Annotated in this window: 49 protein-coding genes and 1 pseudogene (2 of these 50 cut by a window edge); 21 read left to right on the top strand and 29 right to left on the bottom strand. The window is 57.5% G+C overall.

Annotation, left to right across the window (positions count from 1 at the left end; translation table 11 throughout):
- From guaD to ACYVB2_RS12030, 4 genes are all read right to left on the bottom strand, one after another.
- Positions 1-466 carry the start of a guanine deaminase gene (guaD, locus tag ACYVB2_RS12045; RefSeq protein WP_382433263.1) on the bottom strand. 845 nt of this gene lie to the left of the window's left edge, so only the first 466 of its 1,311 coding nucleotides appear in the window; its start codon is at positions 464-466; the stop codon falls past the left edge of the window.
- Between the two features lie 60 nt (positions 467-526).
- On the bottom strand, positions 527-1,240 hold the full coding sequence (locus ACYVB2_RS12040) for a substrate-binding periplasmic protein (protein ID WP_382433261.1): 714 nt from the start codon (positions 1,238-1,240) through the stop codon (positions 527-529).
- A 30-nt stretch (positions 1,241-1,270) separates the two neighbouring features.
- On the bottom strand, positions 1,271-2,743 hold the full coding sequence (locus ACYVB2_RS12035; protein WP_382433259.1) for a methyl-accepting chemotaxis protein: 1,473 nt from the start codon (positions 2,741-2,743) through the stop codon (positions 1,271-1,273).
- Between the two features lie 498 nt (positions 2,744-3,241).
- Entirely contained in the window at positions 3,242-3,496 is a 255-nt protein-coding gene (locus tag ACYVB2_RS12030; RefSeq protein ID WP_382433258.1) for a hypothetical protein, read from the bottom strand.
- A 162-nt stretch (positions 3,497-3,658) separates the two neighbouring features.
- Here ACYVB2_RS12030 and ACYVB2_RS12025 point away from each other — a divergent pair, with 162 nt between their 5' ends.
- Positions 3,659-4,192 (top strand): phasin family protein, encoded by a 534-nt coding sequence (locus ACYVB2_RS12025; RefSeq protein ID WP_382433256.1) that lies wholly within the window; start codon positions 3,659-3,661, stop codon positions 4,190-4,192.
- Between the two features lie 18 nt (positions 4,193-4,210).
- Here the strand turns inward: ACYVB2_RS12025 and ACYVB2_RS12020 are convergent, their stop codons facing one another.
- The 7 genes from ACYVB2_RS12020 to panC all read right to left on the bottom strand — a co-directional run bounded on the left by ACYVB2_RS12020 (position 4,211) and on the right by panC (position 12,217).
- Positions 4,211-5,080, bottom strand: a complete 870-nt coding sequence (locus tag ACYVB2_RS12020) for a CheR family methyltransferase (RefSeq protein ID WP_382433254.1) — start codon at positions 5,078-5,080, stop codon at positions 4,211-4,213.
- A 7-nt stretch (positions 5,081-5,087) separates the two neighbouring features.
- On the bottom strand, positions 5,088-5,600 hold the full coding sequence (locus ACYVB2_RS12015) for a chemotaxis protein CheW (protein WP_382433252.1): 513 nt from the start codon (positions 5,598-5,600) through the stop codon (positions 5,088-5,090).
- An 11-nt stretch (positions 5,601-5,611) separates the two neighbouring features.
- Complete coding sequence (locus tag ACYVB2_RS12010; RefSeq protein ID WP_382433250.1) at positions 5,612-7,801, bottom strand: methyl-accepting chemotaxis protein; 2,190 nt, start codon at positions 7,799-7,801, stop codon at positions 5,612-5,614.
- A 28-nt stretch (positions 7,802-7,829) separates the two neighbouring features.
- Entirely contained in the window at positions 7,830-10,073 is a 2,244-nt protein-coding gene (locus ACYVB2_RS12005) for a chemotaxis protein CheA (RefSeq protein ID WP_382433248.1), read from the bottom strand.
- A 22-nt stretch (positions 10,074-10,095) separates the two neighbouring features.
- Positions 10,096-10,464, bottom strand: a complete 369-nt coding sequence (locus tag ACYVB2_RS12000) for a response regulator (protein WP_382433246.1) — start codon at positions 10,462-10,464, stop codon at positions 10,096-10,098.
- A gap of 219 nt (positions 10,465-10,683) precedes the next feature.
- Positions 10,684-11,325, bottom strand: coding sequence for a pseudouridine synthase (locus ACYVB2_RS11995; protein WP_382433244.1), 642 nt, complete (start codon positions 11,323-11,325; stop codon positions 10,684-10,686).
- 34 nt (positions 11,326-11,359) lie between these two features.
- Complete coding sequence (gene panC, locus ACYVB2_RS11990) at positions 11,360-12,217, bottom strand: pantoate--beta-alanine ligase (protein ID WP_382433242.1); 858 nt, start codon at positions 12,215-12,217, stop codon at positions 11,360-11,362.
- A gap of 167 nt (positions 12,218-12,384) precedes the next feature.
- Here panC and ACYVB2_RS11985 point away from each other — a divergent pair, with 167 nt between their 5' ends.
- Complete coding sequence (locus tag ACYVB2_RS11985; RefSeq protein WP_382433240.1) at positions 12,385-13,929, top strand: methyl-accepting chemotaxis protein; 1,545 nt, start codon at positions 12,385-12,387, stop codon at positions 13,927-13,929.
- Positions 13,930-13,956: 27 nt separating this feature from the next.
- Here the strand turns inward: ACYVB2_RS11985 and panB are convergent, their stop codons facing one another.
- Positions 13,957-14,832, bottom strand: a complete 876-nt coding sequence (gene panB, locus ACYVB2_RS11980) for a 3-methyl-2-oxobutanoate hydroxymethyltransferase (protein WP_382433238.1) — start codon at positions 14,830-14,832, stop codon at positions 13,957-13,959.
- Between the two features lie 113 nt (positions 14,833-14,945).
- Between panB and nadC the strand changes: the two genes are divergently transcribed.
- Together nadC and nadA are read left to right on the top strand one after the other, a co-directional pair.
- The gene (gene nadC / locus ACYVB2_RS11975) at positions 14,946-15,812 is read left to right on the top strand and encodes a carboxylating nicotinate-nucleotide diphosphorylase (RefSeq protein ID WP_382433235.1); all 867 of its coding nucleotides are present in this window, start codon (positions 14,946-14,948) and stop codon (positions 15,810-15,812) included.
- Positions 15,809-16,927 carry a quinolinate synthase NadA gene (nadA, locus tag ACYVB2_RS11970; RefSeq protein WP_382433233.1) on the top strand — a complete coding sequence of 373 codons (1,119 nt, stop codon included), beginning with the start codon at positions 15,809-15,811 and terminating at the stop codon, positions 16,925-16,927. Before nadC ends, nadA begins: the two co-directional genes overlap by 4 nt.
- Positions 16,928-17,054: 127 nt before the next feature.
- Here the strand turns inward: nadA and ACYVB2_RS11965 are convergent, their stop codons facing one another.
- The 7 genes from ACYVB2_RS11965 to ACYVB2_RS11935 all read right to left on the bottom strand — a co-directional run bounded on the left by ACYVB2_RS11965 (position 17,055) and on the right by ACYVB2_RS11935 (position 24,794).
- Positions 17,055-18,254, bottom strand: a complete 1,200-nt coding sequence (locus ACYVB2_RS11965) for a porin (RefSeq protein ID WP_382433231.1) — start codon at positions 18,252-18,254, stop codon at positions 17,055-17,057.
- A gap of 178 nt (positions 18,255-18,432) precedes the next feature.
- Positions 18,433-19,617 (bottom strand): beta-ketothiolase BktB, encoded by a 1,185-nt coding sequence (bktB, locus tag ACYVB2_RS11960; protein WP_382433229.1) that lies wholly within the window; start codon positions 19,615-19,617, stop codon positions 18,433-18,435.
- Positions 19,618-19,656: 39 nt separating this feature from the next.
- On the bottom strand, positions 19,657-20,217 hold the full coding sequence (locus ACYVB2_RS11955; protein WP_382433227.1) for an RBBP9/YdeN family alpha/beta hydrolase: 561 nt from the start codon (positions 20,215-20,217) through the stop codon (positions 19,657-19,659).
- 32 nt (positions 20,218-20,249) lie between these two features.
- Positions 20,250-21,557: an MFS transporter gene (locus ACYVB2_RS11950; protein WP_382433225.1), complete on the bottom strand. Its 1,308-nt coding sequence runs from the start codon at positions 21,555-21,557 to the stop codon at positions 20,250-20,252.
- A gap of 274 nt (positions 21,558-21,831) precedes the next feature.
- On the bottom strand, positions 21,832-22,890 hold the full coding sequence (locus tag ACYVB2_RS11945; protein ID WP_382433223.1) for a beta-keto acid cleavage family enzyme: 1,059 nt from the start codon (positions 22,888-22,890) through the stop codon (positions 21,832-21,834).
- Between the two features lie 42 nt (positions 22,891-22,932).
- On the bottom strand, positions 22,933-23,790 hold the full coding sequence (locus ACYVB2_RS11940; protein ID WP_382433221.1) for a TauD/TfdA dioxygenase family protein: 858 nt from the start codon (positions 23,788-23,790) through the stop codon (positions 22,933-22,935).
- 23 nt (positions 23,791-23,813) lie between these two features.
- Entirely contained in the window at positions 23,814-24,794 is a 981-nt protein-coding gene (locus ACYVB2_RS11935; RefSeq protein WP_382433219.1) for a quinone oxidoreductase family protein, read from the bottom strand.
- Between the two features lie 129 nt (positions 24,795-24,923).
- Between ACYVB2_RS11935 and ACYVB2_RS11930 the strand changes: the two are divergent.
- Positions 24,924-25,841: pseudogene (locus ACYVB2_RS11930) on the top strand (AraC family transcriptional regulator); the annotation flags it as partial.
- Positions 25,842-25,880: 39 nt separating this feature from the next.
- Here ACYVB2_RS11930 and ACYVB2_RS11925 read toward each other — a convergent pair.
- On the bottom strand, positions 25,881-26,930 hold the full coding sequence (locus ACYVB2_RS11925) for an AraC family transcriptional regulator (protein WP_382433217.1): 1,050 nt from the start codon (positions 26,928-26,930) through the stop codon (positions 25,881-25,883).
- 139 nt (positions 26,931-27,069) lie between these two features.
- Between ACYVB2_RS11925 and ACYVB2_RS11920 the strand changes: the two genes are divergently transcribed.
- The 7 genes from ACYVB2_RS11920 (at position 27,070) to ACYVB2_RS11890 (ending at position 39,312) form a co-directional block, all read left to right on the top strand.
- Entirely contained in the window at positions 27,070-28,047 is a 978-nt protein-coding gene (locus tag ACYVB2_RS11920) for a Bug family tripartite tricarboxylate transporter substrate binding protein (protein WP_382433215.1), read from the top strand.
- Between the two features lie 137 nt (positions 28,048-28,184).
- On the top strand, positions 28,185-29,831 hold the full coding sequence (locus ACYVB2_RS11915; protein WP_382433301.1) for a 3-(methylthio)propionyl-CoA ligase: 1,647 nt from the start codon (positions 28,185-28,187) through the stop codon (positions 29,829-29,831).
- Positions 29,828-30,883 (top strand): YeiH family protein, encoded by a 1,056-nt coding sequence (locus tag ACYVB2_RS11910; RefSeq protein ID WP_382433213.1) that lies wholly within the window; start codon positions 29,828-29,830, stop codon positions 30,881-30,883. Before ACYVB2_RS11915 ends, ACYVB2_RS11910 begins: the two co-directional genes overlap by 4 nt.
- Before the next feature lie 35 nt (positions 30,884-30,918).
- Positions 30,919-32,529, top strand: coding sequence for a methyl-accepting chemotaxis protein (locus ACYVB2_RS11905; protein ID WP_417398468.1), 1,611 nt, complete (start codon positions 30,919-30,921; stop codon positions 32,527-32,529).
- Positions 32,530-32,826: 297 nt separating this feature from the next.
- On the top strand, positions 32,827-34,371 hold the full coding sequence (locus ACYVB2_RS11900) for a methyl-accepting chemotaxis protein (RefSeq protein ID WP_382433211.1): 1,545 nt from the start codon (positions 32,827-32,829) through the stop codon (positions 34,369-34,371).
- Between the two features lie 51 nt (positions 34,372-34,422).
- Positions 34,423-36,306: a sensor domain-containing diguanylate cyclase gene (locus ACYVB2_RS11895; protein ID WP_382433209.1), complete on the top strand. Its 1,884-nt coding sequence runs from the start codon at positions 34,423-34,425 to the stop codon at positions 36,304-36,306.
- 81 nt (positions 36,307-36,387) lie between these two features.
- Positions 36,388-39,312 carry a bifunctional diguanylate cyclase/phosphodiesterase gene (locus ACYVB2_RS11890; RefSeq protein ID WP_382433207.1) on the top strand — a complete coding sequence of 975 codons (2,925 nt, stop codon included), beginning with the start codon at positions 36,388-36,390 and terminating at the stop codon, positions 39,310-39,312.
- On the opposite strand, the gene ACYVB2_RS11885 is transcribed toward ACYVB2_RS11890, so the two are convergent.
- From ACYVB2_RS11885 to queE, 3 genes are all read right to left on the bottom strand, one after another.
- Complete coding sequence (locus ACYVB2_RS11885; RefSeq protein ID WP_382433205.1) at positions 39,291-40,556, bottom strand: PAS domain S-box protein; 1,266 nt, start codon at positions 40,554-40,556, stop codon at positions 39,291-39,293. The two genes, ACYVB2_RS11890 and ACYVB2_RS11885, sit on opposite strands and share 22 nt — an antisense overlap.
- A gap of 64 nt (positions 40,557-40,620) precedes the next feature.
- Positions 40,621-40,986 (bottom strand): 6-pyruvoyl trahydropterin synthase family protein, encoded by a 366-nt coding sequence (locus tag ACYVB2_RS11880; RefSeq protein WP_382433203.1) that lies wholly within the window; start codon positions 40,984-40,986, stop codon positions 40,621-40,623.
- Positions 40,987-40,996: 10 nt separating this feature from the next.
- Entirely contained in the window at positions 40,997-41,635 is a 639-nt protein-coding gene (queE, locus tag ACYVB2_RS11875; RefSeq protein WP_382433201.1) for a 7-carboxy-7-deazaguanine synthase, read from the bottom strand.
- Between the two features lie 239 nt (positions 41,636-41,874).
- Here queE and ACYVB2_RS11870 point away from each other — a divergent pair, with 239 nt between their 5' ends.
- Together ACYVB2_RS11870 and ACYVB2_RS11865 are read left to right on the top strand one after the other, a co-directional pair.
- A complete protein-coding gene (locus ACYVB2_RS11870) occupies positions 41,875-43,653 on the top strand; it encodes a chorismate-binding protein (protein WP_382433199.1) in 1,779 nt (592 codons plus the stop codon).
- Positions 43,654-43,695: 42 nt separating this feature from the next.
- The gene (locus ACYVB2_RS11865) at positions 43,696-44,106 is read left to right on the top strand and encodes a hypothetical protein (RefSeq protein WP_382433197.1); all 411 of its coding nucleotides are present in this window, start codon (positions 43,696-43,698) and stop codon (positions 44,104-44,106) included.
- 15 nt (positions 44,107-44,121) lie between these two features.
- Here ACYVB2_RS11865 and ACYVB2_RS11860 read toward each other — a convergent pair whose 3' ends face one another.
- The 5 genes from ACYVB2_RS11860 to ACYVB2_RS11840 all read right to left on the bottom strand — a co-directional run bounded on the left by ACYVB2_RS11860 (position 44,122) and on the right by ACYVB2_RS11840 (position 47,688).
- Complete coding sequence (locus tag ACYVB2_RS11860) at positions 44,122-44,481, bottom strand: 5-carboxymethyl-2-hydroxymuconate Delta-isomerase (RefSeq protein WP_382433195.1); 360 nt, start codon at positions 44,479-44,481, stop codon at positions 44,122-44,124.
- A 19-nt stretch (positions 44,482-44,500) separates the two neighbouring features.
- Complete coding sequence (gene panD, locus ACYVB2_RS11855) at positions 44,501-44,881, bottom strand: aspartate 1-decarboxylase (protein WP_382433193.1); 381 nt, start codon at positions 44,879-44,881, stop codon at positions 44,501-44,503.
- 17 nt (positions 44,882-44,898) lie between these two features.
- Positions 44,899-46,479: an L-aspartate oxidase gene (gene nadB / locus ACYVB2_RS11850; RefSeq protein ID WP_382433191.1), complete on the bottom strand. Its 1,581-nt coding sequence runs from the start codon at positions 46,477-46,479 to the stop codon at positions 44,899-44,901.
- A gap of 51 nt (positions 46,480-46,530) precedes the next feature.
- Positions 46,531-47,379 (bottom strand): segregation and condensation protein A, encoded by an 849-nt coding sequence (locus ACYVB2_RS11845; RefSeq protein WP_460536680.1) that lies wholly within the window; start codon positions 47,377-47,379, stop codon positions 46,531-46,533.
- A 93-nt stretch (positions 47,380-47,472) separates the two neighbouring features.
- Positions 47,473-47,688 (bottom strand): DUF3460 family protein, encoded by a 216-nt coding sequence (locus ACYVB2_RS11840; RefSeq protein ID WP_382433187.1) that lies wholly within the window; start codon positions 47,686-47,688, stop codon positions 47,473-47,475.
- A 45-nt stretch (positions 47,689-47,733) separates the two neighbouring features.
- On the opposite strand from ACYVB2_RS11840, the gene ACYVB2_RS11835 reads away from it, so the two are divergent.
- The 7 genes from ACYVB2_RS11835 to ACYVB2_RS11805 all read left to right on the top strand — a co-directional run bounded on the left by ACYVB2_RS11835 (position 47,734) and on the right by ACYVB2_RS11805 (position 56,516).
- A complete protein-coding gene (locus tag ACYVB2_RS11835) occupies positions 47,734-48,243 on the top strand; it encodes an outer membrane protein assembly factor BamE (protein ID WP_382433185.1) in 510 nt (169 codons plus the stop codon).
- A 12-nt stretch (positions 48,244-48,255) separates the two neighbouring features.
- Positions 48,256-48,654 (top strand): alternative ribosome rescue aminoacyl-tRNA hydrolase ArfB, encoded by a 399-nt coding sequence (gene arfB / locus ACYVB2_RS11830; RefSeq protein ID WP_382433183.1) that lies wholly within the window; start codon positions 48,256-48,258, stop codon positions 48,652-48,654.
- Positions 48,655-48,871: 217 nt separating this feature from the next.
- The gene (locus ACYVB2_RS11825) at positions 48,872-50,212 is read left to right on the top strand and encodes an SWIM zinc finger family protein (protein WP_382433181.1); all 1,341 of its coding nucleotides are present in this window, start codon (positions 48,872-48,874) and stop codon (positions 50,210-50,212) included.
- Between the two features lies 1 nt (position 50,213).
- A complete protein-coding gene (locus tag ACYVB2_RS11820) occupies positions 50,214-51,779 on the top strand; it encodes a DUF5691 domain-containing protein (protein WP_382433179.1) in 1,566 nt (521 codons plus the stop codon).
- 55 nt (positions 51,780-51,834) lie between these two features.
- On the top strand, positions 51,835-52,920 hold the full coding sequence (locus ACYVB2_RS11815) for an ATP-binding protein (protein ID WP_382433177.1): 1,086 nt from the start codon (positions 51,835-51,837) through the stop codon (positions 52,918-52,920).
- 15 nt (positions 52,921-52,935) lie between these two features.
- Entirely contained in the window at positions 52,936-55,296 is a 2,361-nt protein-coding gene (locus ACYVB2_RS11810) for a DUF5682 family protein (RefSeq protein ID WP_382433175.1), read from the top strand.
- A complete protein-coding gene (locus ACYVB2_RS11805; RefSeq protein ID WP_382433173.1) occupies positions 55,293-56,516 on the top strand; it encodes a VWA domain-containing protein in 1,224 nt (407 codons plus the stop codon). Before ACYVB2_RS11810 ends, ACYVB2_RS11805 begins: the two co-directional genes overlap by 4 nt.
- 32 nt (positions 56,517-56,548) lie before the next feature.
- Here the strand turns inward: ACYVB2_RS11805 and ACYVB2_RS11800 are convergent, their stop codons facing one another.
- Positions 56,549-57,671: the 3' portion of a SulP family inorganic anion transporter gene (locus ACYVB2_RS11800; RefSeq protein ID WP_382433171.1), read on the bottom strand. The gene runs 560 nt beyond the window's last position; the window shows 1,123 of its 1,683 coding nt (coding positions 561-1,683); its start codon lies off the right edge, out of view — the gene reads right to left on this strand; its stop codon occupies positions 56,549-56,551.

The following is a 57,671-nucleotide window of genomic DNA, read 5'->3' as shown; positions in this document are numbered from 1 at the left end:
TCAGGCGCAGCTGCAAACGCTGTGCCTGATCAAACAAAGCCTGTACCGAGGCCGGATGTGAGGTGGCAAACACCAGCGCCGTAGTCACACCATGGCGCAGCAACTCTTGCAAAAAAAACGCCGCCACCTCGGCACTGTGCTGTGGCTCGGCAAAGCGGGATTCTTGGGGAAAGACATACCGCTCCAGCCAAGGCAACAAGCTCGCAGCAGGCGAGCCGATCACATCGGTCTGCGGATAATGCACATGCACATCCACAAACCCCGGCGCCATGATCCGGCCAGGCCAATGCGTTACGGGCTGGTCGGCATACTGTGCAGCCAGCGCCTGCCAGCTACCCGCCGCTTGTACCCGCTGGCGCCCGGTGGCATCTGGGCCAATGGCTAACAAGCCGTCCTCGTCATAGAGCGCCCTGCCATCCGCCGCAAAACGGAGCAAGGCGGCACGAAACACCGACACAGGCGGCATATCAACAACCTCCCACCTCAGCCGCAGCAAACCCCCCGTCTTATGCCAACGGGGAACACCTCACTTCGTGGCTTCTTCTTCGTAACGTTTGACCAGCTTATCGAGCTCACCAGACTCCTTCATGGCCTTGATGGCCGCAGAAATCTTGGGCGCCCAATCCTTCTTGGCCGGATTGAGAGAGTGGTAAAGATCCAAACGCGCAATCTCGGCCACTTGCCCAATATCGGTCAGACCCATCTTTTTCAACACAATCGGGCCGCTGATGCCTTCATCGATCACCACGTCAATACGGTCACCATCGAGCATCTTGTAAAGCTGCTCATACGAAGCCGCCAACTGCACCCCCGGCACGCCCTCGGTGGCTGCCTCACCGTGGGCAATACCCCGCACAATGCCCACCTTGTATTTTTTCAGGTCTTCCTTCGACTTGATCACCACATTTTTGCTTTTCTTGGCAAAAGCTGCCGAAGACAGGTAGTAATGCGAAGGCTCCACCTTGATCAACGTTGGGTTCTTGACAAAATAAGCGCCAATACGCCCGGCCTCGCCATCCTTCTCCCCCGACAAAGCCATCGCATTGGCCCGCACACCCGGCACAGGCACCGCATTGGCCGTCATCCCTGCCTTTTTATAAATGTCGGCAATCAGCTTGCCTGCCACCGTCTGCCCCACCGCATTTTCGTTGTAGACCAATTGGGCGGTTTGTGCCCAAACCGACGAGCCAACAGTCAGGGCAGCCGCCGCAGCCAAAGTAGAAACCAAACGCTTCATCATGGGTAAACTCCTTTATCAGGGTGGGAAAAACTAGCGCAACGCCAGCAAACGGGAAGAGGAGGCCGACTCCGACAACCTGAACACACTCACCGCCTGCGCCAAATGAGACGCTTGGGTCTGCATAGAGCCAGCTGCTGCCGCAGCCTCCTCCACCAATGCGGCATTTTGTTGGGTGTTGTTGTCAATCTGGCGGATAGCCTCATTGATCTGGCTAATGCCCAAGGTTTGGGCATCGGTGGCGGCATGAATCTCAGCCATGATGCCCGTGACTTTGCTCACACTGTCCTCAATGTCGGTCATGGTAGAGCCTGCTTGGTCTACCAACCTAGAGCCAATGCCCACATTGGCTACCGACTCATCAATCAAGCCCTTGATTTCTTTGGCCGCCGCCGCAGAGCGCCCGGCCAAGCTGCGCACTTCAGAGGCCACCACGGCAAAACCACGCCCCTGCTCACCTGCGCGTGCGGCCTCCACCGCTGCATTGAGCGCCAAAATATTGGTTTGAAAGGCGATGCCATCGATCACGCTGATGATGTCCACAATTTTGCGCGACGACGCATTGATGGCCCCCATCGTCTGCACCACCTCTTTCACCACGGCACCACCACGCGCGGCCACTTCGGCAGCAGCCCCCACCATCTGGTTGGCCTGCTGGGCGCTGTCGGCATTTTGTCGCACCGTGTTGGTAATCTCATCCATAGAGGCCGCCGTCTGCTCCAACGAGCTGGCCTGAGACTCGGTGCGGGCCGACAAATCCATATTGCCCCGCGCAATCTCTTCAGAAGCATGCGAGATCGTGCCCACGCTTTGGGTAATCTGCACCATGATCTTTTGCAAGCGTTCAACAAAGGTATTAAAGCCCTCCGCCACATCATTGAACTCATCGGTATTGGCACGGGGCAGGCGGCGGGTCAAATCGGCATCGCCTTGCCCAATCTCGCGCAGAGCATGGCCCACATGGGCCAGTGGGTTGAGCACCATCGAATTGAGGATGGAAGACAGCGCAATCACAATCACCACATCCAAAATCAACACCTGCAACAGTGCGCGCAACAGCTCTTGCCCCAAGGCTTCGCGGATTTCTTCGGTAGACACATAAATGACGGCTTTACCTACCGGGTTGGCCTTGCCACCATCGTGGAAGAACAGCTCCACCTCCTTAGAAAAATCTGCGGCTGGAGGCTGGGTGGCCGCAACAGTCTTGCCATCGCCCCCACGCGAGACCCCCCCAAGCACCTTTTGACCACTGGTGATGATGATGCCGTTGAGGAAGCTGGCCGACATTTCAGAATCCAGATTCTTGCTCAACTGCTCGCTGTCAAAACTCCACAACAAGCTAGGAAGATTGGTAGACAGCCGTTTGAGCGCCATTTCTACCTGATGGGCATTATTACGCTCTAGAGTAGATTTAGTTCTGAAGTAACTGACCGCACTGAACGCCAACAACAGCACGGAAATAATGACAACGAACAAAACATTCAGCCGCAGTTTAATGCTGGTCATCTTCATCTTAAAAATCTCATTCTGAAATTGCAGCCGTTTGCCACGGGTGCCAAGCCCATTAAGCAACACCCATGATACACAAAGAGAGATGGCTTTTTTGCACCAGCAGCGGCACCACCAATACGGGCAATCCCCACCCCACCACAGCAGGACACCCGCACCGCACCACCACTGGGCACCTTGGGTCATTGTCATATAGGCACTGCAAATGCCCCATGAACCTCTGGTGCCAAGACAGCTTATACCATGCGCTACAGCCAGCGCCTAGAAGAGGGTGCCCAATGTGCAAGTTTGGGGCCAAGCATAGAGCACGCCCATAAGCACAGCGCAGGCCGTGGCGCACTTCAGAAAATGAGCCAATGAGAGAAAACCAATCGGCATCGCCATCCAGATGCCACAAAACAAAAAAACGCAACAATAAACCAATTCAGCTAAAAATGCATTCATCACTATCCAGATGGCACGGATAGGCCGTTGAATGCACCGACTCGGCAACGCTCATTGGTTATGTATTTCCTCAATATACAAGGCACTGGCTAATATTTTAACTTTGCTGGCATAGTATCGATCCAGACGCCATTCTTTGATGATTTCAACCGCAGTTTCAAAGTTTTTGTAATCCAGCTCATAGAGTCTATGCATATTGAAGCTGGTATTTTTTTCCAACGACAACACCAGTTCAGAAAAAATAGTAGCAGCAACAGAATCCATTTCTCTTTGAATGATCTTTTGTGCTTTCTTTATGGCAATCATTGTGAATCCTTACAAATTGTCATACTCATGAACAACGGGGTGACTCAACAATTCTAGCAGCATTTTTACCTTATGTTGCAGCGCAACATTAATGCTCTGCTATTCACATAAATGTCATATTTGACTTCTACATTGATAGCTTCCATTTCACCCCAGATCACCATGCCCAACACCGTCCGCTCGCTCTTTACCCCCGCCGAACCCTTTGCATTTGTTCAGCACATTACACGCAAGGCCTGTGAAAGCCTGGTGCAAATTGCCACACTGAATGTCCAAACCGCACAAAGTGCCTTGAGCGAACAAACCCAGCACTGGAACAAACTGCTCCAAGTGCAACGCCTAGAAGAATTCACCGCCTTACAAGCAAGTGCGGTGCAACCCCTGACCCAGCAAGCCAGCCACTACGGTCAAGAGCTGTACCAAATTGCCAACCACCTCGGGCAAGAATGGCATCAGCACTCCAACAACCGGCTTGGTGATGTGCAAAACCATTGGGCACAGGCACAAAACCAGATCAGCACCGTACTCAAAAACATGCCTGTAACGGCGCAGGTGTTCAGTGCCAGCATGAAAAACCGTTTGGCATCGGCCAACGAAGCCGTCAGCGCCCTGCAACAGGTGGTGACACAGGCAGGTGATGCCGCCCAAGCCAATTTCTTGGCGGCGGCCCAAAGCAGCCTGCCTGCAACCGCCTGAGCGCGCGCGCTGCGCTGGTCAGACTTTGGGTCTGACCAGTGGCAAGGACGAGGCGCGGCGGTAAATACTGGGCAAATGTTGCACCAATGCCTGAGTCACGCCCTTCAAAGACTCGGAATGCCCTACGATCAAATAACCGTCCTCGCGCAAAAATGGCAGCAAGTTGGCAATCACTTTCTTCTTGGTTTCCAAATTGAAATAAATCAGCAAATTTCTGATCAATATCACATCAAATTGGCCCGTCACCGATGCAGGGGCCAATAAATTGCAGTGTAAAAACTGCACCCGCTGGCGCAATTCTTTAGTTACCAACAAAGTACCATCTTGCTCCCGTATCCCTTTGCGGCAGTATTTTCGCAATAACGACAACGGAATCCCTTCTGTCCGGGTCAGTGGGTAATGCCCCCCTTGGGCAGTAGCCAACACCTTGGTACTGATGTCTGTGCCCACCACCTCCCAAGGGCGCTGCCCCAGCGTCTCGGCCAAAACCATCGCCGCAGTGTAGGCCTCTTCACCACTGGAGGCCGCCGCACTCCACACCCGAAACCCATCACGGTTTTGACGCGGGCGTTGCGCAGCACACTGTTGCAAAAAATCAAAATGCCGAGGCTCACGAAAAAAATAGGTCTCGTTGGTGGTGACCAAATTGATCATAGCCTGCAACTCACCCGCATTTTTGCGCTTCATCAGGTAGTCAAAATACTCTGTAAAGCTCTTGCACCCCAAGGCCTGCACCCGCCGGGCCAAACGCCCCACCAGCAAATCCTTTTTGGCCTGAGACAGGCTGATACCCGTCATCTGAAAAATCAGCGTCTGAAAAGCCGCGAACTCCTTACCCGAGAGCTTGGTCAACAGCGGCGGCAAAGGCATACACAAGGGATGGGCCATAGCAAACTCAGCGCATCTGCCCCATGACCGCCACTTCGGGCAGCCACAGCAAGCGCGCCAGTTGCAGCAAGACAATGAACTGCCCCGCCATTTTGCCCATCGCCTGCACAAAATCCCGGCGCAAAGGAGTGCCAAACTCTGGTGGTGGCTGCCTGTCGGCTTCTGCCAACTCCAGCACCTGCGAGACCGCATCAACCACCAGCCCCATCTTGTAGCCCGGCGGTGCCTGCTCACTGTCGGGCAACTCCACAATCACGATGCAGGTGCGCTCGGTCACTGGGCTGACCGGGCGGCCCAAACGCACTGCCAAATCAATCACTGGCACCACGGCACCACGCAGGTTAATCACCCCGCGAATCAGCGGGGGCACCAAGGGCACTGCGGTCAAATCGCGGTACTGGAGGATCTCGCGGATGGCCTCAATCCCCAGCCCGAATATTTCCTGCCCCACCTGCACCGTCAAATACTGCTGTGGCCGTACGGCCCCCCCCGATGCCACAGAGACTGTCTCCATCAACATGACCATCCGCCTCAAAACGACACAAAATCGGCTTCATCGGCACTGCTCATCAGCGCCGGTGCTGGCGCCAAGGCAGGAATACCGCCAGACACCCGAGGCACCCTGTTGGGTGCTGCGCTGGCCCAACGGCTGATGTGGGCCTCGTTACCAGCCACCACAAAAAAAGCCATGACCTCTTGCAAATTGGCAGCCTGTGAAGACATCTCCTCCGCCGTAGCGGCCAACTCCTCTGAGGCGCTGGCGTTTTGCTGGGTGATCTGGTTGAGCTGGCCCATCGCCACATTGATCTGACCAGCACTCACGCTCTGCTCTTGCGAGGCCGCAGCAATCTCTTGCACCAAATCAGCCGTCTTTTGGGTAGCGGGCACAATTTCGTCCAACAAAGTGCCCGCCCGTTCGGCCATGCCCACGCTGTTCACCGCCAATTGGCTGATTTCTTGCGCCGCCACTTGAGAGCGCTCGGCCAACTTGCGCACCTCTGCCGCCACCACCGCAAAGCCCCGGCCATGCTCGCCCGCTCTGGCCGCCTCAATAGCGGCATTGAGCGCCAGCAAATTGGTTTGGTAGGCAATGTCATTGATGATGCTGATCTTGCGGGCAATCTGTTGCATGGCCCCCACCGTCTCTGTGACGGCCTGCCCCCCTTCTGTAGCCCGCTGGCTGCCTTGGGCCGACATGCCATCGGCCACCTTGGCGTTGTCGGTGTTTTGCTGGATCGATACCGCCATCTGGTTCATGGCCGCCGAGGTCTGCTCCACCGATGCCGCCTGCTCGCTCGATGCCTGGGCCAGTGCCTGCGAGGTGGCCGACACCTGGGCCGTGGCCGACACCAAATTGGCAGCCGTGGTGCTCACCTCCACCATCGCCTGCGAGAGCTTCTCGACCGTGTTGTTCACCACACCTTTGAAATCCTGCAAATCGCCCCGGTAGTCGCCCTTGACCTTGCGCGTCAGGTTGCCACGCTCCATCTCTTTGAGCACCGCGACCGCCTCATTGACCGGCAGCACGATGCCATCGAGTGTCTGGTTAATCCCCTGCACAATCTTGCGAAAGTCCCCTTGGTGCCGCCCTGCATCGGCACGGGTAGATAGCTGCCCCTGTGCAGCCGCGTGGGCCAACATGGTGGCATCGGCCACCAAGGCCTGCACAGCATCCATACAGGTGTTGAGGTTGTTCTTGAGCGTATTGAAATCGCCCTGGTAGGTATCGGTAATGCGTGCAGGCACATCCCCCTGTGCAATGCGCTCAACATACCCCGCCGCCACATGCAACGGGCCAATCACTGCGTCCAAAGTCTGGTTGACACCTTGCACAATTTTGCGAAAGTCTCCCTGATGGCGGGACTCATCGGCCCGGGTCGATAGCTTGCCCTCTACCGCCGCCTTGATCAGCAACTGTGCATCGGCAGCCATGCCATGCACTGCCGCGTGCAAACTGCGCATGGCCTGCGCCAACTGCCCTATTTCATCCTGGCGTTGCAAGGTCACAGGACGGCTGAAATCCCCTTGGGCCATCTGTTCCACACTGTGCAGCAATTGGTGTGTTGGCCCGGTAATGCTGCGGGTAATCCAAGCTCCCGACAACACACTGAGCACCACCGCCGCCGCGCCCAGCCCCACGATGAGCCAGTGGGTTTCATTGGCTTCACCCATGGCATGCACGCCCATTTGTCGTGCCATCTGCGTTAGCAAGGTCAGCAAACTGTCCACACTCTGCACATAGGCATTTTGGGCCTCTAGGGCTGGCCCCAACAGCTCCACGGCAGCCTCTTCGGGCTTGTTGGCGCGCAACAGCGTTACCACCTTTTTTTGAGCTTCGCGGTAGAGCTTGCGCACCTCGGCCACTTTAGCCAATTGCTGTGCCTCCTTGGGCTCGGTGAGCACCGCTTCCAGTTGCCGGTAGCGGTCGGCAATTTGGTCGCCGGTGGTAGCCAGCTTATCAAGCTGGGTCTGCATATCGGCATCAGCGTGCAACAGAGCGTAGACCATTGCACCATTGAGCGTGCGGGCCTGCAAATTGATCAAATCGATCATCTCATTGGCCAGCACCACCTCATTGAGCTGCTGATTAGACAAAGACTCCACATCTTTGCTGATGGCCCCGATGCGGCCCACCCCCACAGCAGCAATTGCCAACAAAAAGGCCAACGCCAGCGCAAAGCCCAGCCCCAGCCGCGTCCCGATCTTGAGGTTTCCGAACATATTCTTGGAACTTCCTTGGTTGAACTTCTTATGCCATGCTCACTTCGTGGCTGCCCAGACCGATGCTGTCGTCATGGCGCCCTGCCGCCGTGGCCAACAACTGCGGCACATCCACAATCAATGCGACCTGACCGGTGCCCAGAATGGTGAAACCACTCATACCCGGCAAACCGTGAAACACCGGCCCCAACGGGCGGATCACTGTTTGGTATTCACCGTGCAAGGCATCGACCATCAAGCCTGCACGGTGCCCACCGCAACGCACCACCACCACGTTGTGGCGGGCTTGCGTCTCTTGTGGCGCCACCGTGGCAAAACCCGCAGGCAACGCTGGGGCTTCTGACAGGCCAAACAACGACCGCAAACGAATCACGGGCAACCATTGATCACGCAAGTGCAATACGTCGTGACCGGGAGCCGCTTGCATAGCCTGCGGCGTCAACTCGATGCACTCCTCCACCATCTCCAGCGGAATGACCAAAGCCGCATCCCCCACGGTGACCAAAAACCCGTCGATGATGGCCAGCGTCAATGGCAAGCGAATGCGGATAGTGGTGCCAGCTCCCTCCACACTCTGAATGTCGATGCTGCCGCGCAGGGCAGTGATGTTGCGGCGCACCACATCCATCCCCACGCCCCGCCCCGACAGGTTGTTGACCTGCTCGGCAGTAGAAAAACCGGGCTCAAAAATAAGCTGCTGTATTTCTTGCTCGGTCAATGCTTGGTCGGGGCGCACCAACCCGCGCTCCACAGCCTTGGTCAAAATACGCTGCTGCGACAGCCCGCCACCATCATCCGACACCTCAATCAAGATGCTGCCCGAGTCATGGCAGGCATGTAAGCGCACCCGGCCCTGAGCCGGTTTGCCACGGGCCACCCGCACCGCCACCGGCTCAATGCCGTGGTCAATGGCGTTGCGCACCAGATGGGTGAGCGGATCACCAATCTTCTCGATCACCGTCTTGTCCAACTCGGTCTCAGCGCCGCTGATTTCCAAGGCAATGTCTTTACCTATCTCCTGCGACACTTCGCGCACCACACGCTGAAACTTATTGAATGTGGCCCCAATTTGCACCATGCGCAACTGCAAAGCCGAGCCACGCACCGACTCCACCAACCGCGCCAGCACCGAAGCCGACTCCTGCAACGCGGGCAAGCCGCTGTGTGCCACTGCCAGATGCAGGCCTGCGCTGGCAATAATGAGTTCACCAATCAAGTTGATATGTGCATCCAACGTGTCTGCGTGGACACGAATCAACGCCACCTCTGCCGATTTGGCCGCCTGTGGCAGCACACCAGCAACCACCGATTGCGATGCCTTAGAAGCCCCAGCCTCCACAGAAGGCAGCACAGCGGCAGATGCAGAGGGCAATGGTGGACACCACAGCGCCAGCTCCTCTGGGCTCAGGGTGCCACACCCTTGCAGTGCCTGCCTCCAAACAGCCACATCCGGGGCGTCAGGCAGGGCGTGGTGGTAATCTTGGAGCGGGCTGTGCGGCGGCACGATGCCCACCTGCGCCCCCTCGCGCACAAACTCAAACATGCTGTCAATGGCCTGTGCAGCCAGAGCACTCTGGTAGCGAATGGCAAACCCAAGGTAGCAAGCCTCCGGGTCCATCTGCGTCATGTCTGGCAATTCGTCACTCAGCGTGACCATGCCCACTATGCGCCCTTGACTGTTCAGACAGTGCAGCAATGCCAGCGGGTCTATGCCATCGCGCAGCATGTCCGGGCCACAGCGCAAAAAAATATGCCAGTCGCTGCTGGCCGCCCGTGGCGTGGCTGTGCCATCTTGGCTGGCCGTGGCCTTGGGGCCGGTGGCTCGCCGGGCCAACGCCGACACAATGGCCGCATCATCCAAGGGATGTGGGTGGGTGGGCGCAGGCACACTGCAAGTTTGCAATGCCTGCATCAGCTCCACGCTGCGGGCATGTACGGCGGCACTGGGTGCCGTACCCCCGGCCACATGGTCAATCAATGCGCCCACATGGTCACGCACCTGCAACAACAGCGCCACCAACCCGCTAGAAAATGGCAACTGACCGGCACGCACTTGGTCGAGCACATTTTCGGCATGGTGGGTAAACGTCACCAGATGATCTAAGCCAAACAAGCCGGCCGACCCCTTGATAGTGTGGGCCGCACGAAAAACGGCATGTACCAGCTCGGCATCTGCCGGAGACTGCTCCAGTTGCAGCAACGCCTGCTCCATGCCTTCGAGTAGCTCACGGCTCTCGATGATGAAAGTCTGGAGAATTTCATCAAGGTTCATACTGGGTTGGCTCCGCAATCGGTCAGGGTGCAATCAGCCTAGACACCACCGACACAATTTGCGCGGGCTGAAAAGGCTTGTTCATCCAGGCCTTGGCACCCGCCGCCCGGCCTCTTTCTTTAGAGGCTTCGCCCGATTCTGTGGTCAGCATCACCACCGGCGTAAAACGATAGGCCGGAATCTGCTTGGCTGCCTTGACAAACGAGATGCCATCCATGCGCGGCATATTCACATCACTGATCACCAAATGGATCTTTTTGCCATCCAGCTGCTCCAGCGCCTCCTGCCCATCGCTGGCCTCAATCACCTCAAAGCCCACACCCCGCAAGGCAATGCGCACCACTTGCCGCAGAGAGGCCGAATCGTCAACGATCATGATGGTCTTGGACATGGATAACTCCAATCAAAGCTGCTGTAGCACCTGAAGTTAGCGGCCGTTTGTGACACTGGTATGCACAGACAGCCAGCGTAGAAAACAACGCCCCCCAACCATGACGTCTTGGCGCACCACTAACCGGCAGGTACAGCATATTAAATGAGAATCATTTACATTTTTAGCGGCACTCCAATACCCATACCCCGTCTCGGGCCACCCAGCTCCAAACGGTGCTTACTCTGGGGCAGGTGCCAACACAGCGGGCACTTCACGCCACTGGCCCGGCTCTAGCCCATCCAATGCCCACGGGCCAATGCGCACACGCACCAAGCGCAATGTAGGCAAACCCACCGCTGCCGTCATGCGGCGCACCTGCCGATTACGACCCTCGCGAATCACCAACTCCAACCAAGCCGTAGGAATATGCTGGCGAAACCGCACCGGGGGGTTACGCTCCCACAATGTAGGAGGCTCTAGGCTGCGCACTTGGGCAGGCAATGTGAGGCCATCGTTCAACAACACTCCGCTGCACAGTTGTTGCAATTGCGCCTCGGTAGGGATGCCTTCTACCTGCACCCAATAGGTTTTTGCCAATTTGTGCCGAGGGTCGGCAATGCGGGCCTGTAAGGCACCATCATTGGTCAGCAAAAGCAAGCCCTCGCTGTCTCGATCCAAACGGCCTGCCGGATAAACACCAGGCACATCCACCCAATCTTTCAGGGTAGCGCGGCCCTCGCCACCACTGAACTGGGTTAACACATCAAAGGGTTTGTTGAGCAACAGCAGGCGGGGCTGAACAGGTGCAGACCGGGGCAACCGCCGTGGTGGCGGCCCGCCACGGCGCCGAGCAAACGGGCGTGGGGCAGAGGTCACCATGCACCCACTGGCACAGCCATCATCCTGGGCACGCTCAGATCTCGAAATTGTCAATCAGGCGGGTGCTGCCCAAACGGGCGGCCCCCAACACCACCAGCGCACCACTGCCATCCCCAGTCTGGGGCGGGAGCAAATCGCTGCGGCGGCGCACCGTGAGGTAGTCGGGCTGCCAGCCTCGCGCCTGCAAGGCTTGCATGGCCTGCGCCTCCAATGCTTGCCATTGCTGGGGCAAGGTGTCGGCGGCGGCCAAGGCAGCGTGTGCCAAAGCCCGCAGGGCCAACGAAAGCTGCACGGCCTCGGCCCGTTCAGCCTCGCTCAGGTAGCCATTGCGTGAACTCAGAGCCAAAGCATCGGCAGCGCGCTGGGTTTGGCCGGGCACGATCTCGATGGGCAGCGCAAACTGCTGCACCATGCGCCGCAGCACCAGCCACTGCTGGTAGTCTTTCTGACCAAACACCGCCACGCCCTGGGGCTTGCCCGCAAACACCGCACTAAAGAGCTTCATCACCACCGTGCAAACGCCAGTGAAAAAGCCGGGACGGAACTGCCCCTCCAGAATGTCGGCCAGCTGTGGGTCGGGTTGTACCTTGAAAGTTTGCGGCTCGGGATACAAATCCGCCTCGCGCGGTGCAAACAGCACATCACAGCCAGCCGCTTGCAGCTTGGCACAATCGGCCTCCCAGGTGCGCGGGTAGCTGTCAAAGTCCTCATGTGGCAAAAATTGCAGCCGATTGACAAAAATACTGACCACCATGGCATCGCCCAATGGCTTGGCCTGGCGTACCAGAGAGATATGGCCCTCGTGCAAATTGCCCATGGTGGGAACAAAAGCGGGTTGGCGGCTGGATGCCAAAGCGGCACGCAACTCGGGAATGGTGTGGACGATGTGCATAAAACAAGGGCTGAAAATCGGGCTGTGTCCAACCTACGTGTTGGCTTCTAGCCTTCCATACAGCATGGTACGCTTGCCGCACCGGCAGGGTGCGGTTGTATTGCAAGGGCAGACGCGTTGCCACGCCTAGGAAAAGAATTTTACGTGTTAAGGGGGGACAACACATCATGGGTGCATTTCAACTCACCTCTATCAAAGCCAAGCTCATCGGTTTGATCATTGCCATATTGCTGTCCCTGTCGGTGGCAGTAGGGCTGATGGAAGCATCGGTAGGACGGGCACTGCACCACACCATGAGCAGCGTGGCCCAATACGAGTCTGGCATTAAGCTGGCCTTGGAGTGGAAAGGGCTGATCGGCAACAACCTGCAACGTGTGGTTGCCATTGCGGTCAGCTCAGACGAAAACGTAGGCCAGACTTTCGGCAGCCTGATCAAGGCCACCATCGCCGACATTGGGCAGGTACACAAGCGCATTGAAGCAGAAACCGAAAATGCACAGGCCAAGCAGGCGCTGGCCGATGTCAATGCCTTTCGCCAACCCATCTTGGCCATGGTGGCCCAAATCAACACCCTGAAAAAAGAACAAAAGTTTGATGAAGCACGCACGCTGGCCACGAGCCGCCTGATGCCCATCAGCAACGACTATTTGGAATCGTTAAAGAAATTTATCACCATCCAAGAAGCCCTGCGCGATCAAGCCCGCACCGAGGGCTTGCAGGCCGTGCAAACCGCTCGGCTGCTAGGCACCTCGGCCATTGCCATCGTGCTGTGCCTGAGTCTGCTGGCAGCGTGGTGGATTGTGCGCGGCATTACCACGCCACTGGCGCGCACCGTAGAAGTGGCACAAACCATTGCCCAAGGCGATTTGAGCGCCCACCTAGAATCCAATCGGTCGGATGAAATCGGCCAATTGATGAATGCCGTTGGCACCATGAATGGCCGACTGCGGGAGCTGGTAGCCCAAGTGCGTGCCGGTACGCAATCTGTCACAGGGGCCTCCACCGAAATTGCCCAAGGCAACCTTGACCTGAGCCACCGCACCGAACAAACGGCCACCAACCTGCAAGAGATGGCCACGGCCATTGATGAGCTAACCCGCACTGTCATCCAGTCCACAGATTCGGCCCAACAAGCGGCGCGGCTGGCGCAAACCGTGTCCAGCTCGGCCAATCTGGGTGGCGATGTGGTCGCCAAGGTGGCAGCGAATATGTCGCAAATCACCGACCACTCCAAACACATCGGGGACATTGTGGGCATCATCGATGGGATTGCCTTCCAGACCAACATTCTGGCCTTGAATGCAGCCGTGGAAGCGGCCCGCGCCGGTGAACAAGGCCGAGGCTTTGCCGTGGTGGCCTCAGAAGTGCGCACCCTGGCACAGCGCAGCGCCCAATCGGCCAAGGAAATCAAAGAATTGATTCAGGCATCCGAAAGCACTGTGGCCGCCGGTGCCTCACTGGTGGCGCAATCGGGCGACGTGATGCGCGAAATGGTGCAAGGGGTGCAACAAGTCAGCCAGTTGATTGCCGAAATTGCAGCCATGGCGCAATCGCAGCGTGACGGCATCGGGCAGGTACAGACCGCCGTGAACGAACTCGACCAAATGACGCAACAAAATGCGGCGCTGGTGGATGAGTCGGCGGCCGCGGCCCATTCTATGAACGAGCAAGCGCAAAAGCTCTCCAGCATGGTGGGGCAGTTCCGCCTGTAACCGCCCTGCGCTGGCGCGCGCCCAGCACTACCAGGCGTGCAGCGCGTTATCTGGAAAAGCGCCTGCCTTCACGGCGCGCACATAGGCCTCCATCGCGCCACGCACGCTGCCCGCGTCTTGCATAAAGTTGTGTACAAACTTAGCCATCTTGCCCAAGTTCATGCCCAACATGTCGTGCAACACCAGCACCTGCCCGGCTGTGCCATTGCCAGCACCAATGCCAATGGTGTGGCAATGCGTGAGTTCTTGCGTCAGTTCGGTCGCCAACTCGGCAGGCACCATCTCCAGCACCACCATGGTGGCACCTGCATCCTGCAATTCGTGGGCATGGCGACGCAAGGTTTGGGCAGCTTGCTCGCTTTTGCCCTGCACCCGGTAGCCACCCAGCGCATGCACCGTCTGGGGTGTCAAACCCAGATGGGCACAAACCGGAATGCCACGCTCTACCAAAAAGCGTACGGTTTCGGTCGTCCAGCCACCGCCTTCGAGTTTGACCATGTGGGCACCCGCATGCATCAGCGCCGAGGCGCTGCGCATGGCCTGCTCTTTGGATTCGTGGTAGCTGCCAAAGGGCAAATCGCTCACCACCCAGGCCGTGCCTTGTACGCGGCGCAAACCACGGGCCACGCTGTCGGTGTGGTAGATCATGGTCTCTAGCGTCACGCCCACGGTGCTGGCCAGCCCCTGGCACACCATGCCAAGCGAATCACCCACCAGCAGGCACTCCACGCCTGCTGCGTCAGCCACGGCGGCAAAGGTGGCATCGTAGGCAGTCAGCATGGTGATTTTGTCACCAGCCTCGCGCATCTGTTGCAGGCGTGGCAAGCTCACCGGGCGGCGCTGGGGCAGCGGCGAGGCGGGAGGTAAGGTGCCATAAGGTGTGGCAGTGGTAGAAGCAGGCATGGCGGTGTGTGTCATCAGGGGCCAACTCGCAAAGTCCATGAAAGGCGCGCAGTGTAGCCCCCTGCGGTGTCATAGGCACAGCATAGGCGACAAAGCCGCTATGCTTGGCGGCCATGACATACCTCAACGATGAAACCCGCCAAGTGCTGCACAGCCAAGTTTTGCTGGATGTAGCCCGGGCCTTGCAGGAAGATGTAGGCACCGGAGACCTGACCGCCGCCTTGGTGCCTGCCGAGCGCCGCAGCCGTGGCCGTATTCTGGCCCGTGAAGCCGCCGTGATTTGTGGCGCCCCGTGGGCCGAGGCCGCTTTTCGTGCGCTCGACCCTACCGTACAACTGCACTGGTGCGTGGCTGAAGGCCAACGTTGCGCCCCCGATACTGTGGTGCTGGAATTCGAGGGCTACGCCCGCGCTCTGCTCAGCGCCGAGCGTACCGCCCTCAACTTTCTGCAACTGCTGTCGGCTGTAGCCACCAAGACGGCCACCTATGTAGAGGCCGTGCAGGGCACCCGCGCACACATTGTGGATACGCGCAAAACCATTCCGGGCCTACGGCTGGCACAAAAATATGCGGTGCGGGTGGGGGGTGGCACCAACCACCGCATTGGCCTGCATGATGCCGTGCTGATCAAGGAAAACCACATTGCGGCCGCCGGTGGCGTCACTGCTGTGTTGCGCGCTACACAGCAGGTGGCGGCACGGGCTCAATTTATCGAGATCGAAGTAGAAACCTTGGCGCAACTCGAAGAAGCCTTGGCGGCAGGGGCGCAAATGGTACTGCTGGACAATATGCCCCCCACCCAATTGCACGAGGCGGTGCGCCTCAATGCTGGCCGGGCCATCTTAGAAATCTCTGGCGGCGTTACCCTAGAGAGCCTGCGCGCACTGGCCGAGACTGGCGTTGACCGCATCTCCATTGGCGGCCTGACCAAAGATGTCAAGGCTATTGATTTTTCTATGCGTTTGCAGGAGCTTGCATGACCACCGCCCAAGCCCTTAAAGACGTTGAATACGAGCAACCCACCGAAGGTGCTGTCTGTGCCACCAAACATGCTTGGGCGCGGGTGCCCGCCGAGCCAGCAGCAGCAGAGCGCGCTGCACTGAAAGACAAAATCCGCCGCCTGCTTAAAGAAAAGAATGCGGTGATGGTGTCGCACTACTATGTACACCCCGATCTGCAAGACTTGGCCGAAGAGACCGGCGGCATCGTCAGCGACTCGCTGGAAATGGCCCGCTTTGGCCGCGACCATGCCGCGCAAACGCTGGTGGTATCGGGCGTACGCTTCATGGGCGAGACCGCCAAGATCTTGTCGCCCGAAAAAACCATCCTGATGCCCGATCTGGATGCCACCTGCTCACTCGATTTGGGCTGCCCGGTAGACGAGTTCAGCGCCTTTTGTGATGCCCACCCCGACCGCACCGTGGTGGTCTACGCCAACACCAGCGCCGCCGTCAAAGCCCGCTCCGACTGGCTAGTCACCTCAAGCTGTGCGCTCGACATCGTGCGCGAACTCAAGGCACAGGGCCACAAGATTCTGTGGGCCCCTGATCGCCATCTGGGCGACTACATCCGCCGAGAAACCGGTGCCGACATGGTGTTCTGGAATGGCGCCTGCATCGTCCACGACGAGTTCAAGGCATTTGAACTGCAAGACCTGAAACAACAACACCCCCAAGCCAAAATACTGGTGCATCCCGAGTCACCCGCCGAAGTGGTGGCCCTGGCCGATGCCGTAGGCTCGACTTCGGCGATCTTGCACGCGGCCAAAACGATGGACGCCCAAGAGTTCATCGTAGCCACCGACAACGGCATGATGCACAAGCTGCGCACACTCAACCCCGGCAAGGTCTTCTACGAAGCGCCCACGGCAGGCAACAGTGCCACCTGCAAAAGCTGCGCCCATTGCCCTTGGATGGCCATGAACAGTTTGGCAGGGGTGGTGCAGGTGCTAGAGAACAGCAGCAATGCCATTGAGGTAGACCCCGCCTTGATCCCACGCGCGCGCCTGCCCATTGACCGGATGCTGGCCTTTACGGCGGCACTCAAGAGCGGCCAGCCCACGGCAGGGCTGGTGCCAAACATTGGCGCGGCCTGATACCGCCCACGCAAAAAAACAGGCAAACCGGCCACAGCGCCCACCTCGCTGCAGGGTTTGCCTGTCATCCTCCACCATCACCGTCTCGCCTACGGTGATAGTGGACGGCCATCACACCACAGTGCTCTTAAAAAGAGTGGCGCAAACCCAGCATGTAGCCTGTGGTGGTTACGCCAGCGGCCACAGGGGTGCCATACACCAACGCTTGGTTCATCGTCCCTTTGTTCTTGACATGGCCTGCTTGGAGATAAGCCGTTGTTCGCTTGCTCAAGCTGTAATCCATACCAACGGCCAACAGATCAGACTGGTTGGCACTATTGTTCTTGTCTTTGATATGGTAGTAACCAGTGAGCAAACGCAGGGCCGGCGAAAAGGTATAGCCCACACCCACACTCCAGGTGTCGTAATTGCTGTTGCCTGCCGTACTGCCCAAGGCAGGACTGGCCGCATTGACCACGCCCATCCCTGCGGGAACGCCTGAGGGATTCTTGGCATTCATAAAACCAGCCCCCACGCTGAACTGGCCCCATGCATATTTGGCCCCCAGATGGGTCACACGGTTATTGACCTTGCCCGTGGCATTGGTGGGCAAGGTGTAGCTATCGGCTGCGTTGTAATACACCGCCGACAGACGCAGGCCCGCACCGTTGTTGTAAAGCATCGTGATGGCATCACGGGCGCCTGCACGGGCGCTGCCGTCGATATTGCCAAAGGTATGCTGATAATTGACGGTGACGCCGCCCATGTTGGGCAAGGTATAAACCACGGAGCTGTCGTCATACACCGTGGACAACGGCACATTGGTGGTGGTGCCTGCCCAGCCCGCCGAGCTGTTCATGCCCACCATAGCACCCAAAATACTGCCGAAATACCGCCCCTCGCGCGGGTCCGTAAAGGCCACTGCATAGTACAGAGGGCTGATTTGACGCCCCATCTTCACTTCACCCCAGCCACCGGACATGCCCAACATGGCAACTTGGTTGAATGCCGCCGAGGTACGGGGAGCCACTGCACCACTGATGGGGTTGGATGCCCCCGTGGCCAGACTGATATTGCCCTGCAACTGGAAATTCGCCTTCAAGCCCCCACCAAGGTCTTCACTGCCCCGAATGCCCCAGTTGCTTGCGCCAATGCCACCGTCCTGAAACTTGGTCAGATGGCCCTTATCTGCCGTTGCGCCTGGGATAGTGGTGGAATAACCCTGTGCCGAACTGTTCTGGCTCAAAATACCACCATCCAAAGTGCCATAGAGCGTCACGGAAGACTGTGCCAAAGCACTGCCCGCCAGCAACCCCAGCACAGCGGCGGGAATCAGTTTGTATTTCATCGTGTCTCCTCGTAATGTCTGGCATCGGGGCACTGCCGATGCCGGTGCTCGCCAACCGTGGGTCAGCATTCTTATGGGCACCATGCGTACACGCTGGGCGTTGCCACCGTGCCCATGCCCCCAGTGCCGGGGCGGCGTCACGAGCAGCCCTGCACAAAAGCAGCAGGCCTGCTCGGTATCAAACCCGTTCAAAGATGGCAGCAATGCCCTGCCCACCACCAATGCACATCGTCACCAGCGCATAACGGCCTTGGATACGTTGCAACTCATGCACTGCCTTGACTGTGATCAGCGCACCCGTGGCCCCAATCGGGTGCCCCAACGAGATGCCAGAACCATTGGGGTTCACCTTGGCAGGGTCTAGCCCCAAATCCCGGCTGACGGCACAAGCCTGTGCCGCAAACGCCTCATTGGCCTCGATGATGTCCAGATCGTTGACGGTCAGCCCCGCCTTGTTCAAAGCCAATTGCGTAGCAGGCACTGGGCCAATACCCATGTATTTCGGGTCGACACCGGCATGTGCGTAAGCCACCAGCCGCGCCAAAGGCTTGAGACCGCGTGCCTGTGCTGTTTTGGCCTCCATCAGCACCACGGCCGCCGCCGCATCATTGATACCCGAGGCATTGCCCGCTGTGACCGTGCCGTTTTCCTTGAGAAACACCGGCTTGAGCTTGGCTAAATCATCCATCGTGGCCTGGGGACGAAAATGCTCGTCGACGGCAAAGGCCACCTCGCCCTTTTTGCTCTTGAGCATCACCGGAACAATCTGGTCTTTGAAATAACCCGCCTCGATGGCCCGTTGCGCCCGATTGTGGCTCTGCACGGCCAAACGATCTTGCTCTTCGCGCGAGATGCCCCATCGGGCAGCAATGTTCTCAGCCGTTACGCCCATGTGGATTTTGTGGAACGGATCGTGCAGTGCATTGATCATCATGTCCACCATCTGGGTGTCGCCCATGCGCGCACCCCAGCGGGCATTCAGGCTGGCATAGGGAGCACGGCTCATGTTTTCTGCACCCGCACCAATGGCAATGTCTGCATCCCCCAACAAAATGCTCTGACTGGCAGAAATGATGGCTTGCAAACCAGAGCCACACAGGCGGTTGACGTTAAAAGCAGGCGTGCCTTCGGCACAACCGCCCTCGATGGCCGCCACGCGCGAGAGGTACATATCGCGTGGCTCGGTGTTGACCACATGACCAAACACCACATGGCCTACATCCTTGCCTTCGGTGTGGGCACGGGCCAAGGACTCTTTGACCACCAATGCCCCCAGCTGGGTGGTGGGGATATCTTTGAGGCTGCCACCAAACGTACCAATGGCGGTACGGACGGCGCTCACAACAACAACGTCACGAGACATGGGAAAACTCCAGAACAAAGGAAAAAAGAGCCAACAACATCAGGCGGCAACCAAAGCATCCAGCAAAGTGAGCGCCTGCGGCCAAGGGCCAAACCCAGACGCTGGGTTGATATGCCCCAGTGCCCCTACTTCCACAAAACGGCTACCCCAGTCCTTCGCAAACCCTTGGGCGCGCTCCAACGCACACAAGGGATCGTTGCTACTGGCAGCCAGCACGCTGCGAAAAGGCAAGGGATTACGGGGAATCGGCGTCCAACCACTGGCCGCCAGTTGTGCCACGGTGGGGTAGCCTGCGGGCATGGGAGACTCAACATCGGCAGGCGCCACCAACAAAGCGCCCAAAATGGAACGGTGGTACTTCTGTGCCCACTGAACAGTAATCATCACGCCGGCACTGTGGGCCACCAAGACCACCGGCCCCTCAATGGCGGCCAACGCCTTTTGCAAGGTATCTACACGGGCATCACGGCTGAGTTTGTCGTGCTCCAACGGTGGCACACAGCGGGCGCCAGGAATCTCTTTTTGCAACAGGGTCTGCCAATGTTCCTCCACATGGTCGCGCAGACCGGGAACGAATAAAACGGTGGTAGCAATACTCATGGGTTTTCTCAGTGTCTGTAAGAGGTAAAGGCTTACTTCTGCATGGCCTGAATGCGCTGTAGATCGTTGGTGTAGTGGCGCTTGCCATAGGCAAAAACAAACACGGCAGCAATCGATATCAGGGGGACGTAAGAGAGGGCGACCTGCAAACTACCCATGTGGTCAGACAACATGCCCGTGACAAACGCGCCCGGTGCAAAACCCACCAAGTTGTTGACCAACGTCATGGTGGCAAAGGCTGTGGCATGAATCGACGGATGTGTCAGATTGGCGACCATTGCACCCACTGGGCCTGTCACGGAGGCCACCGTCAACATGCCCAATGCCATCAGCAGCATTTGCTGTGGGCCCACGGGCTGTTGGAAAGCCAACAACAAGAACATGGCCGACAGTGCCGAGTAAATGATGGCCATCGTCCATTTGCGCTCGGGATGGTTACGACACAGCCGATCCGTAATGGCACCACAAACAGACATCCCCACCGACAACACCAGCAACAAACCCGCAGCCGTGACACCGGCCTTCTGGGCGTCGTAGTGGTAGAAACGATTGAAGTAACTCGGCAGCCAGGCCAGAATTGCACCAAAAATGAAAAGTTGCAGGCCACTGCCAAAGTAGGCGGCCAACACCGACCGGCTCGAGACCAAAGCCATGAAAGTCGCTTTGACACCCAGACGCGATGGGGTTGGGCCCTGGCGCTCAGTGCCTTGCACCGCCGACGCAGGCCGCAGCTTTTTCTCACGCACGATGAGCATATAAAGAACAACCAGCACCAAGCCAAAGCCAGCCATGGCCGCAAAGGCCGGACGCCAACCCAATTGCTTGGCAATGGCACCGCCAAGGGCCATCCCAAGTACCGACCCCACGGGGCCACCGGCCATGAACGAGGCCGTGAGGGAAGAGCGCATCCGGGCCGGAAAGGCGGCCAAAATCACCGCCAGCCCCACCGATCCATAAGCGGCCTCACCCACCCCAATACAGAAACGGGCGATAAACATCTGCTCATAATTGGCCGCCAACGCACACCCGGCCGTAGCCACACTCCAGAGCAAGGCCATGAGCGTGATGCTATTGACCCGCCCCCAACGATCGGCAATCAGTGACAGGGGGAACGTCAGCGTGCCCACCAGCAGGGCCACAATGCTGTTGAGCGATGCCAACTGCGTATCGCTCAATGCCCACTCGGCCTTCAGCAGCGGAAAGACGGCATTGAGCACCTGCCGCGACATGTAATCTGACAGCATTAACCCAAAGGTCAAGGCAAAAATGATCCAAGCATAGCCCCGTGAAACGGCTGGCTCCTGAATCTCAGTCTCCGTAGTTATAGTATATGCAGCCATGTTCTGTCTTATTGCAATGTTGCCGCTTTGAATGAACAGAGAATGATTAGAGCATGCCAAAATAACTCTAAAAACACCCCTGAGATGAACAGACGACCCCAAATAGAAAACAAAAGCCTTGAACTATCAATCCATCAGTGGCTTCTAAACTATTCGTCGCCTTCTCGGCCTGATCATTTATTTCCGTCTCAAAAATAAATGATCAGGTCACTTTCATCAATTTTTATCTTCGATCTAACAATGCGGGAGGCCATCACCTCCCGCAAATGCCTCTTTAGGCTACATAACCAGTAAAGCCCTTTTGGCCTGGCTGGCGATTGGGGGCAAAACCGTTTTTCGCCAAGGTCTCGTCAGCGTTCTTGTAGAAGGTGCCAATCTTGTAGATCTCGCGGGCCTCTTTGGCTGTAGCCACTGGACGACCACACTCCTTCGCCATACGCACCAATTGCTCAATTTGCTCCACCGAAGTCATCTTGCGTGAACGGTCTTGCGTCCAGATGTTGTCTTCAATGCCACAACGCACATGCAGACCCATCGCCATTGCCATCATGTTCAGCGGCAGCACATTGAGCATGGAGGTCTCCAGCGTCAAAACGGCACCATCGGGCACGGCACGGACAAAATTAGCCAGGTTGTAGAGGTTGGGGGCATCAAAGCCACCACCAATCGCCACCCAAGTCAAGATCAGAGGCACATTGCACACGCCCCGGCGCATCATGCGCTCCACGGTTTCCAGTTGGGTGATGTTGGCCAATTGGAAATGGGTCTGGATGCCCTTGTCCGACAGGCGGCGGATATGCTCCTCCACCCAGGCTGGGCCTGCCGGAATGGTCATCTCGCTGTAAGCACGGTAGCCTTCTGGCGTGCCCAAGCTGGTGCCTGCCACATCGGCGGGGCACATTTGCTCGACCACATTCATCTGGTTGGTGTTGATTGCAATGGTCACTTGGTCGGGCGCAGGGTCTAACTCTGCCAGCATGTGACGGGTGTCGTCTGACAACCATTTAGCCACAGCACCATCGCCTTCTGGCGCAAACGAGATGGAGCCGCCCACCTGCAAAATCATGTCAGGCACACGGGCACGAATGCCCGCCAGCAGTTCATTGAACTTGGACAGACGTTTGGAGCCTTTGCCGTCGAGTTCACGCACATGCACATGCAATACGGTGGCACCAGCGTTGTAGCAATCCACTGCCTTCTGAATCTGATCTTCCATGCTCACAGGAATATCTTCCGGGAAGTCAGCGGGCATCCACTCAGGGCCATAGGGGGCTGCGGTAATCACCAATTTTTGCTGATTTTCTGGGAACAGCGATCCGTCGAGAAAGTTCATAAATGTCTCCTGAATAAAATAGGGATAACGAAAGGAAGAAAATTAAAAAGGCTTATCACCAATGATGGCTGCACGCTCCATCTTGCGATGGCAAGGGGAGTAATCCATCACCGCATAATGCTGGGTGCTACGGTTATCCCAAATTGCCATACTGAAAGGCTTCCAGCGCCAACGCACTTGATACTCTGGATTAAAGGCTTGGTTAATAAGGTATTGCAACAAATCGCCACCGGCCATGTTGTAGTCCTGTCCATAACGCACCCGTTTGGCCGTGTGGTAATTGACAAAATGGGTCGTAAAGGCATTCACAAAGAGCACCTTTTCCCGCGTTTCGGGATGGGTACGCACCACGGGATGCTCGGCATCGGGGTACTGTGCCTTCATCGCCAGTCGCTTTTCCTGTGGCATGGCAGCGGCAAACGAGGCATTGAAGCTGTGGCTGGCCCACAGGTCGGCAATGTCGTCCTTGATGGCTTGGGGCAACTTGTCATAGGCCAATGCCATGTTGGCCCACATGGTGTCCCCCCCTACGGGCGGGCATTCAATGCAGCGCAGCACGCAGCCCAAGGCCGGTGTTTCGCGCCAGGTGCCATCGGTATGCCAGGCGTTCTCGTAGCGATCCATCGGGCTGTCTGGGCTCTTGTAGATCTGAACCAAACCGGGGGCTTCTGGGTGGCTAGGGGCCATCGGATGGTCTTCCAACTGGCCCAGGCGCCGCGCAAAGGCCATGTGGTCTTGGCGCGAGAGCCTGTCGAGCGTTTGGTCTCGCAAGAACAAGACCTTATGCTGCAACAAGGCTGCGTAGATCTCTTTGAACAGCCCATCATCGCGCACGGCATCGCCGAGGTTGACGTCTACCAACTCTGCGCCAATGGCGCAGGTCATCGGTTCGATACGCATAGGAATGTCTCCTGGTAAAAGACTCAGATCACAAAAATGGAAGATCCGGTGGTTTTGCGCGCTTCCAGATCTCGGTGGGCCTGCACGGCGTCTTGCAAGGCATAACGTTGGTTGATTTCGATCTGGATGCGTCCGGCAGCCACATGCCCAAAAATCTCGTTGGCGAGTTCGGCCTTTTCGGCAGGATCGGCGATGTAGTCGGCCAAGGCTGGACGGGTGATGTACAGCGAGCCTTTCATTGCCAGAATCTGCGGATCAAACGGTGGAATGGTGCCCGAGGCTGTGCCCACACACACCATTAGCCCCCGGCGCTTGAGCGAGTCCAACGAGGCCATAAAAGTGTTTTTGCCCACGCTGTCAAACACCACATTCACGCCCACGCCATTGGTCAGTTCGCGCACGCGCTGGGCCACATCTTCATGGCTGTAGTTGATGGTGTGGTCGCAGCCGTGGGCCTTGGCTACGGCGGCCTTTTCTTCACTGGAGACGGTGCCAATCACCGTCAGGCCCAGCAATTTGGCCCATTGCGACACAATCAGCCCCACGCCACCGGCTGCCGCGTGCAACAGCACCGTATCGCCAGACTGGAACGGATAGATGCGGCGCATCAAATAGGCGGCGGTGAGGCCACGCATCGTCATGGCGGCAGCGGTCTCGCTGCTGATGCCCGCAGGAATGTGGATCAGGGGTGCGGCAGGCACCAAACGCTCGGTGCTGTAAGCACCCAACGTATTCAGAAAGCCGGTGTAGGTCACGCGGTCGCCCACGGCTACGTGGCTAACGTCTGGCCCTACGGCCTCCACCACCCCAGCAGCTTCCACACCAATGCCATTGGGCATAGGAATGGGGTAGGTGCCGTTGCGGAAATAGGTATCGGCATAGTTCAGACCCACGGCTTCGTGGCGCAAACGCACCTGACCCGGCCTCGGATCACCCACTTGCACCGCTTCATACTGCATTACTTCCGGGCCACCGGCCTGGTACATCCGCACTGCATACGCCATTTCTTTGTCTCCATATATCAAGGACAGTGGAGTCAGACTGTAGGGATGGGCTGCCCGCGGCGCTTTGCATCCAATGCCCAAGATTTAGCATTTCGTGCCAGAATCGGGTAAACACCAAGAGTTCATGCCATGGCCACACTGATCCGCTCAGCGGCACTGACCAAGTTCTTCGATATCGCCCGCGAAGTGGGCCTGCCACCGCAGGCTGCCTTGCAAAAAGCAGGGTTGACCAAAGCCCTGCTGGACAACCCAGACCAACGCATCCCCTCACGCTCGGCTTTGGTGCTACTGGAAGCAGCCGCGGCTCTGTCGGGTTGTCAATCTTTTGGCTTGCGCATGGCCCAAGCACGGCAACTGGCCGACTTTGGTGTGGTTAGCCTGCTCATCAGCCACCAGCCCACCTTGCGGGCCGCACTGGCCACCACCGTGCAATACCGCCATTTGCTCAATGAGTCACTGGCCATGCAAATTGAGGAGGTAGGACAAACCGCCATCGTGCGCCAAGAAATCGTGGCGGGCATCCATTCACGCCAGGCCACCGAGTTAGCCATTGGCGTACTGTTTCGGCTGTGCAGCAATTTACTGACCGACGGCTGGCGACCCAACAGCGTCAATTTCACCCATTCCCCGCCCAACGATCTGACACTGCACCGGCGCTTTTTTGATTGCCGTCTTGAATTTGGCAGTGAATTCAATGGCTTTGTGTTCAATGCCCGCGATCTGGATGCACCGCGTGCCTCCGCCGTGCCTGCCATGGCTGAATATGCCCGCCGGTTTTTGGAGTTTCTGCCACGCATCGAAACCAACACGCTGGTGGACGAGGTGCGCAAAGCTATTTATTTGTTGGTGCCCATGGGCCGGGCCAATATCCAACATGTTGCGCAAAGTCTGGGCCTGAGTGTGCGCAGCTTGCAGCGCCAACTTGATGCCGAACACACCAGTTTCAGCACATTGCTACACGAAGCGCGTAGCGAGTTGGCACAACGCTACCTGCGCAACCCACACTACAGCCTAACCCGCATCTCTGAGCTGCTGGGGTACAGCACTCCCAGCGCCTTCACCCGTTGGTTTCATACCAGTTTTGGCTTAGCCCCTATCCTCTGGCGGAGCCATCCCCCCAGCACCAACGGCCTCTTGTCTGCTGCGCCAGACGGTGACGCTGCAACCGAACTGGGTGCGAAACCAGTGCGCAAAGGCACTCGGACTGGAAAAGCCTAACAGGCCCGAAATTTCAGTCAATGGCAAGCCATTTTCTCGAATCTGGCGCAGCGCCAGCTCGGCCCGCACTTCATTGAGCAATTCAGAAAAGCAAACCCCTTCCTTAGCCAGATGGCGGTGGATGGTGCGCCTGTCCACATGCAAGTGGGCGGCTACTTGCTGGGCCGTACAGCGCCCGCCTGGCAACAAAGCGGCAATCAAATGGCACACCGTCTCGCGGGCGCTGTGCCCCCGGTCGTGCAATGCCCGCTCTAAATAGTCGCGTGCAAACCGGGCAATGCCCGGATCACTGCGGTGCAGCGGAAGCAGCAAATCTTGGGCACGGCACACAATACCGTTGTAATCTTGGTTAAACGCCACCACCGGGCCAAAGAAGGCCGAATGTCCACTGGGGTCGCGTGGGGGCCGGTGGGCAAAACACACTTGTAGCGGCTTCCAATGGTCGCCCAGCAGTTCTTGCAAAATGCGGAACATCACCCCCACGGCCAACTCCATGACCTGCCGCGCCAAAAACGTGGGCTGCACCAGCATCTCTTCACGGATAGTGACGGTGTCCTCCGTCTCGTCAATATGGGTGATCAGCAACGCATTGAGCAAGCGCAGATAACGGCACAAGGTGTTGAGTGCTTGGCGCGGCGTAGGCTCATCTTTCAGAATCAAGCTGATGGGCCCCAAGCTGGCAAAACTGCGCTGCACCACCATGCGCAGTGCAAAATCTTCCCGGCCACAAGCTTGGGCACTGCGCTCCAACAATTCACGCACCGCCTCGGCAGCCACCAGCGTTTCTGGGTTTTCTAGGCAACGGGTGGGCAAGCCGACCTGGCGCATCATTGCAGCGGCATCCAGCCCGCAGGACTGGGCCACCTCCAGATAACCATTGAGACTGGCACTGCGCACCACACGCATCGTGGAGATCATGGTTCATGTCCCAATTTCAACAAAGAATGTCCCAGATTATCAAACAAGCAGGGGCCGGTCTTTTTTACCATGTGCTACCGACAAGCAGTCAGCACAGAACTGCCGTCTGGAACCTATAAACATACATCAGGAGACACACATGCCCACTCGCCGCCGTTTCTGGTGCGCCACCCTTGGCACCCCCTTGCTGGCCTTGAGTTGCAGCTTGGCCCATGCTTGGACTGACAAACCCGTGACCATGCTGGTTCCAGCCCCCGCAGGCGGCAGCATGGATGTGATGGCCCGAATTCTGGCCGACCAGCTCAGCCAAGAACTGGGCAAAGCGGTGGTGGTGGACAACAAACCCGGTGCCGGCGGTGCCATTGCTGCCAACGCGCTCAAGAGTGCCGCCGCCGATGGTCAGACCGTGATGTTTACTGCCAACAACATCCTGACCGAAATCCCCCATGTGATGCGCACCAGCTTCAAGCCACTGAGCGATGTAAAGCCAGTGGCCGCAGTGGCCAAAACAGGCATGGTGATGGTGGCCGCCCCCACGCTGGAACCCAAAACTCTCAAGGGATTCATCAGCTACGCCAAGACCCATGCAGGCCAACTCAGTTTTGCCTCCTACAGCTCTGGTACCAGCTCGCACTATGCAGGCATGATCTTCAACCAGAAAGCTGGGTTGGATTTGCAACATATTCCATTTGCAGGCTCCCCTCCAGCCCTGAGTCAGGTGATGGGCGGCCAGATCGCCATCATGTTCGATGGCATCGTCACCTCGCGCGCCATGATCACTGCGGGCAAGCTGCAAGCCTACGGCGTGGCCAGCAAAACGCGTTCGCCGTTGCTGCCCGATGTACCTACCCTGTCAGAACAAGGCTTTGCCGACCTCAACTTTTCTAACTGGCTGGGTGTGGTAGTAGCCAGCAGTGTGCCCGCAGACACCGTAGAGCGGATGCACGCCACCCTCACCAAGGCAGCTACCGCAGCCAAAGTGCGTGAGCGCATGCAGCAAGCGGGCTATGAGCCGGTGCCCTCGCAAACCCCCAAAGAACTGGGCCAGTCGCTACAACAAGACTATGAACGCAATGCCGCCATCGTGAAGGCATTCCATATCCAGCTCAACCCCTGAACGCTGGCTGCGGCACGCTGTCACGACAGCACCTGCCCCCCCACTGCCCCGACCTGTTCTACGCCCTCTCTGTGCAGGGAGGCGGGGGGCTGTTTTTTCCTTTTTGACTGCTTTTGAACCAGAAAGAGCCTTTTGCGATGTACGGCCAAATGATGCACCAACCTTTGTTGATCTCCTCTCTGCTGCGCCATGCCGAACGGCACCACAGCGAGCAATGGATCGTCTCCCGCCGTGTGGAAGGAGATATCCACCGTTATACCTACAAAGATATGGCCGCCCGTGCGCGGCAATTAGCCCAAGCCTTGCAACGCCTGGGCCTGACCCCAGGCCAGCGGGTGGCCTCACTGGCTTGGAACAGCTATCGCCACCTGGAGTTGTATTACGGTGCCTCAGGCTCCGGACTGGTGCTGCACACCCTGAACCCCCGCCTGCACCCCGATCAAATGGCGTGGATCGCTCAAGACGCCGATGCACAGGTGCTGTGCTTTGACCTGACTTTCCTGCCACTGCTCGAAGGCGCTGCCCACCAATTCAGCCACATCCGGCATTTTGTGCTCATGACCGACCGGGCACACATGCCACAGCACACATCGCTGCCGCACTTGCTGTGCTACGAAGACCTGCTGGCTGCCGAGACCGGGCTGTACGACTGGCCCCTGCTGGATGAGCAGGCCGCCTCCTCGCTGTGCTACACCAGCGGCACCACCGGCAACCCCAAGGGCGTACTCTACAGCCACCGCTCCACGGTACTGCACAGCCTTGCATCGGCGTTGCCAGATGCCTTCAACCTCTCCGCACGCGATGCCATCTTGCCCGTGGTGCCGATGTTCCACGTCAACGCATGGGGCTTGCCCTATTCAGCCTGCATGGTCGGGGCCAAACTGGTGTTTCCGGGCCCGGCGCTGGATGGCAAGTCGCTGTATGAACTGTTTGAAGCCGAAGGCGTGACGATGGCCGCTGGCGTGCCTACCGTTTGGCAGGGGCTGCTCCACCATGTGCAATCGCAGCAATTGCGCTTTAGCACCATGAAGCGTACCGTGATTGGCGGCTCGGCCTGCCCCCCAGTGATGATCAACACCTTTGAGGAGCAATACGGCGTGCAGGTGATCCACGCTTGGGGTATGACTGAACTGAGCCCTATGGGCACAGTTTGTACGCTCAAGAACGAGCAACAAGGTTGGCCACTAGAGCAACGCCGTGCCATCCAAAACAAACAAGGCCGCTCGATTTTTGGCATTGACATGAAAATCATTAATGCCGAAGGAGAGGAGTTGCCCTGGGATGGGGTGACTGCCGGTGAACTGATGGTCAGCGGCCACTGGGTGGTAGACAGCTATATCCATGGTCAGCACAGTGCCACGGTAGCCGATAGACAAGGGCGCTCGTGGTTCCCCACCGGCGATGTGGCCACCATCGACCCCCAAGGCTTTATGAACATCACCGACCGCAGCAAGGATGTCATCAAATCGGGCGGCGAGTGGATCAGCTCCATTGACCTCGAAAACATAGCCATGTCGCACCCGGCTGTAGCCATGGCCGCTTGCATTGCCGCCCGCCACCCCAAATGGGATGAACGCCCGCTGCTACTGGTGAGCATCAAACCGGGCGCAGAACTTGACAAAGACACCCTATTGGCCTTCTACGGCGACAAGATTGCCAAGTGGTGGACGCCAGACGATGTGATCTTTATCGATGCCATCCCGCTGGGGGCCACCGGCAAGATGCTCAAGCACCGTCTGCGCGAACAATACCAAAACCACTTGATCGACCAAGGTCTGCAATGAGCCTCTCTTTGCCCCCCCATTGGGCGCCCCTGTGGCCGGGTCTGATGCTTTCGGCCATCATCGCGGTGGCCGCTCTGTATCTGGCCGAACACTACGGCGCACCAGTCATGCTGTTTGCCCTGTTGCTGGGCATGGCCGTCAACTTTCTGTCCACCGAAGGCCGCTGCAAGCCCGGCATTGAGTTTGCAGCACGGCAAATCTTGCGCGCTGGCGTGGCCCTGCTGGGGCTGAAGATCACGGCCGGACAGGTGCAAGCCATGGGCTGGCAGCCGGTAGCCATGGTGGTGCTGTCTGTGGCAGTCACTATTGCGTTTGGCATTCTGGCCGCCAAGCTGATGGGGTTTCAGAAGTTCTTTGGCTTGCTCAGTGGGGGTGCCGTAGCCATTTGCGGTGCCTCGGCGGCTTTGGCTATCTCGGCGGCCTTTCCGCAACACCCGCAGAAAGAACGAGCCACCCTGTTCACGGTCATTGGCGTCAGCACCCTGTCCACCATCGCCATGGTGCTCTACCCGATAGTGGTACGTGCTTTGGGGCTAAACGATTTGGAGGCAGGGCTTTTTTTGGGCGGCACCATCCATGATGTAGCACAGGTGGTGGGGGCCGGTTACAGCATCAGCAACCCTGCGGGTGATGCCGCTACGGTGGTCAAACTGATGCGCGTTGCCATGCTGGTGCCGGTGATTGTGTTGGCCGTTTGGATGACGCGCCAGCACATGCTGCGCCAACGCGAACAAAATACCCCCGATGACGGCATTACCTTGAGTGACAGTGGCGCCCGCCCACCATTGCTGCCTTGGTTTGCCGTGGGCTTCATTGTTTTGGTGGTGGTCAACAGCACCGGCTGGTTGCCGACCTGGATGGTCAGTGGCGGCAACGAAGTGTCGCGCATGTTTTTGGTCACGGCGATGGTCGCCATCGGTATGAAAACCCACCTGAAAGACATTTTGACCGTGGGCTGGAAGCCCGTGGCGCTGATGGTGTTGCAGACCCTGTTTTTGGCCGTGCTGTTTTTTGGTCTGATGCTGATCCACCGGCATTGGTCTGGCATCTAAGCGAGCACTAACCAACGCCAGCACCCGATAAAACCATGCGTCTCTCCGATTATTCCATTTCTAGCCGCCTGACTGCCGCTTTTATGCTGGTAGCTTCGCTGGGGGGTCTTCTGGGCATTTTTGCCGTTTACAACATGGGGCAACTAGATGCCGCTGACACCGCCTTGTATGAACGCGATACCCTGGGGCTATCGTTGGCCAAAGAGGCTAATGTGCAACGCTATGTGGGGGTAGTGGCGCTGCGTGATGCCATTCTGGCCACCACGGTTGCCGAACGGGCGCAGGCGCTGGAGCGTATGCAGCAATGGCGCGCCAAGAGCATCGACCTAATAGAACAAGCCCGCCAAAAAGCGATGGATGGGCCCACCACAGAAGCTATCCGCAAGGTGGAACAAGCTTGGGCTGCCGATGAGCAAAGCGTGCAAGAAATGCTCAAGCAACTACAAACCGCAGAACTGCATGCCAACAGCCCCATACTGCAATATCTGCACCGCCATGCCATGCCACGCAGCATGCAGGTGGGTCAGTCTATGTTTGAACTGACCGAACACTTTGAACGCAATGCCAAACAAGTCTCTGACAACAATACGGTGCTGTACGAGCGCAGCCGCAATATCACTTTGGCTTTGGCTGCCTTGTGTGTGCTATTAGGCATCGCGCTGGGGGTGCTGATCAGCCGCAGTGTCACTGCACCGCTGGCCCAGGCCGTGGCCGCTGTGCGCAGCATGAGCACCGGAGACATGCGCATGGCGCTGCATCCACAGGGCCAAGATGAAGTGGCCCACATGCTCCATGCGTTAGAACAAATGCGCCAGCAACTACAGGCCATCGTGGTGCAAGTGCGCCAAGGCAGTGGTGCAGTGGCCAGCGCCAGCACCCAAATTGCCCAGGGCAACCAAGACTTGAGCGCCCGCACCGAAAGCCAGGCCAGTGCCTTAGAACAAACCGCCGCCAGCATGGAAGAGCTGAGTGCCACCGTGCGCCACAACGCAGACAACACCCAACAGGCCAACCAACTGGTGCAAAGCGCCGCCACAGTAGCTACCCAGGGAGGGCAAGCCGTCACGGAAGTGGTATCTACCATGAAAGACATCAGTGATGCCAGCCGCAGAATGGCCGACATCATCGGCGTGATTGACGGCATTGCCTTTCAGACCAATATTTTGGCGCTCAATGCAGCCGTAGAAGCGGCCAGAGCAGGAGAGCAAGGGCGTGGTTTTGCCGTGGTGGCCAGCGAGGTTCGTCATCTGGCACAACGCAGCGCCACCGCCGCCAAAGAAATCAAAGCGTTGATCACCGAAAACATCGACCGTGTAGGACAAGGCAACACGTTGGCCGAGCGGGCCGGGCACACCATAGACGAGGTCGTGACGCATATCTACCGTGTTAAGGGTCTGATGGGAGAGATCAGTACCGCCACCACCGAACAAAGCACCGGCATGGCCCAAATCGGCGAGGCCGTAGTGCAAATGGACCAAGCCACCCAGCAAAACGCTGCCTTAGTCGAAGAGATGGCAGCTGCGGCAGACAGCTTACGCCTACAAGCCCAAGATTTGGTACACGCCGTCGCGGTCTTTCAAACCGACCCAAGTGACGCGGCCCCCTTCACTGAAAGCGTCTCCCAGCCCACTCGCTTGCCTGTCTAAGCCGTCTTTACCTGCCGCCGCAGCCATGTGACGCCATACCGGCACACGGATCAGTGCACCTTGGTGCTCATGGATGGTGCCTGATCTCCGCGTTGTCTTCATATTTTCAGCCCCCAGTGCAGCCTATCGGCTGCACTCTTTGCCTCCCAGTCATTGGTGCTAGGGCTTCTCTGAGCATTTAGCGATTGGGCAACCTTCTAACAACATGGGCACAAGGGCGTCACACATGACGCTGCCGGTTTGATTGGCTCCATCTACGGGGGTTTTCTTTTTTAGTTTGCTTTCAAAAGGTTGATCATGCGCAACAACCAGCCTGTCACTGGGCAACTTTATGAGTTTTCGGCTGATACCACTCTGATGTCCACCACCGACACTCGGGGCCGCATTGTGTATGCCAATGCAGCCTTTGTGGATGTGAGTGGCTTCACACGCACAGAATTGCAAGGCCAGCCGCACAACATCGTGCGCCACCCCGAGATGCCCCCAGAAGCATTTGCCGATATGTGGCACACGCTGCGTGCTGGTCAACCGTGGACGGGCCTGGTTAAAAACCGCCGCAAAAATGGCGACCATTACTGGGTTCGGGCCAATACCGTGCCGATCGTGCGCAACGGCCAGCAGACAGGATACATGTCGGTGCGTACCCCTGCCCTAGCCACCGACAGTGCCGCTGCCGAGCAGTTCTACCAACACCTGCGCACCGGCACTACACGCCAGCAAAAACTGCACAAAGGCATTCTGGTGTATTCCGGCCTCAAAGCGGTGCTCAGTTGGGGCCGCACAATGGGGGTGCGAACCCGCATCCGGCTGCTGATTGGCAGCATGGCACTGCTCAGTGTGGGCGGCGCTTTCGCCATCCGCACTCTAGGGGGCGAAGGTGGGATGGTGCTGTTGTGGATATTGCTGCTGGCAGGCTGCATTGGTCTACTGCTAGAGCAACACATTGCCAAACCGCTGGAACAAGTGCAGGCAATGGCACTGAACGTAGCCACCGGTGCCAACCACATGCCTGCCCACATCGACCGCGTCGATGAAATCGGCATGACTTTACGCACCGTCAGCCAATTGGGCCAGATGTTTCGTTGGCTGATTGACGATGTTGCCAGCCAAGCCACCTCTGTGCAACACGCCGTGCGTGAAATTGCCCAAGGCAATGTGGACTTGAGCCACCGCACAGAGCAAGCGGCCCACCATGTGGCACAAACCAGTGCCTTGATGGCACAAATCACAGAGAGCGTACACCACAGTGCCCAAACCGCTGTGCAAGCACAGGAAATGGCGGGCGGCGCCACACAATCGGCACACCACGGCAGCCACACCATGCAGCAGGTGATTGCCACCATGCAGACCATCAGCCAGTCCTCGCACCAGATTGCCGACATCACCAGCCTAATCGATGGCATTGCCTTTCAGACCAACATTCTAGCGCTCAATGCCGCCGTGGAGGCCGCCCGCGCAGGAGAGCAAGGACGGGGTTTTGCCGTGGTGGCCGATGAAGTACGCACGCTGGCCCAGCGCAGTGCCCAAGCCGCCAAAGAGATCAAGGCGCTGATTGACAACAGCACCCACCAAGTAGAGACTGGCACCCAATTGGTCGATGCCGCTGGACAAGCCATGTCCGACATCCAACATCGCGTTCAACAAGTGTCAAGCATGATTGAAACCATCAGTGCCTCAGCCCAGAGCCAAAGCACCAAGATCGTGCAGATCAATGATGCGTTGGCGCGTTTTGATGCCATCACTCAGCAAAACGCCGCTCTAGTAGAACAAGCAGCGGCAGCCTCCGCCTGCCTGCACGACCAAAGCACGCATCTGGCCGAAGCCGTGCAAGTCTTTCGCTGAGAACACCCACAGTCTCTCTCCCTTGTTTGCCTGCCATCGCCAGCCCTGCCCATGACTAACACCCCTGATGCATCACCCTCCCCCTCCTCGTCGGGAACCTTGCGCAACAACCTCATAGCCTTCTTTTTAGCCCACCGCAACCACAGTCGGCGCAGCATTGCCTGGATCATCAGTTGCCTGATCTGGGGCAGCATTGCGTTGTTGTCTTTCCAAACGTGGTCAGACTATCGTGCCCAAGAGCAAAACGCCTATAAGCATCTGTCGGACACGTCCCGACAAATTGAACGCGGCATCGTCGACCTTTTTGCCACCAACCGTTCCATTTCGAATGCCATCCATGAAGCCGTTCGGCGCAACCAACACAGCCGCTCCAGTTGCCCCTTGGTTTGCCAAGATGAGCTCAAATCCATCCGCCGCCTCTACAACGAACTCACCCCCGGCATTGAGCTGCTGCTGCTCGACGTCACAGGCAAAGCCGTTGCAGAAACCGACCCGGATCTGGTGAACCGCTTGGTGGGTCTGCCAGAAATCATCGATCAATTCAAAGCACGGGGCGGCATCCAAGCAGATGTTCGTTTTGCACGCACGCTCTCCCACGCCCCAGCCTTCATGATCAGCCGGGCCATCCGTTCGCCAGCTGGCGACTTACAGGCCATTGCCATATTGCTAGAGCCGTTGTCGGTCTTAGACGCGGTGTTTGACGTTCCCCTGTTAGGCGAAGGCCGCAATGTCACATTGCTCGATGCCAAGAACACCCTGTTGGTCAGAAAACCCACGCCATTGACCGTCAATATCGGGCAGCAACTCGAACCTATGGATTACTCCCATGCTGGCCCCGGTGCGGGTAGTTTTTGGATCAGGTCGCCGATAGACCGCGTCCAGCGCCTGACTATCAAACGCAGTTTGCCCTATGCCCTGACCTCCGGCGAGCTCATCCTGTTGGTAGGTCTGAGCCCAGCCGACTATTTGGGGGGATGGGTGTTCAGTACCATTGTCAACGGGGGCTTGATTTTATTACTGATTACTGCTTGGCTATGGGGTCTAAACACCATGCGTACAGCCATAGAAATCCAAGAACGCTTAGAGATTAATGCCCACGTCACCCGCAAAGTATTGATGGAGCTTCCCATTCCCATAGTGATTGTCAACCGTAACACCCATGTGATTGTGCGCAGCAATACTGCCATGATCGAATGCTTTGGTGCTTTGGCAGGAGAAGAGCAGCCGCTCGACCGTCTATTCAAAGATATTGATATTTTTGAAGACTGGTCACGGGCCGCAACCCCCATCACCCTTGTAGAGCTGATGACGCGCGCCGGAAAGATACATGCAGAAGTTCACTGCACTAATGTGGCCGAACTGGACGCCTATGCTGAACCTTGCCTATTGCTGGTGATTGTAGATGTCAGTGATCGCGTAGAACGTGAACACCATTTAAAAACCGAAGCCTTTACCGATCCACTCACTGGTTTAGCCAACCGCAGAAAATTTTCGTTGGAATCTAAAAATCTGATTGCAGAGGCCCATCACCAAGGCCATGATTTTTCTATTATTTCTATCGATCTAGACCATTTCAAACATGTCAACGATGAATATGGTCATGATGTCGGTGATCAAGTACTGATAGCGACTGCCAAAACAATTCAATTGATGTCCAGAGATCAAGATATTCCTGCCCGCATGGGAGGGGAAGAATTTTCTGTATTGCTACCCCAATCTGGCCTAGAAGAAGCGCGTATGCTTGCCGAAAGAATAAGGCATACCATGGCTACAACACCTATTCCGCTAGCCAATGGCAAAATTCTGCATGTAACGGCCAGTTTGGGCATAGCCACTTGGCAAGAAGGAGAGCAAGACATTCAAAATGCACTCAAACGTGCTGATGAAGCATTGTATCGCGCCAAAGAGTGCGGACGCAATCGTGTCATGGACTAAGGGGAATCATTCTATTCACCATAGCTGGCTAGCTGGATAGATCGGTATCAATCCAGCAGTAGCAATAGTCAAAAAATTTCTATGACACTGAATCTCAAAAGCCTGCGAATTCACATTATTGCCTTGCTTGGCATGGTAATGTTTTTGGTCATGCTGGTTGCCGTCTTTCGGGCCTACGAACGGCGCTCGTCAGATATTTCTAAAGCACTGCTGCAACTTCAAACCCAGACAGATGCCATAGCCATACAGCAACGACAGTTACTACAAGGCATCAACACGCTGGCTAATACGATTTTAGTTAATCGAGATTTAGGCTCTTTGAATTCACGGCAGTCCTGCATTGATACACTAGCCCGTTTTCAAGAGTGGAACCATGCCCTCGAAAGCGCCTCTATCCTCACCCCCGATGGTGAAATGCGCTGCTCTACTTTGGCCAATCAATCTCAATTCAGGGGAGAAATTTCTCGAAAATTCTTACAGCATGTGCAACGTAGCATTTATCCCGTACAGCATGACCCCATGGTATCTGGAATGACTGAAAAATGGTCATTACCGATTGCGGTCTCTTTACGCAATGGCACTGACCCACCCAAAGGCATTTTACTTTTATCTTTTAATTTGGATTTTCTTCGTATACAGTTTCAGAACAATCCGTTGCAATCCTTGATGCGCATGGGAGTTGTTGATCAGCGAGGTACTGTATACACCCATTATCCAGATCCTGCCCGCATGGTGGGTCAAGACATCAGCCAAACTCCTTTTCATAAAAATATATTGGAAAAAGGAGGACGGGGCATAGGGGAAGAAAATGGCTTGGATGGTCAATCTCGCATCTACGCCTTCACTCCATTTATAGAGACGCCTTCAGGCACAATTTATGTTTGGGTCAGTGTTTACAAGAAAACTGCTACTCTTGTAGCGAATCAACAATTTCAAGAAGCTATTTTTGTAGGGTTTATTCTAACCGCCTCCTCTTTTTTACTGATCTGGCTTGGCAGTGAAAAACTATTCCTGCAACCATTGGCTGCAATTACAAATGCAGCCAAACGTTTAAGCCAAGGCGACTATCTTTCACGCACCGGAATTCCACATGACTCTAGTGAAATTGGACAATTAGCAACCACATTTGACGACATGGCTCTGGCCATGATGGATAAATCAGAAATTTTGCGCTTAAACCGAACATTGCGTGTATTAAGCAGTGTAAGCAGCACCATCATTCAAGCAAAAAATGAAGAGGATCTTTTACAAAAAATCTGCCAAGTTATTGTTGACACAGGAGATTATTCACTGGCATGGATAGCTTTCCGAAAAAATAGCACAGAAAAAGAAATGAGAATTGTTGCGCATTATGGTGCAAATATAGATATCTTAAAAAAGATTCCTCTCAGCTGGGGTGGTGGCGAATACGGCCACGGCCCGAGCATGCGTGCATTTACTTCGGGCTCTATCGAACTGGTACACCATTTAGAAAAAGACCCTGGTATCGGCCCATGGCGCCAGATTGTAAAAGAACGTGGCTACCGTTCAGTCATAGCCCTACCCCTGAAAGAGCATGGAGATTCATTTGGCATATTGTCCATTTACTCCACCCAAACCAATGCCTTCTCTCCAGAAGAAGTAGAACTTCTGGAGAAAATGACAGAGGAATTAACATTTGGTATCTCTAATCATCGTGCTCATCAAGACCGTGCGCGCGCTGAAGAGCTTTCTGCCCGTCAAAGAAGATTTGATCTTGCCACAGGCCTACCCAACTCTATTGAACTTGATTTACAGCTTTCTAAATTTATTAATGATGCCAAAAGATCTGGCGAAGAATTATCCATCATTATTCTTAAAATAGAACGCGTTTCTGATATTCAAGACGCCATAGGATTTTTTGGCGCCGACACCATTACCAAACAAGTTGGCATTTTATTGGCTCAAGAAGTAGGGCCAATTTATTATGTCGCCCGCATTTCACACGACGTTTTCTCCATCATTATTCCGATATCTATCGAGCATCCAAACAAAGCGGCCATTCGCCTGCATACTTTATTTGAAAAACCGTTTGAATACTCTGGAATTCCTATCGATGTGCAGATAACTATCGGAATTGCACTTTTTCCGAAACATGCCAGTGATCCAGACACATTACTGCGCCTTGCCACTATTGCAACACGACAAGCCATCGTCGAAGAGAATTGGTTCTCTTTTTACAGCGACCGCTTAGAGAAAGGAAAAATTGGTCAATTAACTTTATTGTCTAATCTACGCAAGGCCATTCGGGAAGGTGAATTAATTCTTAATTATCAACCCAAGGTATGTACGACCACTATGGCAGTGACTGGTGTAGAAGCACTGGTGCGCTGGAAGCATCCAGAGCGCGGAATGATTCCACCGAACGACTTCATACCTTTGGCAGAACAGACTGGCCTCATTAAACCTCTGACTTACAAAGTCTTGGCGATTGCTATGCAGCAAGCAGCCCAATGGAAAAAATCAAAAACAACCGTTCGGATTGCCGTTAACATTTCTCCCAACTGCTTACGAGACACTAATTTCTCTCAAAGATTAACAGAAATGTCAGAACAGTTTAACATTCAATTAAACTATTTTGACCTCGAAATCACCGAAACCGCACTCATGGAAAACCCGGAGGAATTTCGAGAAATACTGGTTAATTTATCAAAAGTTGGCATGAATGTTTTTATTGATGATTTTGGCACGGGATACTCATCGCTGGCTTATCTGGCAAAACTACCTATTCATGCCTTAAAACTTGATCGCTCGTTCATCATACAAATGGACGACACCAAGCATGAGTTAATTGTAGCCAACACAATCACACTGGCACACTCCCTCGGCATCAAAGTAGTCGCAGAGGGTGTAGAAACTGAAAATTCTGTCAACCACCTCAAACAAAGGGGTTGCGATGAAATTCAAGGCTATATTTACAGCAAACCGTTGGCTGCAGATGATTTTTTACAGTGGCATCGATTATTTCAAGACTCTTTTTCTGCCTGATTCAAAAAATACATCATTGCTGCTCGACCAGCCCACTGAATCGATGACACTCTAATCTTAAAATATATCGAATCCCCTGAAGCTGCACGCAATCTGTATTTGCGTACACCTTCAAAACGATGTTCCGCACCTGCTTGCTGAAATTGCTGCAATAGTAATGCACGGTCTTCTAAAACAAGAAAATCGATAAATGGCCGCCCAATCATGCTGTCAATAGCATACCCCAACATCTGTCGGATCTTTGGATTAGCCATACAAATGACAGCATCCTGCACCACGCATACGCCTTCACTACTGTCTTCAATCACTTTCACAAAACGCCTTTCTGCTTCTGCCAAAGCGCGCTCTGTATCACGGCGCATATCTTCTGCCATCGCATTACTCGACTTCAGATCCGTCAACTGCTCCATAATTGTGGGCGCAGCGGAAAGGTTATTTTCTTTTGCAACTGCCGAACTTGGTGCATTGACCAGTTGATGCAAATCAGCAACAGACCCCCCGACAATTGCACGAAAACTGCGGCGTACCTGCCAAAGCAACCACAACAGCCCTACCCCACAGATAGAAAATGCCACCATCAATACATTTGCACTGATCTTAGATTTTCGTACATCATTGTCTGTACGCCCATCCACCATCTGATTAAAATCAGCAATCGGCTGCATGATATTAAACTTTGCTTGATGGTACAAATCGTTATGCAGCATCTCAATAGCAGACCAACGCTGCAATGAGCTTTTCTCACTGGCATCGGTCAATCGCATAGCCATGCGCTCAATACTTACCAGTTGATCAGATTTATTTTTTGCATCTGACAACTTTCTTAATTCATCTCCTGTAAATCCAGCTTGATTCATACGCTGAATCAATGGCGCTATCTCTCCTTTTGAAGAAGGTCTTTTTCCACCCAAGGCCAGATCCCAATACACATTCTCATAACCAATAGGCCGTGGCGCAATACCATTGCGTATATCTAATATTTCTTGATAGTTCTCTTTGTATTGAACGTCCCCCGTGACGGCATAGGTTCGCATCATGCGCGTCAGATCATCGGATGACTGACGCAACTCAGAGGCCAACTGCCACGAATGGAGCCGTTGCTCATTGGCAGCAATGAGCCGTGATACCGAAAACGCATAGGCACCAAACAAAGCAGCACAAACAACGCACATGGCTACGGTGAGCCAAAAAATCATCGTAAAACGATAAAGCCGCTGTGTCGTCACTACGTTCTCCCCATCCATTACCTTGTCAGGCAGGGTGGATCATGCAGCACATTTCCTATGGGTCTCAAAGGGTTTATACCCATCACCGCAGCTCTAATGTGCAGCTATCGCCCACGGCGTCACGCCAAACACGCACGCGGCTGGGTGCTGGCTGCATATCGGCCAGCGCCTTGGCAATAAACAGGCACAAATTCTCCAGCGTGGCTGGCCCCAAGTCCGGCACTTCATCGAGCAAATGGTGGTCGAGTTGCTCGCGCAGCAACGAGAGGCGCTGACGCAGATGCCCAAGGTCTATCACCATGCCACTGACGGGGTGGCGCGGCCCAGTAATAGACACTTCGGCATGGTAGGTATGGCCGTGGATACGGCGGCTGCCTTCGGCCTCAATCTCGCGTTGCAGGGTGTGGGCGGCGTCAAAGAAAAAACGTTGGCTGACAGTAAATTGCATGGTGATGGTGTCAACGAATACCAGTGAGTTTGTGGGTTTGCAGGCTCAAGCGCCAAGCCGGGCGTTGCAGGCAGGTTTCAATGCACTGGGCGATGTGTTGCGCCTGCTGGCTATCGTCCAAAGGCTGCAAGAAGCGGTGCTCAAACTGCCCCATCGTTTCGAGTTGTGCCAAATCCAGCCCCACTTGGGGCCAGACCACTTTCAGTTCTTGACCTTGCTGCTGCACCCAATCGGTGCCTGCCTTGGGACTGACGCACAGCCAGTCAATGCCGGGCGGCGCCAGCACAGTACCATTGGTCTCTACAGCAATCCGAAAGCCCTGCTGGTGCAAGGCATCTATCAAGGCCGTATCTACTTGCAGTAATGGTTCACCGCCCGTCAACACCACCAAGCGATGGTGTGCATCCTCGGCAGGCCAGAGCGCAGCGATCTGACCGGCCAAGGCGGTGGCGTTGTCAAACTTGCCACCCAAGGTGCCATCCGTGCCGACAAAGTCGGTATCACAAAAACGGCACAAAGCACTGGCACGATCTGAAGCACGGCCACTCCAGAGATTGCAGCCAGCAAAGCGACAAAACACGGCGGGCCTGCCAGCTTGGGCGCCTTCGCCTTGCAGGGTGTAAAAAATTTCCTTGACGGAGTAGCTCATGGGGGTGTGGTTATATCTTCCGTGGCACGATGCTAGGGGCGTGCGAGTCTATGCTATGCAGCCCCTCCAAGTACACCCCGTCCACCAGCCCCATAAGATCGGCAGGGCCACTCACCCCCGACCAACCTCTCATCTACCGACCAGCGATCCCGCGCCTGCCCCGCCATGTCTACCGACAACCACAGCCATCATGACCGGAACGACTCCCTCACAGACACGGCACGATTCTGGAGCCTGCTGTGCATTTGACTGCCAAGATCGATTTTTCTGACCCGCATGGCGGCCCTGACGCAACCCGCCTGCGCCATGCTTTTGGCACTCCACAACATATTCTGACCGCCACCACATGGTCAGAGGTGCCTGCCGTGCTCGATGGCGTACAGGCGGCCGCAGAAAAAGGCGCTTGGTGCATAGGCTACCTGCGCTATGAGGCAGCAGGTGCTTTTGATATAGCCCTGCGTACCCACCCCGCTGATGGCCCACTGGCTTGGTTTGCCGTGTATGGGCAGGCACTGCCTTGGCCAGAAGACCACCCCACCATCCCCCCAGCGCCCACCTTGCACTGGAGTGCTCCTGCACAACGGCCAGTGTTTGATGCGGCCCTGCACCAGATTCAACAAGCCATTGCCAATGGCGAGTATTACCAAGTCAACTACACCGCGCAGATGGTGGCCGCTATAGATGGCATGGCGCACGGTGCCGCGCCCGCATTGTTTGCCGCCTTGCAACGGGCACAACCGGGGGGCTATGCAGCCTATATCGATACAGGCCATGAGCAGGTGCTGTCGGTATCGCCCGAACTGTTCTTTGACTGGCACAGCCAGCCCCACGGGGGGGAGATACTGGCCCGGCCCATGAAGGGAACAGCCCCACGGGGCCACACACCCGAACAAGACACCGCCCAAGCCACCGCCTTGCGCAACAGCCCCAAAGAACGTGCAGAAAACGTCATGATCGTAGACCTGCTGCGCAACGACCTCTCGCGCCTTGCCACCCCCGGCAGTGTGCAAGTGCCACGGCTCTTTCATACCCAAGCCCTGCCCGCGGTTTGGCAAATGACCTCGGATGTGCAGGCACACACCCGTGCTGGCACCAGCTTGGCACAGGTGTTTGGTGCCTTGTTTCCGTGCGGTTCCGTCACCGGCGCGCCCAAAGTGCGGGCCATGCAGGCGATTGCCGCGCTAGAGACGGGGCCACGGGGTATTTATTGCGGTGCGCTGGGTGTGGTGCGGCCCCTAGGCGATGGCAGCATTCATGCCACGTTTAACGTCCCCATCCGCACCGTGGTACTCCAAGGCAATCAAGCACGCTGCGGTATTGGCAGCGGCATCACCGCAGGCTCCCAAGCCAGTGCAGAATGGAACGAGTGGCGCCACAAACGCGCCTTTGTGGAGCAAGCAAGCATGTCTTTTGACCTTCTGGAGACCTTGGCACTGGAAAATGGCCAATGGCGTCATGGCACTGACCATCTGGCCCGATTGCACCGTGCGGCCCAGCATTTTTCTTACCCTTGGGATGCCCCCCGCATCCACCAATGCTTGGCAGATCTGGCGCAAGCCCAACCACAGGGGAACTGGCGCGTACGTTTGTTGCTCGATTCCAGTGGTCAACCCAGTGCCCAAGCTTTTACGCTAGAAGCATCCCCCCCACAGGTGCGCCTGCAACTGGCTACACAGCCACTGGCAGAGGCGCACAGCCCCTTTGTGCACCATAAAACCACCCACCGCGCACACTACGATGCCTTCACACCCACATTGGCAGGCATCTACGATACGGTGTTGTACAACGAAGAAGGCGAAATCACCGAATGCACCCGAGGCAATGTAGCCATGCTGCTGGATGGTCAATGGGTCACCCCGGCATTGCACTGTGGCTTGCTGCCCGGCGTGGGGCGCGCGGTGGCCCTGCGCAACGGGCGCCTGCGCGAGGCGGTGGTCAGGCTGGAGGACAGGCCACGCATACAGGCATGGGCATTTCTGAACAGCCTGCGCGGCTGGATCGCTGCCGAGCTGATCTAAGCGCGGGCACCCAGCAGTAGACGATGGCACAGGGAGGCAGTGATGGATGAACTCGATGGAATCCTCAAGGGTCTGATCATCATGGCCATGATCACCGTGGCCGTGGTGGTGTGGTTTTTGGTGGCCTCCTTGGCGGGGGAATACTTTGACCATAAACCCGTGGTGCCCGACGAGCCAGAAGAAAAAGAAACACCACCCGCAGCCCCGGCAGCCCATGTGGCAACGGCGGCGGCGGTATCACGGCCCGCACTTGATCGCACGCCCGCTGATCCGCGCCTGCTGGCTGCGGTGTCAGCACGCAACTGGGCAGCGGCCCACCAATTGTTGCGTGCTGGGGTTTCGCCTCGGGGAGTAGATACCCAAGGACATTCGCTGTTGGACTTGGCGCTGCACAAAAAGGATGAGCAAATGGTGCAACTGCTCAAATCGCATGGGGCCAAGCGCAGCAGCTAAGCCCCATTGCCCTGTTTACAGCCTATCCTTGATATAGGAAGGGCGATCCATATCGACAATTTCTACGCTCAACTGCACCACCAGCCCCTCGGGCTGGGGTGTGAGGCGGCGCAACACAGCAGCAATGCGCTGCGAGAAGTCGAGCTTGGCCTCGGGGCTGCGGCCCGAGAGCAAACGCAATTGGACATGCACAAAAGCCCGGCCCGCGGTTTGGGTGCCCACAGCGTAAGACGCATGGGCCACACAGCGGCTCTTGAGGTCAAACTCGTCGGCAATCTCTGGGCTGGCGGTGACGGTCTGGTTGAGCTCGGCCAGCATTTGGGCTTCAGGGAAACCGCTCAGGTTACTGGAGTATTCAACGGTCAGGTGGGGCATGGTCAGCTTTCAGCGGGCATCAGAGTTGCTGGGTGGGCACATGGTGGCGCAGCTCGGTCTGGCGGTTGTTGTCATCGACAAACACCAGTTCTGGCTCGTGCGTTTTCACCTGGTCTTCGTGCACTTGGGCAAAGGCTGCAATGATGAGCAAATCGCCCACACAGGCACGACGTGCTGCCGAGCCGTTGACAGAGATCATGCCGCTGCCACGCTGGCCCTTAATGGCGTAGGTGACAAAACGCTCGCCGTTGTCGATGTTCCAGATATGCACCTGTTCGTTTTCGGCAATGTTGGCAGCGTCGAGCAGGTCTTCGTCAATGGCGCAGGAGCCTTCGTAGTGCAACTCGCAATGCGTGGTCTTGACACGGTGAATTTTGGATTTGAGCAAGGTACGGAACATGATGGATACGTCCAATTTCAGTGGGTAAGGGGAGGAACAAGAATGGTGGGGGCCGCCGGTGCGGCCAGACTGGGGTAATCACGGCTGTAGTGCAAGCCTCGGCTTTCACGGCGCATCTGGGCCGAGCGCACGATCAGGTCGGCCACCTGCACCAGATTGCGCAGCTCCAGCAGGTCACGCGTGACATGAAAATGGGCATAAAACTCTTGGATTTCTTCTTGCAGTAGCCGAATCCGGTGTGCAGCCCGCTCTAGGCGCTTGTTGGTGCGCACTATGCCCACATAGTCCCACATAAAGCGGCGCAATTCATCCCAATTGTGCGAAATCACCACAGCCTCGTCGGCGTCTTGCACCCGGCTATCGTCCCAGCGTGGCAGGGCCGGAATCAACGAGCGCGGTGCAGCAGCAATAGCTTGGGCGGCAGCACGGGCAAACACCATGCACTCCAGCAACGAGTTGCTCGCCAGCCGGTTAGCCCCATGCAAGCCGGTACAGGCCGCTTCGCCCACGGCATACAGGCCGGGCAGGTCGGTGCGCCCGGCCAGATCGGTCAGGATACCACCGCAGGTAAAGTGGGCACTGGGCACGACTGGAATCGGGTCTTGGGTGATGTCAATGCCCAACTCGGCGCAGCGCGCCAAGATGTTGGGGAAATGCTCCTGCAAAAACTCCGGACTCTGGTGCGAAATATCCAAATACACGCAATCGAGGCCGTGCTTTTTCATCTCAAAGTCGATAGCCCGGGCCACGATGTCGCGCGGGGCCAATTCGGCACGGGGGTCGTGGGCCAACATAAAGCGGGTGCCATCGGGCAATTTGAGCTGACCGCCTTCACCACGCACCGCCTCACTGATCAAAAAAGATTTGGCGTGCGGGTGGTAAAGGCTGGTGGGGTGGAACTGGATAAACTCCATGTTTGCCACCCGGCAACCTGCACGCCACGCAGCGGCAATGCCATCGCCGGTCGAGGTGTCAGGGTTGGTGGTGTAGAGGTACACCTTGCCCGCGCCACCAGTAGCCAACACCGTTTGTGGCGCGCGGAAAGTAATCACCTCGTCGGTTTGCTCATCCAGCGCATACAAACCCAGACAGCGTTGCCCCGCCAGCCCCAGCTTTTGGCTGGTAATCAAATCAACCAGCGTGTGGTGCTCAAACAGCGTGATGCCCGGCGTAGCACGCACCACATCAATCAGCGTCTCTTGCACCGCCGCGCCGGTGGCATCGGTAACGTGGGCTATGCGCCGGGCGCTGTGGCCGCCTTCGCGCGTGAGGTGCAGCTGTTCGCCCTCTAGCGTGAAGGGCACCCCCAAATCCCGTAGCCAACCGATGGCCGCTGGGGCGTTTTCCACCACAAAGCGCGTGCTGGCCAAATCACACAGCCCGGCCCCAGCCACCAGCGTGTCTTCAATGTGGGCGGCAAAGCTGTCGCCATCGGCCAGCACTGCCGCAATACCCCCTTGTGCCCATGCACTGGAGCCATCGTGCATGGTGCGTTTGGTGATCACGGCCACGCGGTGCGTAGCGGCCAGATGCAAGGCGGCAGACAAACCAGCCAAGCCACTGCCCACAATCAGAACATCAAAATCGTGTGAAGCCATAAAGAATAGAAATAAGAAAAGAGCGCCCACCAAGGGCACGGCATGGAGGCATCAGACAGGCGTATAAGCCAACCTGACATAGATGGGGGCAAAGGCTTCGGCCTGGGTGATTTCGATCAGCGTTTCTTTGGCCAGTTCCAGCAAGGCAATGAAAGTGACGACCAACACGGTACGGCCTTGGGCCGGATCGAACAACGCTTCAAACTCGACAAAACGCCGCCCTTGCAAGGCGCGCAGCACTTGGCCCATGTATTCGCGCACGCTCAGTTCTTCGCGGCTGATGCGGTGATGTTGTACCAAAGTGGCCCGTTGCAGGATGTCGCGCCAAGCCATTTGCAAATCGGCCACGCACACCTCGGGTAGGCGCTGTTGCAGGCTTTGCCCCATCACGGCCTGTGCAACCCAAAAGTCACGCCCCTGCTGTGGTGCTTGGCCCAACTGCACAGCAGCGCCTTTGATCTGCTCATACTCTAGCAGGCGGCGCACCAGCTCGGCACGGGGGTCTTCTACCTCGTCGCCGCTGTCGGCTTTGCGCACCGGCAGCAACATGCGCGATTTGATCTCGATCAGCATGGCAGCCATCAGCAGGTACTCGGCGGCCAGCTCTAAATTCCGGCTGCGAATCTCTTCGACATACGCCAAATACTGGCGTGTGAGCGCCGCCATTGGAATATCGAGGATATTGAAATTCTGCTTGCGAATCAGGTACAACAGCAAGTCGAGCGGGCCTTCAAAGGCGTCGAGCATCACCTCCAGCGCATCGGGCGGGATATACAGATCGGCAGGCAACGCAAACAAAGGCTGACCATACAGGCGTGCCAAGGCTGCGCTGTGGCTATCGACAGACTCTACAGGCACGGCCGCATCTGCCAAGGCCACTGGGGGCAGCTTGGCAGACATATTGGCAGGGAGACTGCCCATTATTGGCTCATGCCTCTATCGCCTGAATCGCTGGGGGCACAGGGCGCACCCATACCAACGACTTTGCTGTGCTTACAAATCCTTGCTGGGACTGGCTTGGTAGGGATAGGGCTTTTGTGCCACACGGCCAGCATCGTAGTCTTGCCAGACTTCGCGATCCACCTCCTTATCCCACAGCAGGGCGCGGCCTGCCACTTGCTGGGCGTCCAACTCGGGGCGCTGGGCCTTGAGCTGATTGATGAACTGTGTCGCGTCGGACATGTAATGGGGGCGGGCAAAGATGGACATGGACTGGGTTAACCTCTCTGACCTGAATTTTACTGGGGTAGCGCGATGCCGTCTTTCAAACACCTTGCAAGCACCGTTGTCATGGGTTGCGCCCTGCTGGCCCTGAGCGGCTGCGACCCCCAGCGCATCAGCGAACTTGAGGAGGGACTATCGACCGAAGTGGATGTGCGCGACCGCTTTGGCGTGCCCGACCATGTGTGGGATGAAGGCGGCGGCAGCCGCACGCTGGAATACAACCGCCAGCCCGCCGGAATGCGCAATTACATGATCACCATTGGCCCCGATGGCAAGATGAGCGCCCTGCGCCAAGTGCTCACGCCAGAGAACTTTGCCCGCATCACCCCCGGCATGGGCATGGACGAGGTGCGCAAGCGCCTGGGCAAACCCGCCAAAGTCACGCCCTTGGCACTACAGAATGAAACCCACCATGATTGGCGTTTTTTGGAACCACCCCATACGCCCATGCTGTTTACGGTGGTGACAGATAAGCAACTGCGGGTGTTGCGCACGCAAATAGGGCCAGACCCCCATACACAACAGGGTGGGGGGCGCTGAGGAGTGCCCCCCATGCCCCACACCATTCACCCGCACGAAGTGGAATTCAGCGCGGTGCGCGCCCAAGGGCCGGGCGGCCAAAACGTCAATAAGGTCTCTAACGCCATCCATTTGCGCTTTGATATTGGCCGCTCCTCTTTGCCGCCCACCGTGAAGGAGAAGCTGCTGCAATGGCAAGACCAACGCATCACCAAAGATGGCGTGATCATCATCAAAGCACAGTCCTCCAGCAGCCGCGAGCAAAATAAGGCAGAAGCACTGGCACGCCTTGCTGAACTCATTGCCAAAGCCTCTGTGGTGTTGCCAGTGCGGCGCGCCACCAAGCCAACCTTGGCCTCTAAGCGGCGGCGGCTGGAGGGCAAATTGCTGCGCTCTGGCATCAAATCCAGCCGGGGCAAGATAGCCTTGTAGGCAGACAAAACCGCCAAACCCGTACGCCCACCACTGTGCGCCACAGGGCTTGCGGCAAGTGGCACCAGTTGCCAATCCTGCGTGGTTTTTCCACCATAGTTGTTTGATATCACTATTTGTTACCGATAGCCATGCCTAGACCCCGCTACGATGGGAGATTATTTCTCGGGCAGCGCGCCGGGCGCCTGTCATCTCTCCTTGCGTTCCATAGGTGTCCATGCAGCAATTCAGCGCCGAATCTGTTCTCGCCCTGGCCCCCGATGCGGCCTCGGCCAAAGCCGCCAATGGGCTGACCAAACCGGGGCAGTGGCCTCTGTTGGGTGCCAGCGATGCCGCCGTCTGGGGCGAATGCCAAGGCAGCAGCCGCTACCAAACACAGGTAGACTTGTCTGGCCCCTCGTTTCGCTGCTCCTGCCCCAGTCGCAAGTTTCCATGCAAACATGGCTTGGCACTGCTGCTACTGTGGGCCAAGAACCCAAGCCAGTTTCAACAAGGCTCCCCCCCCACTTGGGTGAGCGAATGGCTGGCCTCGCGCACCGAACGCAGCCAGAAAAAAGAAGAAAAACAGCGCGAAAAAGCGGCCGAGAAGGCTGCCGACCCCCATGCTGCCGAAGCAGCCCTCAAGAGCGCCCAAAAACGCTGGAGCCGCATTGACAAGGGGGTGGCCGAATTGCAGCAATGGCTGCTTGACCAAGTAGCCCAAGGGCTGGGCCACCTCACTCCCGCCAGCCACGAGGCGTGGGAGAGCATGGCCGCCCGCTTGGTGGATGCGCAGGCACCGGGGCTAGCGCAACGTGTGCGCTATGCCGCCGCTGCCTTGCTCGATGGCCCGCAATGGCCCGAAAACGTGCTGCGCCGCCTCGGGCTGCTGCAACTGGCCTGCCATGCCATCCAGCGCCGTGATGCCTTGGACGAAGGTGCCAGCGCCGATCTGCGGGCGCTCATGGGCTGGCCCATCGATAAAGACACCGTATTGGCACAAGCCACCAAAGTGAGTGACCAATGGCAGGTGCTGGGCGTGGTTCAAGAAGAGCGCGACAACAACCTGATCGAGCGCCGGGTTTGGCTGCATGGCGTGCAAACGGGGCAGCGGGCCTTGGTGTTAGACCATATCTTTCCGGGTCGGGTGTTTGAGCAGTCATGGATGGCACTGAGCCAAGTGCAGGCCACACTGGCGTTTTATCCCAGCGCCGCACCACTGCGGGCCTTGGTGGTGCAAACCGAAGCCATCACACCCGCCGCCGACCAACCGCCCCCGCCTACCAGCACCCCAGCACAAGAATGGCAAGCCGTGGCACAGCGTGTGGCGGCCAACCCTTGGGGCAGCCTGCACCCGCTGCGCTGCCACAACACCACCCTGACTTCTGACGGTGAGCGGTTTCACCTGCACTGGGATGATGTAGCACTGCCACTACAACTGCACCTCAACGATGGCTGGGCCTTGTTGGCGCTCAGTGGCGGCCACCCTCTCACGGTGCAAGGCGAGTGGGACGGCAGCAGCCTGCGCCCACTCACTGCCCACAGCCCCGAAGGTTTCTGGATATGGAGTCCCGTCTGACATGAGCACCCCGCAAGCCTCCAGCCCCTGGAAAACCCTGCTGCCCCCAGCAATGGTGGGCACCGACAAAAAGCCCTTGCAGATGCCCATGCTGGAGGGCGCTGTAGGCCAATTGCTGGCACAGCTCCAGGCCCCAACCAGCCCTCCAGCGCAAGTCCTATTGCAAGCAGCAGGGGTCTTGACCGTCTGCGAACGCGCAGGCCAACGGCCTGTAGCGGCGTCCACACCTGCCAGCCACGGCGTGGCAGCTACCGACACCTTGCAACAACCGCTGCAAGACAAGGCGCTCAAAGACACAACGCGCTGGCTATTGACCGATGCGCCACAACGACTGCAAATCGACTGGTTCCAACAGATGGCCGCTGCGGGTTGGCGCCTACCCGCCACCCTACTGCCACTGGCACTAGACACCGCCCAGCGCGCCAGCGCCCTGCGCCCTGCGGTGGGAGGCGTCTTGGGCGAGCGAGGCCGCTGGCTGGCACGGCACCACAGCGCCTGGCGCTATGCTGCAGGCAGTACCGACAGCGCCCCACCCGACACCCGCTGGCAAGAAGGCACCCTGGCCCAACGCCTGCAATTGCTACGCCAAGAACGCCAAACCCAACCCGGCGCCGCCCGCGAACGCCTGCAAGCCAGTTTGTCTGATTTGCCCGCCAAAGAGCGGGCCGAACTGTTGGCGGTGTTACAAACCGGTTTATCTGCCGACGATGAAGCCTTGCTCACCACACTGGCCAGCCAAGACCGCAGCCGGGACGTGCGCCAAACCGCCCGCACCCTGCTGGTGCAATTGCCCAACAGCGCCATCACCCAAGCAGCCATTGGGCGCTTGCAAGCCTGTATCCAAGCATCCACCAAAAAGGCCGGTTGGACTATTGCCCCCCCAGAGGCCGCCGACCCCGATTGGAAAAACCACGGTATTGACGCCGAACGCCCCACCCACGAGCGTTTGGGTGAACGTGCTTGGTGGCTGTACCAACTAGCCCGGCAGGTGCCCTTGGCTTGGTGGGAACAACACACCGGCATGACCCCCGAAGCCTTGCTGCAATGGGCGCGCAAGGGCGATTGGACAGAAGCCCTGGTACGTGCTTGGTGGGAAGTGCTGCGCCCAGCCCCGGTGGTGGCATGGTGCCATGCCTTTCTGGAGCACTGGCCCGGCAAGGCCATGCCAGAATCCCCCGCCGCTGTGCTGGCGCTGCTATCGACAACCCAGCGCGAACCCTACTGGCAGCGCACGCTGGAATCCATCCACAAGCCGCAACAGGGCAACCTTGAGGAAGTCATGCAGCAAATAGTGGCTGCCTACCCGCCTGGGCAGTACCTGTCAGCGCCACTATCGCAACTGCTGGTGGAGAAGCTATCGCTCTACCAGCCACGCTACTACTACCAATTGCAACTGGCGGATGTGTGCTGCGTGCTCCACCATGATGCTTTGGCGCCCCTGTTGGCACTGGCCCAACACTCCAGCCAACACGAAGGCAAACCCACCGAAGCCTTGGCACAAGCACTGCGCCAACAGCTGCCCGTGCTCATGGCACGGCAGACCATGGCTCGCCTGCCCCGCGCCTGACATTTTTCGTCTTCAGTCCAGCCCTCACCCGAATCCCTCGCACCCAAGGAAATCCATGAGCACCGCCAACGCCCTGCGCCAACACGCTGAATACCAATTTGCCCACGAACTCGAAGAGCTGAAAAAAGTAGACAAACACCCGCGCCCGGCCAATTGGGTGTTGTCGCCGTGGGCCGTGGTGTCGTACCTGATGGGCGACAAACTCGACAACGGTTTTGAACTCAGTGCCAAATACATCGGCAGCCGCCGCTTGATGGAAATTGCCGTCTCTACCTTAGCGACCGACCGCGCCTTGCTGCTCTATGGCGTGCCCGGCACAGCCAAATCGTGGGTGTCGGAGCATCTGGCGGCAGCCGTCAGTGGCAACTCCACCTTGCTGATTCAAGGCACCGCCGGCACGAGCGAAGAACAACTGCGCTACGGCTGGAACTACGCCCAACTGCTGGCGCACGGCCCGTCTGAAAAAGCCTTGGTGCCCAGCCCGCTGATGAATGCCATGAAAGACGGCAAAATCGCCCGCGTGGAAGAGCTGACCCGCATCCCGGCCGATGTGCAAGACTCGCTCATCACCGTGCTGTCAGAAAAAACCCTGCCCATTCCCGAACTAGGCTCCGAAGTGCAGGCCGTGCGCGGCTTTAGCGTGATTGCCACCGCCAACAACCGCGACAAGGGCGTGAACGAACTCTCGGCCGCGCTCAAGCGCCGCTTTAACACCGTGGTGCTGCCGGTGCCCGCCTCGGAGGATGAAGAAGTCTCCATCGTCGTCAAGCGCGTGAACGAAATGGGCCGGGCCTTGCAACTGCCTGCCGAACCACCCGCGCTGAAAGAAGTGCGCCGCATTGTGCAAATTTTCCGTGAGTTGCGTAGTGGCCGCACTTTGGATGGCAAAACGCAGCTCAAATCACCCAGCTCCTCGCTCTCCACCGCCGAGGCCATTTCTGTCATCAACAACGGCATGGCGCTGGCCGGGCATTTTGGCGATGGCGTACTGCACCCGCACGATGTGGCTGCCGGACTGATTGGCGCGGTGGTGAAAGACCCGGTGCAAGATGCTGTGGTCTGGAAAGAGTACCTCGACATTGTGGTCAAAGAGCGCGAAGACTGGAAGAGCCTGTACCGCGCCTGCAAGGAACTCGAATAACAACAGGCCACCGCTGTGAGCAAAGTCCACTATTTTGGTATCCGCCACCACGGGCCGGGCTGCGCGCGCAGCTTGCTCCATGCCTTTGAGGCCCTGCAACCCGACTGCGTGCTGGTAGAAGGCCCGCCCGAAGGCGAAGGCGTGCTGGCGGCCCTGTTGTCTGAGCAGATGCAGCCCCCGGTGGCCCTGCTCAGTTATTGCCCCGATGAACCCCGGCGGGCCGTGTACCACCCGTTTGCGGTGTTCTCGCCCGAGTGGCAGGCACTGCGCTGGGCCTTGCAACGGCAAGTGCCCGCCTCCTTCATTGACCTGCCGTTGGTACACCAATTGGCTCTGGCCAAAGCGCGCGAAGAAGAGCAAGCCGCCCAAGAAGCTGTCGAAGCTGCTGTCGAAGCAACGCCCGCAGCGACGACCGAAGCCGAACCCAGTGCCGATGCCACCGCGCCCAACCAAGACAGCCCCCCCGAACCCAGCTACCGCACCGACCCCCTGAACTGGCTGGCCCAAGCCGCAGGCCATGCCGATGGCGAAAGCTGGTGGAATCACACCGTAGAAGAGCGCGGCGACGGCGAAGAACTGTTTGCTGCCATTGCCGAAGCCATGACCACACTGCGCGCCGACCTGGGCGAGCAGGCCGAAGAATCCTGCCCTTACCGTGCCCGGCGCGAACTGCTGCGCGAAGCCTATATGCGCCAGCGCGTCCGCGAGGCGGTAAAAAAGGGCCACGAGCGCATCGCCGTGGTCTGTGGTGCTTGGCATTTGGGCGGCTTGCAAACCACGGTCAAGGCCAGCGCCGACAATGCGTTACTCAAAGGGCTGCCCAAACTCAAGGTGCAATCCACCTGGGTGCCTTGGACATACCGCCACCTGAGCCGCGACAGCGGCTACGGCGCAGGCATTGAAGCCCCCGGCTGGTATGAGCACCTGTGGCTGCACGGCCAAGCCGTGGATGCCAACCCCACCACCGCCCCGCCACGCACCGTGGGTTGGCTGGCGCGTGTAGCCAAATTGATGCGCGAACGCGATTTAGACTGCTCCAGCGCCCACCTGATTGAAGCCACCCGGCTGGCCGACAGCTTGGCCGCACTGCGCCAACGCCCGCAGGCCAGTTTGGAAGAGCTGCACGAGGCCACGCGCACCGTCTTAACGATGGGCGACGATACTGCCTTAGGCTTCATTGCCGATGCCCTGCTGGTAGGCCACCGCATGGGCCAAGTGCCGCCCGACGTGCCCACCGTGCCGCTGCAAAAAGACGTAGAGCAGCAGCAAAAATCGCTGCGCCTCAAACCCGAGGCCACGCACCGCATGCTGGACTTGGACTTGCGCCAGCCCAACGACTTGGGCCGTAGCCACCTGCTGCACCGCCTGCGCCTAATAGACCTGCCTTGGGGGCGGCCCAGCAGCAACGGTAGCTCGGCCAAAGGCACTTTCCACGAAATTTGGGCACTGCAATGGCAACCCGAATTTGCGGTGCGCCTAATTGAGGCCAGCCAATGGGGCCAAACGCTGGTAGCGGCGGCCTGCGCTGCCAGTTTAGACCGCGCGCAAAAAGCCGAAACGCTGGGAGCCTTGTCGCAACTGGTGCAAGAGGTGCTGTTGGCCGACCTCGAGCCCGCAGTGCAAGCCATCACACGCATCTTAGAAAACCGCGCCGCCGTCAATGGTGACACGGTGCAGTTGCTCGAAGCCCTGCCACCACTAGCCAATGTGTTCCGCTACGGCAATGTGCGCCAAACCGACACCGGCATGGTGGCGCACATGCTCGATGGCTTGATCGTGCGTGCCGCCATCGGCTTACCGTTGGCGTGCAGCGGCATCGATGACGACAGCGCCCACACACTGCGCAGCACCATTTTGGCCGCCCACAGCGCCGTAGCCCTGCGCGATGCCGAAGAGCAAACCCAAGCCTGGCAACGCGCCCTGCGTTTGGTGGCCGAGAGCAGCACCGCCCACGAGTTGCTGCAAGGCTTGGCCGCACGTCTGTTGCTGGATGAAGGCGTGTGGCAAGGCAACGATGCTGCCACCGCCTTGTCCTTGCATCTGTCCAGCAGCACACCACCGTTGCAAGCTGCGGCTTGGCTAGAGGGCTTCCTCAACCGCAATGCGATGGTGCTCCTGCACGACAACCAACTTTGGCAACTGGTCAACGACTGGCTGTGCAGTTTGGGCGAAACCCACTTCACGCACATTTTGCCGTTGGTGCGCCGCACTTTCTCGGCCTTCAGCGCCAGCGAGCGCCAAGACTTGGGCCAGCGCGCCCGCCAAGGCGGCCACAGCACAGCCAGTGCCGCCAGCGTAACGGCCCCGCAGTGGGACGACACTTTGGCCGCGTTGCCCGTGCCACTGCTGCAAACCATTCTCGGAATTGCCCCATGACCGCCGATACCTCCGCCAGCCTAGACACCACGCCCCCCCTTAGCGAAGAAGAACGCCTGCGCCGCTGGCGCTTGGTTTTGGGTGGCGAAGCCGAAGGCAGTTGCGGCAAACTCTCGGGCCCAATGGCCGAAATGGACCAAGCCTTGGCTGCGCTGTACGATGCCGATGGCAAAAACGGCCTGGGCAAATCCTCCGAGCGCCGTGGCGGGCGCGGTGGCTCCTCGCCCAGCGTGGCCCGGTGGCTGGGCGATATTCGCAAATACTTTCCTACCCCGGTGGTGCAGGTGATGCAGCGCGATGCGCTAGAACGGCTTGACCTGCGCGAATTGCTGCTGCAACCCGAAATGCTTGAAAGCGCCCATGCCGATGTGCATTTGGTCGCCAACTTGATCGCCTTGTCGGGCGTGATTCCGGCCAGCACCAAAGAAACCGCCCGCATGGTGGTGCGCAAGGTGGTCGATGAGCTGCTGAAAAAACTCGAAGAACCCATGCGCTCCGCCGTGACGGGCGCCTTAGACCGCAGCCAGCGCAACCGCCGCCCACGCCACAGCGAGATTGACTGGAACCGCACCATCCGTGCCAACCTGCGCCACTGGCAAGAAGAGTACCGCACCATCGTGCCACAGCAACTGATTGGGTATGGGCGCAAAGCCCGCAGCCCACAGCGCGAGGTGGTGTTGTGCATAGACCAAAGCGGCTCCATGGCGGCCTCGGTGGTGTATTCCAGCATCTTTGGGGCCGTGATGGCCTCCTTGCCTGCGGTGGCTACCAAAATGGTGGTGTTTGATACCAACATCGTCGATCTGACAGAACAACTGGATGACCCCGTAGAACTGCTGTTTGGCGTGCAGTTGGGCGGCGGCACCGACATCAACGGCGCGGTGGGTTACTGCCAGTCCATCATTCGCGAGCCACGCAACACCATTTTGGTACTCATTTCGGATTTGTACGAAGGCGGTGTCGAAGCCAACTTGTTGCGCCGTGCGGCCTCGCTGGTAGAGTCGGGCGTGCAATTTATCACCCTGCTGGCCCTGAGCGACGAAGGCGCACCCTCGTATGACCGGGCGCTGGCCGCCAAGCTGGCGGCACTGGGCGTGCCCTCGTTTGCCTGCACCCCCAATGCCTTTCCCGATCTGATGGCCGCCGCCATCCGCAAAGAAGACATCAATGCTTGGGCCTCTACACAGGGGCTGGTAGCCACGCCCAAGGGCCAGCCCTAAAGCCCCGCAGTAGCCCTCTCCTCACCATCAAATCAAGGTTGGGGCGCTTTTTGCGCCGCATTCTGCGCGGCTACCCGTTGCGTAAAACCAGAACGCTCCATCAACGAGCGCGGTTGTTCCTGCGCTTGACAAAAATGCAAGACGCCACCGCGCAAGCCCACAGCCTTGAGAATCTGCTCTAGGCCATCAAGCCCAGTGGTATCCAAGGCAAACAGGCCGCTCATATCCAACACCACCTCAACCCCTTCGGGGCCAGACTCCACCGCCTGCACCATTGGATCGACCTTGGCCACTGCGCCAAAAAATAGTGCGCCATGCAGTTGCCAGATCAATCGAGGGCGTGGCCCAGCGGTGATAGCACATCCGGGTGCAGGCTCCGACAGTGGCTCTGCCCGAAACAAAGCACCCATGCGCCGCACAAACAGCACACAGGCCAGCGCCAGCCCTACCTCCACGGCCACGGTCAGATCAAACACCACGGTGAGGAAGAAGGTGCCTAGCATCAAGAGCCGGTAATGGTTGCTGAAATGTTTGAGCCGGACAAACTCGTGCCACTCCCCCATGTTCCAAGCAACAAACAACAAAATGCCCGCCAACACGGCCAGCGGAATATGCAGGGCCAGCGGCGCGGCCAGCAGCACAATGACGGCCAACACCAAGGCATGCACCATTCCAGCCACTGGGGTGGTTGCCCCAGCGCGCAAATTGGTCACCGTACGGGCAATGGTGCCCGTGACCGGCATGCCACCAAAGAAGGGCACCACCAAATTGGCGATGCCCTGCGCCATCAGTTCTTGGTTGGGGTCGTGCTTGCGGATATGCGGATCGGTGGCAAGTTGATCGGCCACCCGCGCGCACAACAAAGACTCGATGGCACCCAGCAAGGCAATGGTCAGGGTGGGGGTAGCCAACAACCGCGCCGTCTCCCACGAGAACGATGGCAAGGCAAACGCTGGCGGCTGTTGCGGAATACCGCCAAAGCGGCTACCAATGGTCTCCACCGGAAGCTCTAACAGGTAAGCCAGTGCTGTGAGCGTGACCAGCGCCACCACGGGGGCAGGTACACGGGCAAACACACGCACGGTATGCCCTTCCGCCACACGCAGCACTGGCGAGCCTTTCAGAAAAAGGCGAGGCCACAGAAAAAGCCCCCCT

This window comes from Giesbergeria giesbergeri (assembly GCF_054779375.1).
Note: the sequence above shows the minus strand (reverse complement) of the source record. Positions and strands in the feature narration are given on the sequence as shown.

Coding starts and splice junctions, on each gene's coding strand:
- panC (WP_382433242.1), bottom strand. CDS start 12,217: ATGCACATCGTCCACACCATTCCCGAGTTGCGTGCCGCTTTGGCATCC.
- ACYVB2_RS11865 (WP_382433197.1), top strand. CDS start 43,696: ATGGATGAACTCGATGGAATCCTCAAGGGTCTGATCATCATGGCCATG.
- ACYVB2_RS12010 (WP_382433250.1), bottom strand. CDS start 7,801: ATGTTCGGAAACCTCAAGATCGGGACGCGGCTGGGGCTGGGCTTTGCG.
- ACYVB2_RS11840 (WP_382433187.1), bottom strand. CDS start 47,688: ATGTCCATCTTTGCCCGCCCCCATTACATGTCCGACGCGACACAGTTC.
- ACYVB2_RS11940 (WP_382433221.1), bottom strand. CDS start 23,790: ATGCGTATCGAACCGATGACCTGCGCCATTGGCGCAGAGTTGGTAGAC.
- ACYVB2_RS11895 (WP_382433209.1), top strand. CDS start 34,423: ATGACTAACACCCCTGATGCATCACCCTCCCCCTCCTCGTCGGGAACC.
- ACYVB2_RS11805 (WP_382433173.1), top strand. CDS start 55,293: ATGACCGCCGATACCTCCGCCAGCCTAGACACCACGCCCCCCCTTAGC.
- nadA (WP_382433233.1), top strand. CDS start 15,809: ATGACCACCGCCCAAGCCCTTAAAGACGTTGAATACGAGCAACCCACC.
- ACYVB2_RS12005 (WP_382433248.1), bottom strand. CDS start 10,073: ATGAACCTTGATGAAATTCTCCAGACTTTCATCATCGAGAGCCGTGAG.
- ACYVB2_RS12020 (WP_382433254.1), bottom strand. CDS start 5,080: ATGGCCCATCCCTTGTGTATGCCTTTGCCGCCGCTGTTGACCAAGCTC.
- ACYVB2_RS11995 (WP_382433244.1), bottom strand. CDS start 11,325: ATGGTGACCTCTGCCCCACGCCCGTTTGCTCGGCGCCGTGGCGGGCCG.
- bktB (WP_382433229.1), bottom strand. CDS start 19,617: ATGTCTCGTGACGTTGTTGTTGTGAGCGCCGTCCGTACCGCCATTGGT.
- ACYVB2_RS11955 (WP_382433227.1), bottom strand. CDS start 20,217: ATGAGTATTGCTACCACCGTTTTATTCGTTCCCGGTCTGCGCGACCAT.
- ACYVB2_RS11825 (WP_382433181.1), top strand. CDS start 48,872: ATGCAGCAATTCAGCGCCGAATCTGTTCTCGCCCTGGCCCCCGATGCG.
- ACYVB2_RS11900 (WP_382433211.1), top strand. CDS start 32,827: ATGCGCAACAACCAGCCTGTCACTGGGCAACTTTATGAGTTTTCGGCT.
- panB (WP_382433238.1), bottom strand. CDS start 14,832: ATGCCTGCTTCTACCACTGCCACACCTTATGGCACCTTACCTCCCGCC.
- ACYVB2_RS11910 (WP_382433213.1), top strand. CDS start 29,828: ATGAGCCTCTCTTTGCCCCCCCATTGGGCGCCCCTGTGGCCGGGTCTG.
- ACYVB2_RS11920 (WP_382433215.1), top strand. CDS start 27,070: ATGCCCACTCGCCGCCGTTTCTGGTGCGCCACCCTTGGCACCCCCTTG.
- nadB (WP_382433191.1), bottom strand. CDS start 46,479: ATGGCTTCACACGATTTTGATGTTCTGATTGTGGGCAGTGGCTTGGCT.
- ACYVB2_RS12015 (WP_382433252.1), bottom strand. CDS start 5,600: ATGTTGATGGAGACAGTCTCTGTGGCATCGGGGGGGGCCGTACGGCCA.
- ACYVB2_RS11820 (WP_382433179.1), top strand. CDS start 50,214: ATGAGCACCCCGCAAGCCTCCAGCCCCTGGAAAACCCTGCTGCCCCCA.
- ACYVB2_RS11860 (WP_382433195.1), bottom strand. CDS start 44,481: ATGCCCCACCTGACCGTTGAATACTCCAGTAACCTGAGCGGTTTCCCT.
- ACYVB2_RS11905 (WP_417398468.1), top strand. CDS start 30,919: ATGCGTCTCTCCGATTATTCCATTTCTAGCCGCCTGACTGCCGCTTTT.
- nadC (WP_382433235.1), top strand. CDS start 14,946: ATGACATACCTCAACGATGAAACCCGCCAAGTGCTGCACAGCCAAGTT.
- ACYVB2_RS11925 (WP_382433217.1), bottom strand. CDS start 26,930: ATGATCTCCACGATGCGTGTGGTGCGCAGTGCCAGTCTCAATGGTTAT.
- ACYVB2_RS11965 (WP_382433231.1), bottom strand. CDS start 18,254: ATGAAATACAAACTGATTCCCGCCGCTGTGCTGGGGTTGCTGGCGGGC.
- ACYVB2_RS11885 (WP_382433205.1), bottom strand. CDS start 40,556: ATGGATGGGGAGAACGTAGTGACGACACAGCGGCTTTATCGTTTTACG.
- ACYVB2_RS11845 (WP_460536680.1), bottom strand. CDS start 47,379: ATGTCTGCCAAGCTGCCCCCAGTGGCCTTGGCAGATGCGGCCGTGCCT.
- panD (WP_382433193.1), bottom strand. CDS start 44,881: ATGTTCCGTACCTTGCTCAAATCCAAAATTCACCGTGTCAAGACCACG.
- ACYVB2_RS11880 (WP_382433203.1), bottom strand. CDS start 40,986: ATGCAATTTACTGTCAGCCAACGTTTTTTCTTTGACGCCGCCCACACC.
- ACYVB2_RS12040 (WP_382433261.1), bottom strand. CDS start 1,240: ATGATGAAGCGTTTGGTTTCTACTTTGGCTGCGGCGGCTGCCCTGACT.
- ACYVB2_RS11985 (WP_382433240.1), top strand. CDS start 12,385: ATGGGTGCATTTCAACTCACCTCTATCAAAGCCAAGCTCATCGGTTTG.
- ACYVB2_RS11935 (WP_382433219.1), bottom strand. CDS start 24,794: ATGGCGTATGCAGTGCGGATGTACCAGGCCGGTGGCCCGGAAGTAATG.
- ACYVB2_RS11890 (WP_382433207.1), top strand. CDS start 36,388: ATGACACTGAATCTCAAAAGCCTGCGAATTCACATTATTGCCTTGCTT.
- ACYVB2_RS12035 (WP_382433259.1), bottom strand. CDS start 2,743: ATGACCAGCATTAAACTGCGGCTGAATGTTTTGTTCGTTGTCATTATT.
- arfB (WP_382433183.1), top strand. CDS start 48,256: ATGCCCCACACCATTCACCCGCACGAAGTGGAATTCAGCGCGGTGCGC.
- ACYVB2_RS11815 (WP_382433177.1), top strand. CDS start 51,835: ATGAGCACCGCCAACGCCCTGCGCCAACACGCTGAATACCAATTTGCC.
- ACYVB2_RS11915 (WP_382433301.1), top strand. CDS start 28,185: ATGTACGGCCAAATGATGCACCAACCTTTGTTGATCTCCTCTCTGCTG.
- ACYVB2_RS11945 (WP_382433223.1), bottom strand. CDS start 22,890: ATGAACTTTCTCGACGGATCGCTGTTCCCAGAAAATCAGCAAAAATTG.
- queE (WP_382433201.1), bottom strand. CDS start 41,635: ATGAGCTACTCCGTCAAGGAAATTTTTTACACCCTGCAAGGCGAAGGC.
- ACYVB2_RS12030 (WP_382433258.1), bottom strand. CDS start 3,496: ATGATTGCCATAAAGAAAGCACAAAAGATCATTCAAAGAGAAATGGAT.
- ACYVB2_RS12025 (WP_382433256.1), top strand. CDS start 3,659: ATGCCCAACACCGTCCGCTCGCTCTTTACCCCCGCCGAACCCTTTGCA.
- ACYVB2_RS11835 (WP_382433185.1), top strand. CDS start 47,734: ATGCCGTCTTTCAAACACCTTGCAAGCACCGTTGTCATGGGTTGCGCC.
- ACYVB2_RS12000 (WP_382433246.1), bottom strand. CDS start 10,464: ATGTCCAAGACCATCATGATCGTTGACGATTCGGCCTCTCTGCGGCAA.
- ACYVB2_RS11950 (WP_382433225.1), bottom strand. CDS start 21,557: ATGGCTGCATATACTATAACTACGGAGACTGAGATTCAGGAGCCAGCC.